At 43.1% G+C, this 57,671-nt stretch carries 44 protein-coding genes and 1 pseudogene (1 of these 45 running past the window's edge); 21 read left to right on the forward strand and 24 right to left on the reverse strand.

Annotated features, from left to right (window positions below; all coding sequences use genetic code 11):
* Positions 1-67 precede the first annotated feature (67 nt).
* Positions 68-592: pseudogene (locus JWG45_RS08345) on the forward strand (efflux RND transporter permease subunit); the annotation flags it as partial.
* 808 nt (positions 593-1,400) lie between these two features.
* On the opposite strand, the gene JWG45_RS08350 reads toward JWG45_RS08345, so the two are convergent.
* Both JWG45_RS08350 and tyrS read right to left on the reverse strand, forming a co-directional pair.
* Complete coding sequence (locus JWG45_RS08350) at positions 1,401-2,597, reverse strand: polysaccharide deacetylase family protein (RefSeq protein ID WP_205279312.1); 1,197 nt, start codon at positions 2,595-2,597, stop codon at positions 1,401-1,403.
* Between the two features lie 45 nt (positions 2,598-2,642).
* Positions 2,643-3,860, reverse strand: coding sequence for a tyrosine--tRNA ligase (tyrS, locus tag JWG45_RS08355; protein ID WP_205279313.1), 1,218 nt, complete (start codon positions 3,858-3,860; stop codon positions 2,643-2,645).
* 32 nt (positions 3,861-3,892) lie between these two features.
* Between tyrS and JWG45_RS08360 the strand changes: the two genes are divergently transcribed.
* Positions 3,893-5,545, forward strand: coding sequence for a glycerol-3-phosphate dehydrogenase/oxidase (locus JWG45_RS08360; RefSeq protein WP_205279314.1), 1,653 nt, complete (start codon positions 3,893-3,895; stop codon positions 5,543-5,545).
* A 127-nt stretch (positions 5,546-5,672) separates the two neighbouring features.
* Positions 5,673-6,011 (forward strand): hypothetical protein, encoded by a 339-nt coding sequence (locus JWG45_RS08365; RefSeq protein WP_205279315.1) that lies wholly within the window; start codon positions 5,673-5,675, stop codon positions 6,009-6,011.
* Positions 6,012-6,072: 61 nt separating this feature from the next.
* Here the strand turns inward: JWG45_RS08365 and rpoD are convergent, their stop codons facing one another.
* The 6 genes from rpoD to JWG45_RS08395 form a co-directional block, all read right to left on the reverse strand.
* Positions 6,073-7,830, reverse strand: coding sequence for an RNA polymerase sigma factor RpoD (rpoD, locus tag JWG45_RS08370; RefSeq protein WP_205276133.1), 1,758 nt, complete (start codon positions 7,828-7,830; stop codon positions 6,073-6,075).
* Positions 7,831-7,849: 19 nt separating this feature from the next.
* The gene (dnaG, locus tag JWG45_RS08375; RefSeq protein WP_205279316.1) at positions 7,850-9,649 is read right to left on the reverse strand and encodes a DNA primase; all 1,800 of its coding nucleotides are present in this window, start codon (positions 9,647-9,649) and stop codon (positions 7,850-7,852) included.
* A gap of 11 nt (positions 9,650-9,660) precedes the next feature.
* Entirely contained in the window at positions 9,661-10,107 is a 447-nt protein-coding gene (locus JWG45_RS08380) for a GatB/YqeY domain-containing protein (RefSeq protein WP_205279317.1), read from the reverse strand.
* A gap of 61 nt (positions 10,108-10,168) precedes the next feature.
* Positions 10,169-10,378: a 30S ribosomal protein S21 gene (rpsU, locus tag JWG45_RS08385; RefSeq protein WP_000232823.1), complete on the reverse strand. Its 210-nt coding sequence runs from the start codon at positions 10,376-10,378 to the stop codon at positions 10,169-10,171.
* 193 nt (positions 10,379-10,571) lie between these two features.
* Complete coding sequence (locus tag JWG45_RS08390; protein WP_205279318.1) at positions 10,572-10,784, reverse strand: hypothetical protein; 213 nt, start codon at positions 10,782-10,784, stop codon at positions 10,572-10,574.
* A 121-nt stretch (positions 10,785-10,905) separates the two neighbouring features.
* Positions 10,906-11,349, reverse strand: a complete 444-nt coding sequence (locus tag JWG45_RS08395) for a hypothetical protein (protein WP_205279319.1) — start codon at positions 11,347-11,349, stop codon at positions 10,906-10,908.
* 686 nt (positions 11,350-12,035) lie between these two features.
* Between JWG45_RS08395 and fbp the strand changes: the two genes are divergently transcribed.
* The gene (gene fbp / locus JWG45_RS08400) at positions 12,036-13,064 is read left to right on the forward strand and encodes a class 1 fructose-bisphosphatase (RefSeq protein ID WP_118968137.1); all 1,029 of its coding nucleotides are present in this window, start codon (positions 12,036-12,038) and stop codon (positions 13,062-13,064) included.
* A 139-nt stretch (positions 13,065-13,203) separates the two neighbouring features.
* Here the strand turns inward: fbp and lvrB are convergent, their stop codons facing one another.
* On the reverse strand, positions 13,204-14,355 hold the full coding sequence (gene lvrB / locus JWG45_RS08405) for a hybrid histidine kinase/response regulator LvrB (protein WP_205279320.1): 1,152 nt from the start codon (positions 14,353-14,355) through the stop codon (positions 13,204-13,206).
* A 76-nt stretch (positions 14,356-14,431) separates the two neighbouring features.
* On the reverse strand, positions 14,432-16,927 hold the full coding sequence (lvrA, locus tag JWG45_RS08410) for a hybrid histidine kinase/response regulator LvrA (RefSeq protein ID WP_205279321.1): 2,496 nt from the start codon (positions 16,925-16,927) through the stop codon (positions 14,432-14,434).
* A gap of 364 nt (positions 16,928-17,291) precedes the next feature.
* On the opposite strand from lvrA, the gene JWG45_RS08415 reads away from it, so the two are divergent.
* From JWG45_RS08415 to JWG45_RS08425, 3 genes are all read left to right on the forward strand, one after another.
* Positions 17,292-17,495, forward strand: coding sequence for a YgaP family membrane protein (locus JWG45_RS08415; RefSeq protein WP_408611616.1), 204 nt, complete (start codon positions 17,292-17,294; stop codon positions 17,493-17,495).
* Positions 17,496-17,502: 7 nt separating this feature from the next.
* Positions 17,503-18,054, forward strand: coding sequence for an HdeD family acid-resistance protein (locus JWG45_RS08420; RefSeq protein WP_205279322.1), 552 nt, complete (start codon positions 17,503-17,505; stop codon positions 18,052-18,054).
* Between the two features lie 298 nt (positions 18,055-18,352).
* Positions 18,353-18,589: a hypothetical protein gene (locus JWG45_RS08425; RefSeq protein WP_205279323.1), complete on the forward strand. Its 237-nt coding sequence runs from the start codon at positions 18,353-18,355 to the stop codon at positions 18,587-18,589.
* Positions 18,590-18,780: 191 nt separating this feature from the next.
* On the opposite strand, the gene mgtA is transcribed toward JWG45_RS08425, so the two are convergent.
* The 4 genes from mgtA to mgtE all read right to left on the reverse strand — a co-directional run bounded on the left by mgtA (position 18,781) and on the right by mgtE (position 25,967).
* Positions 18,781-21,324, reverse strand: coding sequence for a magnesium-translocating P-type ATPase (gene mgtA, locus JWG45_RS08430; protein ID WP_205279324.1), 2,544 nt, complete (start codon positions 21,322-21,324; stop codon positions 18,781-18,783).
* A gap of 106 nt (positions 21,325-21,430) precedes the next feature.
* Positions 21,431-23,473, reverse strand: coding sequence for a tRNA guanosine(34) transglycosylase Tgt (gene tgt / locus JWG45_RS08435; protein WP_205279325.1), 2,043 nt, complete (start codon positions 23,471-23,473; stop codon positions 21,431-21,433).
* 363 nt (positions 23,474-23,836) lie between these two features.
* On the reverse strand, positions 23,837-24,493 hold the full coding sequence (locus JWG45_RS08440; protein WP_205279326.1) for an LA_2219 family laminin/E-cadherin/plasminogen-binding protein: 657 nt from the start codon (positions 24,491-24,493) through the stop codon (positions 23,837-23,839).
* An 82-nt stretch (positions 24,494-24,575) separates the two neighbouring features.
* Positions 24,576-25,967, reverse strand: coding sequence for a magnesium transporter (gene mgtE / locus JWG45_RS08445; protein WP_205279327.1), 1,392 nt, complete (start codon positions 25,965-25,967; stop codon positions 24,576-24,578).
* A 147-nt stretch (positions 25,968-26,114) separates the two neighbouring features.
* Here mgtE and JWG45_RS08450 point away from each other — a divergent pair, with 147 nt between their 5' ends.
* Positions 26,115-27,137: an OmpA family protein gene (locus JWG45_RS08450; protein ID WP_205279328.1), complete on the forward strand. Its 1,023-nt coding sequence runs from the start codon at positions 26,115-26,117 to the stop codon at positions 27,135-27,137.
* A complete protein-coding gene (locus JWG45_RS08455) occupies positions 27,137-28,102 on the forward strand; it encodes a cation diffusion facilitator family transporter (protein WP_205279329.1) in 966 nt (321 codons plus the stop codon). The genes JWG45_RS08450 and JWG45_RS08455 overlap by 1 nt, the downstream gene beginning before the upstream one ends.
* A 365-nt stretch (positions 28,103-28,467) precedes the next feature.
* Here JWG45_RS08455 and JWG45_RS08460 read toward each other — a convergent pair whose 3' ends face one another.
* Positions 28,468-29,520, reverse strand: a complete 1,053-nt coding sequence (locus JWG45_RS08460) for an acyl-CoA dehydrogenase family protein (RefSeq protein WP_205279330.1) — start codon at positions 29,518-29,520, stop codon at positions 28,468-28,470.
* Positions 29,521-29,527: 7 nt separating this feature from the next.
* Positions 29,528-32,365 carry an excinuclease ABC subunit UvrA gene (uvrA, locus tag JWG45_RS08465; RefSeq protein WP_205279331.1) on the reverse strand — a complete coding sequence of 946 codons (2,838 nt, stop codon included), beginning with the start codon at positions 32,363-32,365 and terminating at the stop codon, positions 29,528-29,530.
* Between the two features lie 110 nt (positions 32,366-32,475).
* Here uvrA and JWG45_RS08470 point away from each other — a divergent pair, with 110 nt between their 5' ends.
* The gene (locus tag JWG45_RS08470; protein WP_205279332.1) at positions 32,476-34,227 is read left to right on the forward strand and encodes a S49 family peptidase; all 1,752 of its coding nucleotides are present in this window, start codon (positions 32,476-32,478) and stop codon (positions 34,225-34,227) included.
* On the opposite strand, the gene JWG45_RS08475 is transcribed toward JWG45_RS08470, so the two are convergent.
* Together JWG45_RS08475 and JWG45_RS08480 are read right to left on the reverse strand one after the other, a co-directional pair.
* The gene (locus JWG45_RS08475) at positions 34,228-35,184 is read right to left on the reverse strand and encodes an L-threonylcarbamoyladenylate synthase (protein WP_205279333.1); all 957 of its coding nucleotides are present in this window, start codon (positions 35,182-35,184) and stop codon (positions 34,228-34,230) included. It abuts the gene before it with no gap.
* The gene (locus tag JWG45_RS08480; RefSeq protein ID WP_205279334.1) at positions 35,165-36,796 is read right to left on the reverse strand and encodes a glycosyl hydrolase family 18 protein; all 1,632 of its coding nucleotides are present in this window, start codon (positions 36,794-36,796) and stop codon (positions 35,165-35,167) included. The genes JWG45_RS08475 and JWG45_RS08480 overlap by 20 nt, the downstream gene beginning before the upstream one ends.
* 164 nt (positions 36,797-36,960) lie before the next feature.
* Here JWG45_RS08480 and JWG45_RS08485 point away from each other — a divergent pair, with 164 nt between their 5' ends.
* Complete coding sequence (locus JWG45_RS08485) at positions 36,961-37,668, forward strand: queuosine precursor transporter (protein ID WP_205279358.1); 708 nt, start codon at positions 36,961-36,963, stop codon at positions 37,666-37,668.
* 108 nt (positions 37,669-37,776) lie between these two features.
* Positions 37,777-38,274 carry a hypothetical protein gene (locus tag JWG45_RS08490; protein WP_232380592.1) on the forward strand — a complete coding sequence of 166 codons (498 nt, stop codon included), beginning with the start codon at positions 37,777-37,779 and terminating at the stop codon, positions 38,272-38,274.
* Between the two features lie 11 nt (positions 38,275-38,285).
* On the opposite strand, the gene JWG45_RS08495 is transcribed toward JWG45_RS08490, so the two are convergent.
* The gene (locus JWG45_RS08495; protein WP_205279336.1) at positions 38,286-38,615 is read right to left on the reverse strand and encodes a hypothetical protein; all 330 of its coding nucleotides are present in this window, start codon (positions 38,613-38,615) and stop codon (positions 38,286-38,288) included.
* A gap of 110 nt (positions 38,616-38,725) precedes the next feature.
* Here JWG45_RS08495 and JWG45_RS08500 point away from each other — a divergent pair, with 110 nt between their 5' ends.
* On the forward strand, positions 38,726-40,240 hold the full coding sequence (locus tag JWG45_RS08500) for a 2-isopropylmalate synthase (protein WP_205279337.1): 1,515 nt from the start codon (positions 38,726-38,728) through the stop codon (positions 40,238-40,240).
* Positions 40,241-40,245: 5 nt separating this feature from the next.
* On the opposite strand, the gene JWG45_RS08505 is transcribed toward JWG45_RS08500, so the two are convergent.
* Positions 40,246-40,797 (reverse strand): DUF1564 domain-containing protein, encoded by a 552-nt coding sequence (locus tag JWG45_RS08505; protein WP_205279338.1) that lies wholly within the window; start codon positions 40,795-40,797, stop codon positions 40,246-40,248.
* A gap of 302 nt (positions 40,798-41,099) precedes the next feature.
* Between JWG45_RS08505 and JWG45_RS08510 the strand changes: the two genes are divergently transcribed.
* The 8 genes from JWG45_RS08510 to JWG45_RS08545 all read left to right on the forward strand — a co-directional run bounded on the left by JWG45_RS08510 (position 41,100) and on the right by JWG45_RS08545 (position 50,714).
* Entirely contained in the window at positions 41,100-43,109 is a 2,010-nt protein-coding gene (locus JWG45_RS08510; protein ID WP_205279339.1) for an NADPH-dependent 2,4-dienoyl-CoA reductase, read from the forward strand.
* Between the two features lie 80 nt (positions 43,110-43,189).
* Positions 43,190-45,559 carry a SpoIIE family protein phosphatase gene (locus JWG45_RS08515; protein ID WP_205279340.1) on the forward strand — a complete coding sequence of 790 codons (2,370 nt, stop codon included), beginning with the start codon at positions 43,190-43,192 and terminating at the stop codon, positions 45,557-45,559.
* Between the two features lie 250 nt (positions 45,560-45,809).
* The gene (locus JWG45_RS08520) at positions 45,810-46,157 is read left to right on the forward strand and encodes an LIC14007 family protein (RefSeq protein ID WP_205279359.1); all 348 of its coding nucleotides are present in this window, start codon (positions 45,810-45,812) and stop codon (positions 46,155-46,157) included.
* A 119-nt stretch (positions 46,158-46,276) separates the two neighbouring features.
* Positions 46,277-46,747 (forward strand): FKBP-type peptidyl-prolyl cis-trans isomerase, encoded by a 471-nt coding sequence (locus tag JWG45_RS08525; RefSeq protein ID WP_205279341.1) that lies wholly within the window; start codon positions 46,277-46,279, stop codon positions 46,745-46,747.
* A gap of 21 nt (positions 46,748-46,768) precedes the next feature.
* Entirely contained in the window at positions 46,769-48,772 is a 2,004-nt protein-coding gene (locus tag JWG45_RS08530) for an ATP-dependent helicase (protein WP_205279342.1), read from the forward strand.
* Positions 48,773-48,775: 3 nt separating this feature from the next.
* A complete protein-coding gene (locus JWG45_RS08535) occupies positions 48,776-49,516 on the forward strand; it encodes a M48 family metalloprotease (RefSeq protein WP_205279343.1) in 741 nt (246 codons plus the stop codon).
* A 78-nt stretch (positions 49,517-49,594) separates the two neighbouring features.
* A complete protein-coding gene (locus JWG45_RS08540; RefSeq protein ID WP_118968568.1) occupies positions 49,595-49,792 on the forward strand; it encodes a hypothetical protein in 198 nt (65 codons plus the stop codon).
* A 1-nt stretch (position 49,793) separates the two neighbouring features.
* Positions 49,794-50,714, forward strand: a complete 921-nt coding sequence (locus JWG45_RS08545) for a ketopantoate reductase family protein (protein ID WP_205279344.1) — start codon at positions 49,794-49,796, stop codon at positions 50,712-50,714.
* Here the strand turns inward: JWG45_RS08545 and JWG45_RS08550 are convergent.
* The 4 genes in view from JWG45_RS08550 to JWG45_RS08565 are tightly spaced (at most 60 nt apart) and all read right to left on the reverse strand, a layout consistent with a single transcriptional unit that may run on beyond the window.
* Positions 50,706-51,902, reverse strand: a complete 1,197-nt coding sequence (locus JWG45_RS08550) for a VWA containing CoxE family protein (protein ID WP_205279345.1) — start codon at positions 51,900-51,902, stop codon at positions 50,706-50,708. The two genes, JWG45_RS08545 and JWG45_RS08550, sit on opposite strands and share 9 nt — an antisense overlap.
* A gap of 2 nt (positions 51,903-51,904) precedes the next feature.
* The gene (locus tag JWG45_RS08555) at positions 51,905-52,702 is read right to left on the reverse strand and encodes an AAA family ATPase (protein WP_205279346.1); all 798 of its coding nucleotides are present in this window, start codon (positions 52,700-52,702) and stop codon (positions 51,905-51,907) included.
* A gap of 60 nt (positions 52,703-52,762) precedes the next feature.
* The gene (gene pbpC, locus JWG45_RS08560) at positions 52,763-54,844 is read right to left on the reverse strand and encodes a penicillin-binding protein 1C (RefSeq protein ID WP_205279347.1); all 2,082 of its coding nucleotides are present in this window, start codon (positions 54,842-54,844) and stop codon (positions 52,763-52,765) included.
* Between the two features lie 6 nt (positions 54,845-54,850).
* Positions 54,851-57,671, reverse strand: partial view of an alpha-2-macroglobulin family protein gene (locus JWG45_RS08565; RefSeq protein WP_232380593.1) — the 3' portion only. 2,852 nt of this gene lie beyond the right edge of the window; only the last 2,821 of its 5,673 coding nucleotides appear in the window; its start codon lies beyond the right edge, outside the window — the gene reads right to left on this strand; its stop codon occupies positions 54,851-54,853.

Below are 57,671 nucleotides of genomic sequence, written 5' to 3' on the forward strand. Positions count from 1 at the left end.
TTCCGTGTCCTTATTTTCTCCCCCGAAACGCATCCGATAACCGGGGTATTTTTCGATGATTCCTTTTGCGAGTTTAGGAAGGGCCTTTCTCGTAGCCTTTATCATCATCTTTATGATTTTGGCCTCGCTCTTTCGATCCTTGATTCAACCAGTAATCGTCGTTAGCGCCATTCCTTTTTCCTTGATTGGCGTCATTCTTGCCTTCGTTTTACACGGGGAATACTTCGGTTTCCTCGCCTTTTTGGGAATAGTTGGTCTGGCCGGCGTGGTCGTAAACGATTCGATCGTCCTCGTTGACTTCGCAAATCAATTGAGGATGGAAAAACCCGGCGAAGATATCGACTCGATTTTGGTTGAGACCGGGTTGTTGCGTCTGAGACCCGTGGTTCTCACTACCGTAACCACCGTTCTAGGTCTATTACCGACGGCCTATGGAATCGGAGGAAGGGATCCATTCTTAGTTCCGATGGCGCTTGCATTCGGTTGGGGACTTGCGTTTTCTTCCTTCCTGACGTTAGTTGCGGTTCCGGTTTTGTATAAGACCGTTTATAACGCACAAGAGAGAATGAATCGAATTTTTAGACGAGCTTAGACTCCAGTTCGGTTTTTTAAAATCGAACTGGGAACAAGAGAAAATCTAAAGTTTTGATCTATCAAGAAATATGAATATTCCAGAAATGTAATTCCCTCTTTGTCATGTTGGAAACAGGACGGGATTCTTCCGTAAAAGCGGCGTCCCCCACCCTAAGTTTCACAACCTTACCCACAAGTTGTCTCGATCTTCAAAAAATTTGTTGGAACTACGACAAATCCACTGTAAAAGTCGCAAGCCCCGCCCAAAATTCGGGTGGAGGGGTGGGGTGGCGGGAAAAATTCCGGAAACTTTCCTTTATCATAAAATCAAACTTTTTGCAAGAAATAATTCTCATGTAGGAATTCCTACAAAACCCTTGTCTCGGGACGATTCTCGTTACAGATCATCCGCTCGGACTTGCGGGTAAGGTTTTGCTGATCTTGGGTGGCGGGAAAAATCGAAAGAATATTCTCTATCAGAGAAACTGCAGATTCACTGAGCACAATTCTCAAATTCATTCTTTGTAGGAACTCCAACAAAACGTTTTAATGAGATTCTGGTTTCAATTTCTTCTTCAGCTTTGTAACGATCGGTTACTTCAACGAACACACGAGGAAAGTAACAAAGACTTTAAAAGTGTAACCCCATGTCTCTGGTCTAAAGTGTTACCTATGTCCCAGGATGTACAGCAATTTTCGAGTGAGGACTTCGGCAGATTCTCGCTGATCAAAAAAGAATCATAAGCTTAACCAAGTAAAATCCTAACATCGTGTAAGAACTCTTACAGAAATAGAAATTGAATTGTTTTGAAACCGAAAAAAAAAGTTCAATCTTGTCGATCGTTGAGAGTCTCCGGAATCGTTACAAAACTATAACCTTTCGAAAGCATTTCTTGAATAAAATCCGGAAGAATGTAGATTAATTTTTCGGTCTGTCTCGGAGAACCCAAATGCATCAGAATAATGGCTCCGTTCATTCCATTTTTATCCGCCTCTTCCCAACGATAGAGAAAGTCCAAGGCCTCTGCCCGCGTTTTATAATTCGGATTCGGCAAGATTCTTGTCTTTCCGGTTTGCGGATCCTTCTTATAGATGAATTTCTTATATACGAAATCTGGAATATCCAAGGAGCCTACGGAATTGTTACTCCAAAAAATATGATGGGTAAAGCCGAGTTTTCCGAAGGTTTTGATTACGAGAGGATCAAAACCTCCGTAGGGAAGGCGATAAAATTTCGTAAGTTCTTTTCCCGTGATGGATTCAAACTTTTCTTCGACCATCCTCATTTCCTGTTGGAGAAAATTCGTATCAGGGATCTCGTCGGAAACATAAGTCAAAAGCGCCCTCTTCCGCAAAGAAACTTCATATAAGCTTCTTGGAATATTATAATGACTCCAGGTATGATTTCCGAAAACGACTCGATTTCCGAGTTGTGAAAGTTTTTTTAGATAGTAGATGTTTGTATTGCTAAAAAGAGATCCGTTCTTTAACGCTGGGTTTTCGTTGGAAACAAACAAAGTGATCTTGATCGGAAATTTAGAAAGGTATTCGTAAAGAAGTTTGAGGTCCTCTCCGGTTCCCAAATCAAACGTGAGAGAGATTTCCTTAAAGTTTACGTTTCCTCGATTGATATTCTTTCCGTTATCTGCACCGTGAAGAGCTTCCAGACTCCTTTTGTTTTCAGCAACTTGATCGGATAAGTCCCCGTCCGGAACCGCGTTGTAGAGTTCGGATTTGAATTTGAGAAGTTCTTCTTCTTGTTGCTGTTCTTCCAAACGAAGAGAAGTCAAAGTTTCTTCCAAATTGGTGATATGGACCGTTTGTTTTTCAACGGTCGCTTCCAATCGAAAGATCTTATGAGTCAGGGTAAGAATCGATACCGAACCCAAAAAAGTAAAGAATCCGATGGAAAATAGAATACGAAGTATTCTAAACTTTCTTTCTATTTCCTCCGATTCGATTCCGCTTCTTTTGATTTCGGAAATCGTTCTGGAGAGTTCGGAAGATTCTTCTTCGCTTAACATGGGGATTTGATTGAAAAGAGAAAACGCGAATTCTTCAAATCATTTTTAGGAAAGAATTCTTAAAAATTTTCCCTTTTTCCCCTGTCTCACCAAGTATTCTTTTCCCTTCTGGATCGCCAATTTTTCATCGGTTATCTTATCTTCCTCGAGATAGAGCCCGCCCGCTTTGATCAACCTTCTTCCTTCCGAGACGGAAGGGACAAAAGCCAATTTGCTCAAAACCCAAACGAGCAAAGGTTCGGGGGTTTCCGCAAAAAATTCTTCTCCGAGTTTTACTTCCGGAATTTCATCGGGGACTGCCCGTGACTTTGGATTGTGCACTTTTTTCCACTCTTCGATCGCTTCGCTGTTTTCAGAAGGCGACGAGAATTGGTCCATGATCAATTTTGCAAGTTCGGTTTTTACTTCTTTCGGGTGGAGTTCTTTTTTTTCGATTCCATTCTTTCGATTTTGAATTTCCGAAAGCGGAAGATCGGTGAGAAGTTCAAAGTAATTCCACATCAGATCGTCACTGATGGACATGAGTTTTCCAAACATATCGATCGGAGCTTCCGTAATTCCCACGTAGTTTCCGAGGGACTTGGACATCTTCTTGGTACCGTCAAGACCGACTAACAGAGGAAGCGTGATTACACACTGTGCTTCCTTTCCGTATTCTCTCTGCAAATCCCTTCCCACAAGGAGGTTGAATTTTTGATCGGTTCCCCCCAGTTCGACGTCGCATTCCATCGCGACGGAATCATATCCCTGCACCAAGGGATATAAAAATTCTATCATCGAAATCGATTGTCCGGCTTTGTAACGTTTGTTGAAATCGTCTCTCTCCAGCATTCTCGCGACGTTGTATTTAGAACTTAGAACAAGAACGTCCTCGAATTTCATCTCGCTGCACCAAGTTGAATTGTAGACGATTTTGGTTTTTTGAGGATCGAGAACCTTAAATACCTGGCTCTGATAGGTTTTCGAGTTTTCCAAAACTTCTTCTTTGGAAAGACGTTTTCTGGTTTCGGACTTTCCGGTTGGATCCCCGATCATTGCGGTAAAGTCTCCGAGTAAAAAGGAAACTTCATGACCTAGGTCTTGGAAGTGTTTCAGTTTTTTTAACTGAACAAAATGTCCAAGATGAAGATCGGGGGCCGTAGGATCAAACCCTGCCTTAATTTTAAGCGTTCTTTTTTTGGTAAGTTTGGCTTTGAGTTCTTCTTCGCTGATTAAATCAACGCAACCCCGGCGAATAATTTCGATTTGTTTTTGAATGTCCATGCAAGAAAAAATGGTTACGATTGTGAAACTTAATGCAAATTTGCAGGGGGAAAGAAACCTGTAAAGCAGGAAGAATTGTGAAAATGGAAAAACAAGGCAGAGCCGAACAAATTTCAAAATTACAAAAAGAACCTTATGATATTCTCTTTATTGGAGGAGGATCCACCGGTGCCGGGGCGGCTTTTGACGCCGCAAAAAGAGGTTATAAAACTGCTCTAATCGAAAAGAGTGATTTTGCCTCCGGGACCTCCTCCCGTTCCACAAAGCTGATTCACGGCGGAGTCCGATACTTGGCTCAGTTTCACTTTAAACTGATTCACGAGGCTCTTACGGAAAGACAGAGACTTTTAGAAAACGCGCCCCATCTTGTCAAACCCCTCAAATTTGTTCTTCCGGCCTATCGTTTTTACGAAAGACCTTACTACGGAATTGGACTTACCCTCTACGATATTCTTGCATCTAGAGGAAAGCTTCCTTCTCACAAAACGATTTCGAAATCCGAAACCATTTCAGAATTTTCCGCGATTAAAAAAGACGGTCTTTTCGGGGCAATTACATATTATGACGCCCAATTCAATGATTCCCGTTTAAACGTCCTTCTCGCGAGAGCCGCGGAGAAAGAAGGAGCAACGGTCGCAAATAGAGTCGAACTCGTATCTTTTATCAAGGAGAATGGAAAACTCAAAGGCGCCAATCTCAAGGATCTTGAAACCGGAAAGATATTTCCAATCTATACAAAGGTAATCGCAAATACAACGGGGGTTTGGGTGGATCATGTTCGGAAACTGGACGATCCAAGGACGTTTAACGTGTTGTCCCCGAGTCAAGGAATTCATCTTGTTTTTTCCAAAGAAAAAATCCCCTGCGAATCGGCTATGATCATCCCAAAGACAAAGGACGGAAGAGTTGTCTTTATCATTCCTTGGGAAGATCATGTGATCTTAGGAACTACGGATACACCGATTGAAAATCCGGGAGACGAACCGCTTCCGATCGGAAACGAAGTTCAATTCTTATTGGATACCGGAAACGATTATTTAGAATCGAAAGTATCGCAAAAGGATATTCTTTCTGTCTTTGTGGGGATTCGCCCTCTCATCTCTCCGGAAGGAAATCAGGATACAAAAAATATTTCTAGAGAAGAAGTGATTCTCGTTTCCAACTCGGGTCTTGTGACGATGGGAGGAGGAAAATGGTCCACGTATAGAAAGATGGCGGAAGAACTTGTGGATAGACTCGTTCAAGTTGGAAATATTGAGACCAAAGAAGAATGTTCTACAAAAATATATCCTTTCCCCGGATCCAAGGGTTATTCCGAAACTCTCCATAAAGAATTGGAAAAAACCTATAAGATCGAAACCAAGTTTGCCAAACGCCTTCAGAACTACTATGGAACCGAGGTTTTCGAGGTTTTAGGAAAAAAACCCAAACTGATCGGAAAGGGAATTCCTTTTTTTGAAGAAGAAGTCGTTTTTGCGGTCAAAGAAGAATTCGCTTTAGGCGTTACCGATATTCTTGCGAGAAGATTTCGGATTCTTTTCTTAGACCTGGATTTGTCTCAAAAAATGGTAGCTCCTGTGGCGACAATTCTTGCGAAACAACTCAAATGGAAAGAAAAGATAAGGAAGACCGAAGAAATGGAAGCTTTGAATCTTATCGAGAGTTTAAAAAAATCATATCGATAAAATCCTTTGACGACTCTTCGCCGATAGGGATAAAAGAAGAAAAATAACCTAAGTTTCCTATATTCTAAAATTAGAATGTAGTTAAAAAATAAAAGAATCTCTCGTAGAAATTAACCACAATTTCATCATGAAAACCGTCGAGCCCCACCCTGACTTGTGGGTCATAATCTTACCCACAAGTTCTCTGGATCTTCAGGGAATTTGTGGGAACTCCGACAAGTCCACTGTGAAAGTCGCGAGCCCCACCCATATTTCGGGTGGTGGGGCGGGTGGCGGAAAAAGTCCGGAAACTTTCCTCTATCACAAAATCAGACTTTTTGCAAGTAAAAACTTCTTTGTCGAAGTTCCTACAAAACGCTTTCCCATAGACGATCATAGTCGCAGTTCCTCACAAACTTGTGGGTATGGTTGTGCTTCGGGTGTAGGCGTCAAGTGGTGGGAAGACTCTGGAGATTTTTCCTTATGAGAAAAATCCCTCTTGTGCAAATAAAATTCTTCCTCTTCGGTTTGTAGGAGTTCCTACAAAATCAACCGTCAATGTAATCCTTGAGTTTCTTAGAACGAGACGGGTGTCTGAGTCTTCGAAGCGCCTTCGCCTCGATCTGACGAATCCTTTCTCTCGTCACCTTGAACTGATATCCGACTTCTTCCAAAGTCTGAGGATAACCGTCGTCAAGACCAAAACGCATCCGGATCACCTTCTGTTCACGCGCAGGCAGCGTATGAAGCACTTGTCGAATCTGTTCCGCGAGAATACTGGAAGCCGCCGCGTTCACGGGAGTTTCGACTTCAGTGTCAGGAATAAAATCTCCAAGTTCCGAATCTTCTTCCGAGCCGACAGGAATTTCGAGAGAGATTGGTTCTCTCGCAACGTTCTTCACCATCTTGACTTTTTGAACCGGCCATCCGAGTCTTTCCGCGATTTCTTCGTTGCTCGGATCTCTTCCGAATTCCTGAACAAAAAGTCTAGTCTCTCTGATTACCTTATTGACCTGTTCTATCATGTGAACCGGCACACGGATCGTTCTTGCCTGATCCGAGATCGCTCTCGTGATCGCTTGACGTATCCACCAAGTGGCGTATGTGGAGAATTTATAACCTTTTTTGTATTCGAACTTATCGACCGCTTTGATGAGACCGATATTTCCTTCTTGGATTAAATCAAAAAAGTGCATCCCGCGATTCGCATAACGCTTCGCGATCGATACTACGAGTCTAAGGTTTGCTTTTACGAGTTCTTTCTTAGCTTGAGAGATTTCTCTCTCACCTTTGATGATCTTTTCGCCCCAGTCTTTGATCTCTTGAACCGTAGAACCGGCTTCCTGTTCCATACGACGGAGTTTTCTTTCGTTGTTCCGAATGTCCTTGATAACTTCGCGAACTTCGTCGATATTCACTCCCATTTTAACTTCGATGTCGTCTAACTTCTCGTTCTTTTCGATAAATCTGTTAAACGCCTTGATGTCTCTTACGTCTTGACCGTATTGAGCTTTGATTTTTAAGAAATGACGATCGATCTCCTTGATTCTGAAAACCATGGACTTGATCTTTTGGGAGATTTTCTGAATCTCTTTCTGGGAAACTCCGAGTTCCCGGATCGCATTGTGAATGACGTCCGTAGATGCGTCGATCTTCTCTTTGAATTCTTTGAACTTCTTGGAAGTCTCCGAATACTTTCTGATCTTAGAAACGGCTTCTTGTAAAACCTTCTCTTGCTCTTGGATCACGAGAATATTTTTAAAGAATAATTCTTCTAATTTATGCGCCTCTTCTGCGTTGAGTGCATACATCTTATCCACTCGAATGAGGTCGTAGACTTTGATTTTTTTGCTACGAATCTTTGGAAGAAGTTTGATATAATTCGCTCTGAGAATGGAAGAGCTTAGGATCGTCTCTTCGATGATCTTCTCACCCTTCTCGATTCTTTTTGCGAGAAAAACTTCGGTTTCACCGGAGATTAAACTTACCTTTCCGATTTCTCTCAAATAAAGTTTGATCGGGTCTTCGGATCCGCTTGCGGAGGATGAAGATTCTTTTTTCTTTCTCGCGGGTTTGGAATCGTCTTTTGGAACAAGTGTGGAAGCAGGCTCCAGAGTATTTCTGGTATATTCTTCCACGATTTCGATTCCCATCTCGTGTAAGAGGGTAAAGAAATCGTCGATCTTCTCTGAGTTCAGAATTTTGTCGGGAAGAATCTCGTTGATATCATCATACGAAACTTCTCCGTTTGCCTTTCCAAGAGATATTATCTTCTGAACCTCAGGCATGCTTTGCAGATTTTCCATCATTTCAAATTCCCTCTATTTATGTGGTAGCTGATTGACTCCGGATATGCTCCAGAATCTTTTCTTTTTCTTTACGATAAAAACTGAGTTCAGTAAAGATCTCGGGTGTAAAAAAACGTTCTCTCTTTAGATCGAGTTCTCGAATTCGTTCTTCAATTCTAAACTTCTTCTGTTGTAAAAGCAGAATTCTAAATACTTTCTGCAACTCTCCCGGTTCTATCTTTTCAAAATCCTCTTCCAAAAGATAAGGAGCCAGGGCTTGTTTTAGATCCTCGGGAATTTCCGAGGCCAAGATCTGAACCGGAGATATTTCCCCTTCTCCCGTGTAGATCGTATACAAGTAATCCCAAAGAAACGAGCTCGCGGTATCCATAAATTCCATAGAAGAAATTTCTTCCGAATAGGAAAATAAACCCGTATGTTTTACAAGCATGGAGATGATCTTTCTTTCACAATCCAGAGCCGGACCCGTGAGAGTCTGCGTTTCTTTTACGTTAGATCTATTATCGGCATTGGCAGGTCCATTCTTAGCACCGGACCCACCTTTAAAATCCCGAAGAACCGCATCCATGCTGATTCCGAGCTTATTTGCACCGAGCCCAAGAAAAAACTGTTTATCAGTTTCCCGATTTAGATTCTGAATAAAAGAATATAGATTTTGAAGGGCTTTTCTCTTTTTCTCCGGAAGCGCGCGAGAATCTGCTTTATCCAGTAATTCTTCCACGACGAACTCGGAACCCTGAACTCGTTGGGAAAGGAGTTCGCTCAATTCTTGTCGATTGAGAGATTTGGCTAAATCGAAAGGGTCTTTTCCTTCGGGAAGCATCACGATGGAACATTCCATTCCTTCTTTTAGACAAATTTCGGCAGCGTGAAGAGCTCCCTTTCTTCCGGCTACATCGCCGTCCAAAACCAAAACGACTCTTTCCGCAAACTTCTTCAAAGTGCGGATATGATTTTCCGTAATTGCGGTTCCCATGGAGGCGATGACGTTTTCAAAATCTCTTCTCGTCAGCCCGATCACGTCCAGATATCCTTCCACGAGCATTGCTTCCCCGGTTTTACGAACCCCTTCTCTGGCTCGAAAGAAATTGTAGAAGGTCCTACTTTTATCAAAAACAACCGAAGCCTGGCTGTTGATATATTTGGCTTCCTTTCCGGGACCTAAGATTCTTCCGGAAAACGCGATCACCCTTCCGGAAAGATCCAACACGGGAAACATGATTCGATCCCGAAAAAAGTCATAGGGACGTCCGTTCCCGGCTTCCTTTTCTCGAAGGAGCCCGAGCTGGATCGCGCCTGCAATTTCATCCTTGGTTTTAAGAACTTCTTTTGCCAAGGTATCAAATCCTTCCGGCGCGTAACCTAAACCAAAAAGGCGGATTTCTGAATCTTCGATTTCTCTCGATTTCAAATAGTCTAAGGCGTTCTTTCCAACGGGTGTATGTAAAAGATGTTGATAATATTCGGAGACCTTTTGGTTGATTTTATAAAGAAAATCGGAAACTTCAGCGAGCTTGGAATTCTTCTCTTCTAAGGGAATTCCGGAATATTCCGAAAGGATTTCGAGACCCCTTGTAAAATCCACTCTCTCGTAATCCATTACGAAGCGAATGAGATCTCCGGAGGCCTTACAGCCGAAACAGTAGTAGAATTGTTTTTCCGGAGAAACGTTAAACGAAGGAGACTTTTCTTGGTGAAACGGACAGAGTCCTATGAAATTCTTCCCTCTTTTTTTAAGAGGTACAAAACGAGATATATAAGATTCGATGGGGACTTCCCGGTGAATTCGATCGATGAAATCCTTTTTGTTAGACAAAGGGAGCCCACTCAGGAAAGCCTGGATTTAACAATTGCCGAAACTTTGGTACCGTCTATGCTCTTTCCTTTGAATGCGGCCATCACACGACCCATTACCTTTCCCATATCCTTTGCGGTTGGTTGTAATTCCGCAAAAATTTGGTCGATTGTTGCAATCATTTCAGACTCAGGAAGTTCCGGAGGAAGGTATTCCTTCAATACGGAAGCTTCTCCTTCTTCTTGAGCCAAAAGATCCTTTCTCCCCGCTTTTTCATACATTCCGATCGCATCCAGACGTTTTGCGTACGCCTTCTTGATGACGGTAATCACTTGCTCATCCGAAAGCTCTTTAGCGCCGGTTTTTGTAAGCTCGTATTGTATGTCGGATTTCAAAAGACGAAGCGTAGAAAGATGAGGTTCCTTCTTCGCTTTCATCGCCTCTTTCAGATCGTCATTGATTTTTATCTGCAGGGACATAGGTTTTATGATTCTTTAAAGAGAGGAATCTTGTGGATTCCGGTTTTAACAAAGCCTAAACTTAGGCTTTGTCTTTTTTAGAGAAAAGGCGTTTTTTCTTCTCAGCTTTTCTTTTCGCGGATTCGATCGCTTTTTTCTTTTTGATACTTGGTTTTTCGAAGTATTCTCTGCGTTTGATTTCGCTCATGATCCCAGCGTTTGCGCAGTCGCGTTTGAAACGTTTCAGAGCCGATTCAATCGATTCTCCGTCTTTAACAATGATTCCTACCATTCGATTTTTTGATTCCTTCGTTTTAATAGATGTCACGAAAACGAAACGTTCGGTGACAAAATTGCATGCAAATAGAACTACCGATTTCCAAAAGAAATGGATAGACCAGATTTACATTACCGGAAAAAGGGGGTATTATGTCAAGGGTTTTCCGACAAAATCTCAGATTCCTGTCGAGATTCTCCAGAAACTTTTAGGCTGCAAAGAATTCGGCTCTCTGAATTTCGGAGATTTCGATCTGAGCCACAATTCCGGTTTTCCCGTTTTTAATCACTACATCGCCGTTCAATCTTCTATTTTTATCGAGTTCGATCACGGTTCCGTTTTTTAAATGGAGGATGATATCGATTCCTCTGTAGTCGATGTATCGCGCCAAGGTATTCTTGAACTTTTCTGCTTGATTCATACTTTCCTCCGAAGCTTTGAAGCCTCGTGAAAAGTTACGGTACAATCCCGGAATCCCTGAAGAACTTTTTAAAAAAGGCAAACTTTGTACATCGGAGAGAAAAGAATTCGCTTAACAAGCGTCATGTACTTTTTGAAGAAACGAGAAGTTCTTTCCAAATCGGCTCCAAACTTTCCAACGGAGAATTGAGTTCCATAAACTGAATTTCGTAATCCACGATGAGGTGGTTGACTTGAAAGACTACTTCGTCAAAACGAGCTTGAACGATCTCGATTTTACAATCGGGAGAAAGTGTAAGAATGGATCGTGAATTGAGGACATACAATTTGTCGTAGGGTCTGAGATGAGCTTGGATGATCGCTTTGAGTTCTTTCATAATCTCTCCGGATCTCTGTTCTCCTAAGAGTTTAAAATAAGAATAAAGATCCTGGAAGCGAAAATGGGTGATCACCATTTCCGTACTCAAGGAGTTTCGAATGTCTCTCAAAAGTTGATCCGAAAATTCTTCGAAGAGATCTTCCGAAATTTTATACTTATGAGTGATCGGTTTGATTGTTGATTCCACGAGCCTTTTCCTCTTTTTTTGAATATCGGATTGGATTCTTACGAAAACGCAAGATTCTTCCCTTCGTTTTCTAATTTTTCAAACAGGAATTCCGAGCCCATTTCAAAACTGGAAAGAAAATTGTAGGAGCTCCTACTAAACGCTCTCTTCCAGCTTGTGGGCGCTAAACCTTAGCGCAAGTCCTCCGAATCTTTGCGGAGAATCTGTAGGAACTACGACACTCTTCCGTGAAAGTCGCGGGCCCCGCCCTGATCTTGGGTGGAGGGGTGGGTGGCGGGAAAAACTCCGAGGACTTTCCTCTATCAGAAAATTCTAATTTTGCAAGCGCAAATCCCAGTGTAGGAACTCTTACAAAATTCCCCATATAGAGGGCAATTCTCGTTGTTTCTCCTGCAACTTTTGGGTAAGGTTATGCAAATCTCGGGTGGGTGCTGGAAAAATTCCGGAAACTTTTTTCTATCACAAAATTCTAATCTTGCAAATCAAAAGTCTCTTTGAAGGAACTCCAACAAAGCCCTTTCTAAAGGTTGCGTTTGTGGGATTTGGGGTAGTCGAGTCCTAAAAACGGGGAGTTCCCACAAATTCAGGTTTTGAACGAAATTCTCAAATCATTTCGAGGAGAGCTTTTCGCTTGAATTCGCAGGCACTCGTAAAACTCTGTTGGAATCATTTTTCTCGAGGAATTTATGTCTGTTCATCCTACACAAACATTGAGTCTTTCCCAGTATTTAATCGAGGAACAGCTCAAGTTACCCCAGGCAACCGGGGATTTTACGGCGCTGATGAGTCATTTGGTTTATGCGGCTAAAATCGTATCCAGAGAGGTTCGCAAAGCCGGACTTTTAGAAAACATTCTCGGTTCCACGGACGTCGTCAACGTACAAGGTGAAACCCAGATGAAACTGGATGAGTATGCGGATAAGGTATTCAATCACACTCTCACCCGTTGCGGTCACCTCTGTATTCTCGGAAGTGAAGAACACGAAGAAACCGTGCCCGTTCCAAACGGATATAAGATCGGAAAATATACGATCGCGATCGATCCTCTCGACGGTTCCTCCAACATCGACGCCAACGTTTCCATTGGCACGATTTTTTCGGTTCATCTGAGAAAAAGCCCCGGTGGAACTCCAGGAACGTTAGGTGATCTTCTCCAGCAAGGGTCCAAACAGAGAGCGGCCGGCTACGTTTTATACGGCTCCTCAACGATGCTCGTTCTCTGCACCGGCAAGGGAGTTTCCGGTTTTACTTTGGATCCTTCTTGCGGAGAATTCATTCTTTCTCATCCGGATATGCAAATGCCCGAGACCGGGGGGATCTATTCCATCAATGAAGGGAACTATAACTACTGGTCCGACGAAGTTAAAAACTATATCCGCGATATCAAATCGATCGAAGGCGGAAAAAAACCTCAATCGGGAAGATATATCGGCTCCTTGGTAGCGGACTTTCACAGAAACCTCTTGAAAGGTGGGATCTTCCTCTATCCGAACGATACAAAATCCACAAAGTATCCAAACGGGAAATTAAGACTTCTATACGAAGCCGCACCGATGGCATTTATCGCAGAACAAGCGGGTGGTGTTGCAGTTACGGTTTACGGTGAAAGAATTTTGGATCTAACCCCGGAAGAATTACACCAACGTACCACGTTGGTCGTGGGGAGCAAAAAAGAAGTGGAACACTTTTTGAAATTCGCTCCCAAAAAGCCTTAAATAAAAATCAAAAAAAGGTTTCGGTTTTCTCAGAATTCCACAGGCAAGTTTTATCGATTCCGACCTGAACTACGGAGGCGATTTTCATTTTGTATCGTCTCCGTGTTTCTTCTCAAAGAACACCGATCTTTTCGATCTTTTATTTCGACGGAAGCGGAGTTTTACAAAGTGGAATATTCAAATAAAAGCATGTATTTTCACCGGGAACACTTTTGAACGACAAAGATCCCCCGTGTTCCTCTGCGATCCCAAGGCTAACTGACAAACCGAGCCCGGTTCCTTTGTCGGCTGCCTTCGTGGTAAAAAAGGTTTTAAATATCGAATTCTGAATTTCCTCGGGAATCCCCATTCCTAAGTCGTCCACTTCAAACTGAGCGAACATATTTCCTTGGATCTCTTGTAAGAATACGGAAATTCGAATTCTTTTTCTTTCGTCATAATCCGGAAATCTTTGATTGAGACTATCCACCGAGTTGTTGATAAGATTGAGAAGAATCTGCAACACCTGACCCAATCTGCATAGAATAACATTTCCGCGGTCGATGTTCTCCCAACGAACGTCGATCTTGTTCATCTTGAATATCTGCTGGGATATGGACTGAATCTTTATTAGAACTTCGGAAACATCCACAGGATAAAAGTTCCCCTTTTCCTCTCGTGAAAACCGAAGGAGATCCTTCATAATCGTTGAAATTCTTGCGCTTTCGTCTCTAATTTTGGTAGCCAGTGATTTAATTTTTTCCCGGTCGAGATCTTCTTTTGCAATGAGTGCGGCGTATTCGGTGATTGCAAACAATGGATTGTTGATTTCGTGTGCGAGAGTTCCCGCCATCAGTCCCATCGCTTCCAACTTCTGACTTTGTCTTAGCTGTTCTTCCAATTCGTATTTTTCTTTCTCGGCCTTTCTTCGAAGCTCATGGTCTTCGAGTTCGTGAAGCGCCCTTTGGACCGCCGGTAACAACTTTTCAATCTTATCTTTGAGCACGTAGTCGGTTGCTCCCATCGTCAGGGTTTGAATCGCCGCCTCTTCTCCATAGGTTCCGGATACAAAAATAAACGGGGTTTCGGGACACATTTTTTTGGCCGCCATGAGCGCCGAAAAACCGTCGTATTTCGGGAGACTAAAATCGGAAAGAATCAGGTGCGGTTTATCTTTTTGAATCGCGTGGGCAAATCCTTCCGAATCGCTGACATGAATCGATTCGTAATCGATTTTTGCCTTCCTCAATTGTCTCTGAATCAACTCCAAATCCAAGAGAGAATCCTCTAAAAAAAGAAATCTCCATCTCATTTTGAAAATACCCCAATATCTGAAATTTTAAATCTGCGCCAGAATCTAGTAGATTAGAATATCTAATTATTCTAATCTATCCTTGCATAATTTTCGGAAGGGAAAATGAGAATATGGATCCCTTACCTACCTCTCCATCGGCATGAACCGTTCCTCCGTGACGTTGAACGATTCGCGCCACGATGGCAAGTCCAACTCCCGTACCTTCGAATTCATCCTGCAAATGTAAACGTTGAAACACTTTAAAGAGCCGATTTGCGTATCGTTTGTCAAAACCGACTCCGTTGTCTTTGACAAAATAAGTATTCCATTCTTCTCCTTCCTTACATCCGATTTGAACCTCGGGACTTGCTCCTTTGGACGAATACTTGATTGCGTTGGAAATCAAGTTCACCCAGACCTGTTTTAAGGCGGCGCCGTCCCCGATTGCGCCGGGAAGACGTTCGATCTGGATAGAACAATGATTTTGAGTCGGACTTTCCTGCTTTAATATCGAGACGATATCCCTAACGAGCGCTTCCATGTCTACGGTTCTGGATGCGAACTCAACCTTACTCACCTTGTGAAAATCGAGAAGATTTTGGATTAGGCTGTTCATAAGCGTTACACTTTTTTCGATTATGTTTACGATACGAAGCGCTTCCGGATCCAACGTGTCGCCAAAGTCTTCCATAAGAATTCTTACAAATCCTTCTATACTTCGAACGGGAGCGCGTAGATCGTGAGAGACCGAATAACTAAAAGCTTCCATGTCCGCGTTTGTGGTTTCGAGTGTTTCAATTGTTTTTTTCAATCGGATAAAGTTCCGAACTCGCACCAGAAGTTCTTCCGGCGCGAAAGGTTTGATCAGATAATCCTGAGCGCCTTCCCCCAAAAGTTGAATACGAGCGTCCATATCCGCTTTGGCGCTTAAAAAAATGATGGAGGTAGAATCCAATTCGGAATGTTCACGAATTTCGCGCACCATACGATCCCCGCTCAAAACGGGCATCATAATGTCTGTCACGATCACGTCCGGTTTTTCCAGTTTGGCCTTTTCCAATCCTTCCTTTCCGTTCGTCGCGATTAAAATTTGAAACTCGGACGAAAGGGTTTCGGAGATATAACGTCTCATTTCGGAGTTGTCTTCCACGATCAGAACCCTCGGTTTTGAGACTGAAAAAATGGGTTCCGGCGAGAAATCGTCTTCGATTTTTTTTAGATCGGAGACCGCGCTCATGACGGCCAGTATCAAATCATCCCCCTCTCCTGATGAATGTTTGTTGTTTTCGATTCCTTCTTTCGCAAGAATCGGAAGTCGGACTTCGAACATAGCTCCTCCGAGAGAAGACTTCGTGACCGCAACTTTTCCCAAATGCAGATTTACGAATTCTTTTACGATCGCAAGCCCGAGGCCGGTTCCACCGAAAGAACGGGAATCACCCTCTTCTCCTTGCCTGAATTTATCGAAGATCACTTCTCGTAAATTCTCGGAAACTCCCGGTCCATCGTCCTCGACTCGGATGATAACCTCTGAATCTTCTCTTTGCAGCTGACAGCTAATTCTACCGGAAGGTGGAGCGAATTTAAAAGCATTGGCGATTAGATTCAAAAGAATTCTTTCCACTTTGGCCTCGTCAACAGGAACGACGCAGGTTTCCGGAAGAGCCGTCGAGAAGACGATGTTTCTCTCCTTGGCGATGGAATCGAAATGGGCCGTAATGTTTGAAATCGTTCGGGAAAGATCCACATTCGAATATTTGAATGTCATTTTTCCCGCTTCCAGTTTGGATATGTCCAAAAGATCGTTGACGTGTTTTAACAAAGTATAAGAATTTCGTTCAATCGTTTCCAGAAGACTTTTTTGAAAGGCAGAAATGGATTCTTGTTTTAGCAAGGAACGAGTCGGACCGAGAATCAAAGTGAGAGGAGTTCGGAGTTCGTGACTTACGTTCGCGAAAAACTGGGTTTTGAGTTGATCGAGCTCGATTAACTTTTCGTAAACCTGTTTTAACTCTTCTTCTCTTTTGGTAAGATCGTTGTTTAGGGAAGTGAGTTTTTTGTTCGACTTCTGAATCTCCTGCGCTCTCTGATAAATTTCATTTTCCATCGAGGCGGTCAGGCTTCTCAATTCTTCGGTGATTTTACTTTGTTCTTTTCCTAAATTCTTCAATCGAACGAATTCAGTAACGTCCTCTACCCGGTGAATGATATAGACAACCTCACCTTTAGAGTTTAAAACCGGAGAATTGACTGGACTCCAAAATTTTTCTTCAAAACCTCCTCCCTCCGAATCGGGACGTTTTACGTCGTATTTCTGGACAGCCATTGCGTTAGTCGCTTTGTCTTGGATCACGGAAAGAATCGAATCTCTGAGATTGCTGACTCCTGTAGCATTCGGGTCGGAGGGATTGTCCGGGAAAACTTCGAAAAGACCTCGTCCAAGGATTTCCTCCCGTTTTGTATTGGTAGCTTTTAAATAAGATTCGCTGACCGCCGTGATTTTTAAATCAGGAAGTAGAATGAGATAAAGGCCGGGTAAGGACTCAAAAATCAGCCGGAAATCATTGGTTTCTAAATCATTTGCAGTCATTGTAACATTCCATCAATCAGGCGGAAAGAGGATGGAGAAATGGATTGTTTTCGCTGTTTCCTCGATTGGAGAGGCAGAAAGAGAACCTATCAAATTATAAGTCGGTTTTCAATTCATTTTCTAACAATCTTTTCAATTGGATGGATTTTTTTGGTTTTTACCACACTTTTGCAAAAAGATGCGACGGGAAAGCAGAAGCTTCGAAGTTCGATCCATCCGACAAATCTCCCGTTGTGAAGAAGGATTCTTATCCAAGGTGTCCTTGACAAATATCATAAAGCTTTTGGCATTTTGAGGTTAAATTACGATTCCATTCTCAGAAATCAGGTTTAGGATGAGTGGATCAATTTTTAACGGAGATAGAATGATGAAAACAAATGAAGGAAATATCGACAGAATTGCAAGAATCGTAGTCGGTCTCGGTTTGGTGGTTCTCGGATTTATGACGCAAGGTTTGCTTGGAACCGGAATTTCCGTATTTGGACTGATTCCGATCGCAACGGGAGTTGTTGGTTGGTGCCCGCTTTATTCCCTTTTGGGAATCAGCACCTGCCCTGTAAAAAAATAACGTTACGATGAGCATTTTCAAAGACACGAAACACTGGTGGCTTCATATCCTGGTCGGACTGATTTGGATTGGGGCCGGCGCTTTTACTATTTTTTTTCCAAGACAAAGTTATCTGGGGCTTGCACTTCTATTCTCCGTAATTCTCGCGGTGACGGGAGTGGCCCAGATTCTTTTTGCTTTTTACAACCGTAAAAGTCCGGGAATCTTAGGTTGGAATCTTGTATTAGGAATCTTTGATTTAATTGTGGGAGCGATTCTCGTCCTGCATCCCGAGATCACCGTGGTCACCCTTCCGTTTATCTTTGGATTTTTATTGATCTTTCGAGCGTCTTCCCTGATATCCTTTTCCATGGACATTCGTGTATTCAAGTCTTATCCTTGGGGATGGACGATGGCCTTAGGAATTGCGACCTTCCTTTTCGCGATCGCCATTTTATTCTTTCCGATTTTAGGAATTTTTACAATTCTGATCTGGACCGGGACCGGCTTTTTAATATCGGGAATCGGAAATGTATATTTGGGTTGGAAAGAATGGGAAGAAGAAAGATCTTCTTCTTAAAAAATAGCTCCTTCGTGTTTGCCCGGAACCCGTTTCGAGATGAGGCGCTCCTTGCCTATGAGTTTAGAGGAATTGTAACGAGGATCGGATAATCATTTTGAAATCGAAGCTCCGTAGGAGGTCTTACGGAGGGAGGACTTTTGACATGCAAAATTAGAATTTTCTGATATAGAAAAGTCCGCCGTTGTTTTTTTGCCCCCACCCAAGTATCGCATAACCTTAGCCACGAGTTGAGAGGAAATACAGCGAGAATCGTCTCGAGACAAGGTTTTTTGTAGGAGCTCCTACGCTGGAATTTGTGCTCGCAAAATTAGAATTTTATGATACAGGAAAGTCCACCGTGGTTTTTTCCGCCACCCACCCCTCCACCCGAAAATCGGGCGGGGCGCGCGACTTTTACGGAAGAGTTGTCGGAGTTCCGACGGATTTTCTTAAGACCTCCACCTTGAAAGCGGCGCGCCTCACCCAAATCTTGCATAACCTTCCTAGGAACTGTCTGGATCTACGCTACGGAATTACGACTGACTTCTCTTGAGAATCAAAATACTTTCGAATAAGGTCCTTGCATTTGGAGAACGGCGCGAGTATCTTTTTCGGAAAAATATTCGGGCTCGGATAAAAAATGAATCTTTAAATCCGAGTGATCGTTAGTTCGTTTTCTCCTCGTTTCAAAAACGATTTTTCTCTCTGGAATTTTTTCCATTTCGATCCGATTTATCTTTGAATTTAAATTTGCACCCTTTTATAAAATCTACGTTTTGCGATTTCAGCGACACTGATGTAAAGCAAAATGATACCAAACAAAAGGCTTAAAAACTCTAAGGGCAACGGAACGAGTCCGAAAATCGATGCCATTGGAGCATAAGGAATCGCTAAAGTAATTCCGATTACTGCAAAGGTCGCCGCCAAAAGGGTTTTACTCGGACGACTTTTATAAAACGGATTTCGTGTTCGAATCACAAGGACGATCAGGGAAGCGGAAACGACGGATTCTATAAACCAACCGGTTCTAAACTGCTCATGGCTTACTTTCAAAACCCAGTATAAGATTCCAAAGGTAAGGTAATCAAAAAAGGAACTCACAAGACCAAAGACAATCATGAATTTTCGAATCGCGGCTATGTCCCACCTTTTCGGAGCGGCGACCATCTCCGAATCCACACGATCGGTCGCGATAGTCATCTCTGGAAAATCGGTCAAAAAATTAGTGAGTAAGATCTGCTTTGGCAATAGTGGTAGAAACGGCAGAAAAAGTGAAACTCCCGCCATACTAAACATATTTCCGAAGTTTGCGCTCGTTGCCATAAAAACGTATTTTAGAGTATTGGCGAAGGTAACCCTTCCTTCCTCGACCCCATCCACCAAAACTTCCAAATCTTTCTCAAGAAGAACGATATCGGCTGCGTTTTTTGCCACGTCCACCGCTGTCTCAACTGAAATCCCGACGTCGGCGGAATGAAGAGCGGATACGTCGTTGATTCCGTCTCCTATATAACCGACTACGTTACCCGCCTTTTTAAGCGCGATGATGATTCTTTCCTTACTATTGGGTTCTATCTCCGCAAAAACATCTATGTTTCCTACCAAATGAATCAAAGCCTCATCGCTGATCGAATTCAATTCGGGACCGCAGAGAGTTCTGTGTCTGTCCATTCCGATTCGAGAACAAAGACTTTCAGCGACAAATCGATTGTCACCGGTGATCACTTTAAGGGATACACCGAGACGGTTTAACTCTGCTATGGTTTTCGCGACGTCCTTCTTCGGAGGATCGTAAAATGATAAAAGTCCTAGAAAAGTCATATTCTGTTCTTCTAATTTATTAATTTTGGAAACGGCGCCGAGTTCTTTTATCGCGATTCCCAAAGTTCTATAACCTTGGGCGCTGAGTTCCTCATAGAGTTTTAGAATTGAATCTTTTACGGAATCGATTTCGACAGGTTTCTCCGCGCTCGTTTTCACAAAACTACAAATGGAAAGGACATTTGTCAGGGCTCCTTTGGTGATCATCGTATGTCCCTCTCCGTTTGAGACGACGATGCTCAGGCACTTTCTAAGAAAGTCATAGGGGATTTCGTCCTCTTTTTTGTATTCGGATATATCAAACCGAAGATCCTTCCGAATCGATTCGTCCACAGCGTTGATAAAACCGGTTTCAAAAGAAGCGTTTAGAAAGGCGTAAAGAGCGACTTCTTCGTTTTGTTTTCCTAAAATATCCATCGCGGATTGTAACTTTACGGTTCCTTCCGTCAGAGTTCCGGTCTTATCCGAACAGATGATGTTCATGTTCCCGAAGTTTTCGATTGCAGTCAGTCGTTTGACGATTACTTTTTTCTCAGCCATTCTTTTGGCCCCGTGAGAAAGATTGATACTGATGATAGCCGGGAGAAGCTGTGGAGTCAGTCCAACCGCCAATGCCAATGAAAATAAAAAAGAATCCAAGACGGAACGCGCGAGCAACACGTTGATCACAAAAATCGTAATCACTAAAAGTAAAGTGATATGAAGAAGAAAAAAACCGAATTTACGGACTCCGGCTTCGAACTCGTTTTCCAAGGGCCTTAGTTTTAGCCTCTCTGAAATTTTTCCAAACTCCGTATCTTTTCCGGTTTTGACCACGATCGCTTTCGCTTCTCCGCTGATCACGTGGGTTCCCATCCAAAGGGAATTCGTCCTTTTGGAAAATGCCAAATCTGTCGCGGCTATTTTTGCGTTCTTTTCGGCAGGAAAGGTTTCTCCAGTGAGCGTCGCTTCGTCCACGAACAAGTCTTTGGATTCCAAAATAAGGCAGTCTGCGGGAATCACGTTGCCCGCGTTTAGATTAAGAATATCCCCTGGAACAACGTTCTCGGTGGATATTTCCTTTAGGACGTTATCCCGGAAAACACAGACGTTTACTTGTACCATCGCGAGAAGTTTTGAAATCGCATTCTTAGCACCAAGTTCCTGCCAAAAACCGAGCACCCCGCTGATCAAAACGATTCCGAGGATGATGATTGCTTCCGTGGAATCGCGGACAATGATCGAAAGACCGGCCGCAAAAAATAAAAGAAGAATGATCGGGCTTTTGAATTGGGAGAAGAACAAGGAGACGTTTCCCGTATCCTTGTTCTTATTCAAACGATTGGAACCGAATTGTAAAATTCTACGCTTCGCCTCCGATTCGGATAAGCCGGAAGGAGTTGTCCTCAGACGGCCCAAACAGTCCTCAGGGGATAAATTCCAAAAATTGAATAAAGGATTTTGAGTCTCTTCTTTGTTTTTAGCCATTTTTGTCTTTCTCGATTTCGATTCTCAACATTTGATCCAAAGGATCTATATTAGAATTTTAGAAACGATCGAACTTGGAAAGCTAAAAATGGAAACCAAAGTTGTGTTAAACCGAAGTAAAAAATTGAGGATGAGAGAGAATCGTTTTTTCCCAAGTTTGATTTTCTTCCTCGTTCCATCCTTCTCTAAAACGCGCGTGACTTCTTTCTCTTCTTCGCAACCATTCGTCTCCGAGAAGTTGTGAAATCTCCTCTTCGCTTTCGGGTCGTTTTGTGTAAGCGACCGTCGTTTCCGATTTGGGTCCGGTTCCCCTTCCCTTCCCTACCCAAAAACCAGCGTAGAGAAATGAAGAACGCACCGCCGTAGAAGCCGAATACGTGACGAGCATCGTATTTTTAGAATCGCCCCGTAAGAATCGAAAAAGTTCTTTTAGAAAATCTGCCTCCCAAAGTTTCGAATCCGTTTTGAAAGAGAACGGATCATAAAAGATCAAATCTGGAACTTTTTGAGTTTGATAGGTTTGTGCAAAGTCGCCAAAGACCAGATTCCAACTTAGATTTTTTTCAGGAGAGATCCAACTTTCTTTATCCAGAATCGCTCTTGGAGCCTTATGAAATAGATGAGGAAAACATCCGATATTTCTCATGGCGAGACGAAATGGATCCAAATCACATTCAAAACTGATCATATTCATAGCGGCGGGGGAATCTAATTCTTCCCAGCAACGGATCGCCGCCATTGAATTTGTTGCCGCGCCCAAACCAACATCCCAAATCACGAAGGTTTGAACGGACTCGGATGAATAAGGGGATTCGTTCCGCTTGGAAAGTTTTTCCGAAAGTTTTGACTGTTCGACATAAAGCAACTTAGCTTCTTGGGAAGGATTGTTCACCGAATGCATAGTTTCGCCGGAACTTCTCTGACGAACGCTCCAGTACCTTCCTTCTTTGTTTTCTCGAATCTCATAGTCTCCGAGGATTCTTTTTCTCTGAGCTTTTGGAGTTCTTTTTTTGTGTAAGGATGGATCTACGTTGTCGCTTCGAATCAGTTCTTCCTTTTTGTGTGAATAGTAAGAAGAAAAATTCCCTTCAAAGATATGAGCGCGCATTTCCGCCATGAGGCGATGGTAAAAATTCAGATTATGCATCGCAATCAGATGCCATCCTAAAATTTCACTCGTTTTGATCAGGTGATGAAGATAAGAACGGGAATAATTTCGACAACAAGGACAATCGCAGTTTTCATCAAGTTTAGAATCCTCGAACTTATAAATGGTTCTGTGGAGTTGTAATTTTCCAACGCTTGTATAAGCGACTCCGTGTTGAGCGAGTTCAGTCGGAATCGTACAATCAAACATATCCACACCTCTGTGAACCGCCTCTAAAAGATCGATAGGAGTTCCAACACCCATCAAATAACGAGGAAGATTTTTCGGAAGTAAAGATGCCGAGAGTTCGCAGAAATCGTTTCTTTCCTCTTTTGTTTCTCCGACTGCCAGACCTCCGATCGCAAAACCGTCAAAAGGTATCTGTGTCAGAATATTTGCGCTTTGTTTTCTAAGATCGGGAAAACAAGCGCCTTGAACAATTCCGAACAAAGACTGGGGAGAATCCCCTCTTGCGTCCAGACTACGTTTCGCCCAACGATGTGTGATCTCCATCGCGTCTTTTGCCTTCGTATAATCGGAAGTAGACGGAATACACTGATCTAAGACCATCATGATATCCGATCCGATCGCTTTCTGCATATCGATGCTGAGTTCGGGGGAAAGAAGAATCATCTTTCCGTCCACGTAACTTCGAAAAAGAGCTCCTTCTTCGGTCATCTTCCTGGAATTCGGAAGACTAAAAATCTGAAATCCTCCCGAATCGGTAAGCACCGGAGAATCCCAATTCATAAATTTATGGATTCCGCCGATTTTACGAAACACATCCGCACCCGGTCTTAGAAGAAGATGATATGTGTTCGCCAAAAGAACTCTCGAACCCATCGCCTTTAGAGAATCTACCGTCTGCGCTCTTACTGTGGCTTGGGTTCCAACGGGCATAAAGATAGGAGTTTGCACTTTCCCGTGTAAGGTAGTGAACGTCGCTGCGCGAGCATTGGAATGAGGAGCCTCGGCTTCGAGGAGGAAGTTTAATCGAGACATGTTAGGAGGAATTTTTTACCTTTTAGCACGAGACTAAATATATTTTTAGATCATCGTTTATGGGCGCTCCGCAGAGGAAAGGAGTTTACGGTCTCAGAAAACAAAGGATTAAAATTTTCTTTAGCGATTTTAGGCGATAAACCTTCTTTGTCCTTGTTCGATCGCTTTCCAAAGTGCGTTTGCAGAAAAGGGTTTTGTTCGTATCGAATCGGATCTTTCTAAGTCATACAAACTTTGCTTTATTCGAAACCTATATCACTGTTCGCATCGGTAATTTTCTTTTCGAATCTTAAAGCAAAGAATCTTAGATAAACTCCGTTTCCATCGACGATCGAAATATCCGAATCGATAGAACCAAAAGTATCACTTTCTACGAATGACTTCTTTTTTTAATTCTTCTTTCACCGCGTCGCGATTGCTACCGACTTTGTTTTTAAGCTCCAGTGTATAATGAATTTGGAATTTTGTCACCACGGGCTTTTCTTCCGAGTGTTCCATCGACCAACGTGTAACGTCGTTTTGTACGATTTTTGCGAGATCGTTGATTCTGGGAACTCTCGTATTAAAACGGATCGTCTCGAAGGCTCCGGTATTTCCGTTTAATACGACGATGATGATTCCGTCGTCGATAAAGTTGATCTTATTATAACGAACCAATTCTTCGCTGATGAGCGCGTCTCCTCCCTTGTCCACTTTTCGTTTGATGTGTTTGGAACCCCTAAGCTGACGAAGTTGATATCCGTCGCTAGAAATATGTACTCGAAAGTATTCCAGCGGATCCTTGGAAGGTTTGAGAAACGCGGGGTGATCTCCCGTATTCAAGGAAATTTCCTTTCCTTCCTCGTCCAAAACGACTTCGTTTTCTCCTGCCGGATTGGGAACCGGCTCGGTTTTAACCGATTCTCCATCGGGTGTTTTCGTATTTCCCGCCGAACAGGAAAGGATTCCGAGTCCGCTCCAAGTGATCCCTACGATCAGAATAATTTTTGTAAATGTGAACTTTGTTTTTATACCCGACATCGATTTTATTCTCCGAAACTAAATTCTATTCTAAAATAACTCATTCTCACTTTTGCATCCTCCGTTTATCCGGAATACCACATTACAATAAATGAATAAAGATGGTTGCCAGTCCTAAAAAACAAAAGAAACCGAATACGTCCGTAAACGTAGTCACAAAGATCGAAGAAGCGATGGCCGGATCGATTCCAAGCACCCGAAGGAGCAACGGAATGGAAGTGCCGATTACCGCGGCGATCAAAAGATTTGCCTGCAAGGCCATAAACATCACAGCGGACAACGCGAAATTTCCGGTGAAAAGATAGACGATCACACCGGCCATAATTCCCACCATAAACCCGTTAAAAAGTCCGACTAAACCTTCTTTTCGGATCGCCGACTTCCAGTTTTCGGTGGTCAGATCTCCCGTCGCTAAATTTCGAACGATCAGAGTGATCGACTGGGTTCCAGCGTTTCCACCCATTCCCGCGACGATCGGCATGAGGGAAGCGAGCAAGACGTATTTTTCGATCGTGTCGCCGAAAAAGGAAACCACGGAAGCCGCCAAAGAAGCGGTTCCAAGATTGATCGTAAGCCAGACGATCCTTCGCCTAACGGATGTTAAAACGGAAGAAGTCAACTTCTCCTCTTCGGAAACTCCCCCCAAACGGAGGATATCCTCCGAAGCCTCTTCGTGAACGATGTCCAAAATGTCGTCCACGGTGATTCTTCCCAAAATTCTTCCCAAATCATCCACGACCGCTGCGGAAACCAAATCATATTTTCGAAAAATTTTCGCGACTTCTTCCTGATCCGTATCGTAGTGAAGAGAGGTGAAACCGGTTTTCATCAAACGGCTTACCTTTGTATTGAGAGGAGCTAAGAATAAATTCTTCAGTTTAACATAACCTTTGAGAACGTTATTCTCATCGGTGAGATAGAGATGATAGATATCGTCTGTGTCTCTTGCGATCTTTCTGAGTTTGATGATCGCCTTTCTCACCGTATCGGTTTCTACGGCGGATGCGAATACAGTGTTCATCAGACGTCCGGCCGTATATTCTCGAAAGGTAAGTTGTTTTCGAACCTGAGAAGAATCTTCCTGATCGATGGAGTTTAGAATTTCCTCCGCCTTATCCTTCGGAAATTCGGAGATCAAATTGGAAAGTTCGTCAGTTTCTAAATTTTCAAGAATCGGAGAGATCTCCTTCATCTGAAACCGAGAGATCAGGTCTGCTTGAAATTCTTCGTCAAACTCCACCAAAATCGAACCCTGGAGTTCGGAGTCGCAACGTTTGAAAACGGAAAAAGCTTCGTCTTCTTCCAACTTCTCCAAAACTTCCGCAATGTCAGCCGGGTGATTGAGAGTGAGAAAACGATCTAAAAATGAAACATCGGCGGCTTTGATTTTTTCTTGGAAGAATTCAATCCATTCCATAGAAGACGGATTTGCTTTTTCCGAGAATAGACTCTGACCGGCTCCTTTTTCTTCCATAAATTCTCCCCGAGAAATGGTTTCAAAGAACAGGATTGAAAACTTTCCAGACCGATCAATGAATTTCCATCCGAACTTCAAAAAAGGAGTTTTTCATTTGACCCGATCGTAAACTGTTCCATCGTAGAAACACAGGGTGTCTTTACAATGAAATCGTTTTTGACCGAATCTTTCTTCTTATTCTTGGTTCTTCTTCTCTCCATCCGCCCTCTTTCCGCGGACACATTCTATTATCCCTGGGAATACAACAAGGTCTACAACGAGAAGATCGCCCTGGAAATCGAATTGGATTCCCTAAGAACCAGATACAGAAATGAAACCGAAAATTTTAAAAAAGAAAAACTGGATATAGAATCCAAAATTCGCTCGTTAGAAGAATTATTGGCGAGGGAGAAAGAATTCAGATCGAAGGACAACGACCTGAGCGAAGAGAAAATAAAGGCTCTTGAAAATCAGATCGCCGTTTTAAAAGCCAAGAGTACCAACAAAGAAAAGGAACTGATCGAAGAAAACGAAAGACAAGCCAAAAAGTTTCGGGAACTCCTGGAGAATCTAAAGGAAGAACTCGAAAAAGAAAGAGCCGCTTGTCAAAAAAAGACCGAAAGTCTACAGAAAGAATACGAAAAAAAGATCGGCGATCTCGAAGCAAGAATCCTTTCCTTAAACGATGAAATCTCCAAACTCAAAAATCTTTCGGAAAATCAAAAGAAAGAATTGGATCGACTTTCCGAACAAGCCAACGAATTGGAAAACAAACTGACTGATGAAATCAAAAAGGGTCAAATCCGTCTCAAACGATTCCACAATCGTCTCGTGATCAATATCGACGATAAAATCTCCTTTGATTCCGGATCGGCCGATCTCAAAAAAGCGATTCTTCCCGCTCTGGATAAGATCAAAGATATTCTTGTGAATTATCCGGGAAACCTGATCATCATCGAAGGACATACGGACAACGTTCCGATCCGAACCAAGAAGTTCGCGGACAACTGGCAGTTGTCCGGAGAAAGAGCCCTTTCGGTGCTGCATTACTTTTTAGAAAATAAAAACCTAGACGCGAGAAATCTATCTCTTGCGGGTTATGGAGAATTCCAACCGATCGTGTCTAACGATACTCCGGAAAACCGCGCTCTCAACCGAAGAGTCGATATCGTAGTTGTTCCTCGTTGATGGATGATTTTTTTCAACTCCACCACGTAGAAAGAAGCCAGGAAAAGGGTCTGAAACGATCCATTCTTTTGGCGATTTTTGTTTCTCTTACAATCTTTGTCGTTGAAGTCGTAGGAGGAATTCAGAGCGGAAGTATCGCGCTTCTTGCGGATGCAGGCCATATCATCACGGATGCGATCGCACTTTCTCTTTCGTTGATCGCGGTTTTACTCGCGTCGCAAAAGCCGAATTCTAAGTTTTCGTTCGGCTATTATCGAATCGAAATTTTAACTTCTCTCGTGAATTCGATTTTGATTTTTGGAATTTCTATTTATATCTTTTATGAGGCGATCGAACGATTTCAGAATCAAAAAGAAATCCTGAGTCTTCGAATGTTGATCTTTAGTTCGAGCGGAATCGTTTTGAATCTGATCAGCGCCTGGATTTTATTTCGTTTTAGCAAAGAGAACATCAATATCAAGTCCGCTTATATTCACGTTCTAAGCGACCTTCTCGCAACGGCCGGAGTTTTGTTCGGCGCGATTCTGATCTATTTTACGCAGTGGAATTGGATCGATCCTTTGATTTCCATTTTGATTTCCGTTCTGATCTTCCGTTCCGCTTGGGGAATATTCGGCGAAAGCCTTTCTGTTCTTTTGGAATCGTCTCCTCCTACATTCGATATTCCTCATATACTGGAACACCTTAGAAAGATTTCCGGAATCCAAAAAATTCTGGATTATCATTTCTGGGCGATTACAAGAGGAGTTCACGCTTGTACTCTGCGCCTTTCCGTAACGGATCTAAAAACTTCGGGGGAAATCGTTTTTCAAACGCAGCAAATCCTCAAATCCGAATTTGGAATTGATTTTGTGACGGTTCAGTGTGAAGAATCGGAACTTACAAAAAGAATCGGTGCATTAGAGGTTCGTGATTCTCACGGACCTCAGAAGGGACATCACGGACATCATCACCATCATCATTGAGTTTTTAAATTTTAGAAGGAATCTCGAAATTATTTCTAAATCCGAGCCGCAAGTGTGAAACTTCGCAGATTGTCCATAGAACTCAAAAAAAAGAAAACCGGTCCTCTGGAAAACCACAATCCATTGTGTGAGTTCCTACATACAAGATCCACTGACCTGGTTTTATGAATTTCAAATCACAGTCAATCTTTTCGATTTCGTTGGAGTTCCATCATTTATATTTTTGAAAAAGATCTCGATTCGTTTGAGAATCAATGTGCGGGGAGCGGCTTTGTGAAATTTTCTACTTCTAAAAATGGAATTCGAAATCTTTCCTGCCGAATACAAACGGCAAAAGAAGGTTTCAGAGAAAATCAAGTCGAACTTTAACGAAGAGCTCTGATCTTTTTCAAAATATTTTTTTGGTAAATCGGGGTTTTGCCCGGGTGAATGGAATAAAAAAGACCGATATCCGGAAACATCTTCGTCAATTCCACACTACTCACGCAGTCCGTAAACCAAGAATAAATGAGATCGAGGGACGTTTCGTAACCGTAAGGATGAACTTCCTCCATCCTAAAACTCGGGTCGTTGTCCTTTTTACGCGAGATCTCCAAAATTTTAGAATATAATAATTCTTGAATATCCAGAATTTTACCGGCGATCCTGGGATCGACGTTGTCTCGTTTTTCTCTGAGAAGAGTTTTTAAAATCAGATCGACATACCCGCAGAACAACGCAGAGGCGGAAAGCATTTCCGATAGATGAATTTCGGGCGCATATCCCTGATAGTTTAGAAAAATCAAATTCTCCGGAGGGAAGGATAAATTTTCACCCTTCAATCTGCAATGGGTCGCCTCTTTTGCGTATTCCAAATCGAAAAGTTCCACTTCCAAACCCGGTGTTTCTAAGGGAACGTAGATCACGTCGTAGGTGTCCTGAGGAGATTTAGCTACTACAAAAAATCCGCTGCAGTTCGCACCATTGGTCAAAAATGATTTTGTGAGGTTTAGAAGAATTCGATTTCCTTCGATCGTGTAAGAACTCGTGATGTTCGAAATTCTTCCCTTCCACCCGGATTCGCTCACACCCATAGAAATAATATTTTTCCCCGTTCCAACATCCTGAAGAAGAATTTTTACGATCTCGATTGTCCTTGCGCGATCGGGAAGCTTTTGTGTTTCGGTTTCGTTCGTGATTCCTTCGGAAACTAATTTTAGAATTTTTCCGGCTACGTTGGTCTGCGCCATGAGCGCGATTCCGATCCCGATTCCCCTGGGATAAGAACCGAGGGTGAAAATCTTTTTATGAAAGGTTTCAAAAGAACCGCCGAGGATCGCGTCGAAATATCCTTCTTCCACCAAATACGGAAGTGCGTTTCTAAAAACGCTACGATACTCTTCGGATGGAACGGAAGAGAGAAATTCTTTCAGATTCATAAAGACCTCAGCCGGTTTTCTTTTTATCGGATGCAAAGATTTTCTTAAGATACTGTCCGGTATAGGAATTTTTTACCTTCGCGACTTCCTTTGGAGTTCCTTCCGCGATGACAAGCCCCCCTCCGTCTCCGCCTTCGGGTCCCATATCGACCAACCAATCGGCTTGTTTGATTACGTCCAGATTGTGTTCGATCACGATCATGGAATTTCCTCGATCGACGAGCGTATGAAGTACTACGGAAAGATGTCTAACGTCTTCGAAATGAAGCCCCGTCGTAGGCTCGTCCAAAATATACAAAGTTTTCCCGGTGGGTCTTTTGGAAAGTTCAGTAGCGAGTTTGATCCTTTGCGCTTCTCCTCCGGAGAATGTGGTCGCAGGTTGTCCTAGGCGGATATAACCGAGCCCGACTTCCATAAGAGTTTCCAGTTTTCTTTTTACGATCGGAATGTTCTCGAAGAATTGATTTGCGTCTTCGATGGTCATCTCCAGAACGTCGAAAATATTCTTCCCTTTATAACGAACTTCTAATGTTTCTTGGTTGTATCGTTTCCCTTTACAGACTTCGCAGGTCACGTAAACATCGGGAAGGAAGTGCATCTCGATTTTAAGAATTCCGTCGCCTTCGCAGGTTTCACATCTTCCGCCGCTTACGTTGAAGCTGAATCTTCCCGGGCCGTAACCTCTTAGTTTTGCGTCCTCGAGGTTGGAAAACATTTCTCGGATCGGTGTAAAAAGACCCGTATAAGTCGCCGGATTGGAACGAGGTGTCCTTCCGATCGGAGATTGGTCGATGTTGATGATCTTATCGATCTGTTCAAAACCTTTGATCGTCTTATGTTTTCCCGCCAAGGTTTTCATCTTCATCACCTTATGGGCGGCCGCGTTATAGAGAATGTCGTTTATCAAAGTGGATTTTCCGGATCCAGAAACGCCGGTAACGACGACTAACTTTCCGAGAGGAATCGTTACGTCGATATTCTTGAGATTGTTTTCTTTGGCTCCTATGATCTGAAGTTGAAAGCCGTTTCCGTCTCTGAGTTTTTCAGGAATTGGAATCGTCATTCTTCCCGAAAGGTATTTTCCGGTGAGAGAATTTTTATCCTTAGCGACATGTTCCGGAGTTCCCGCACAAACGATCATTCCACCGTGGACTCCAGCGCCGGGCCCCATATCGATGAGCCAATCGGATTCTTCCATCGTTTCGTGGTCGTGTTCCACGACGAGAACCGTGTTTCCCAAATCTCTGAGATTTTTGAGAGTGGCGATGAGTTTTGTATTGTCCCTTTGGTGTAAACCGATCGAAGGTTCGTCGAGGATATAGAGAACTCCCATGAGCCTCGATCCAATCTGAGTCGCGAGACGAATCCTCTGCGCTTCCCCGCCGGACAAAGAACCGGCGCTTCTTTCGAGTGTAAGATATCCTACACCGACGTCGTTCAAAAAAGTCAGCCTCTGATGAATTTCCTTTAAGATCGGTTTGGCGATGATTTCTTCGGAACCGACAACCTTTAGATTCTCCACAAAATGAAGGGCCCTTTCGATGGAAAAGGAAGTAAACTCGTCCACGGGAACGTTATGCACCTTTACCGAAAGACTTTCTCTTTTGAGACGTTTTCCCTTGCAGGTGGGACAAGGATGATTGGTCATATAGGATTCGAACCACTGACGCATCGAATCCGACTTTGTTTCCTTGTATCTCCTCTGAAGATTCGGAATCACACCCTCGTATTCTTTCGTAAATTCGTAGTGCGAGTTCGCGCCTCGAAAATCATATTCAATTTTTATTCTTTTATCTCCCTGAAGAATGGTCTGTCTCGTTTTTTCGGGAAGATCCTTCCATGGAGTGTTCATTTTAAATTTTAAAGAATCGGATAAGGACTTGAGAGTCGCCATAAACCAAAAGCCGTTGCTTTTAGAGCCGGCCCAGGCTTCGATACAACCGTCGACGAGGGAAAGTTCCGGATCGTTTACGAGAAGATCTTCATCAAATTCCAATAAACTTCCCAGACCGTCGCAGGTCTCGCAGGCGCCATAAGGAGAATTGAAGGAAAACATTCTAGGAGTGAGTTCGGTAAAACCGATATCGTGTCCGTTCGGACAGGCCATCTTCTGAGAAAGAACGTGGTCCTTGGTTCCGTCGTCTAAGATCACGATTCCTTCTGATTGTTTGAGAGCGGTTTCTACGGAATCGGCAAGTCTGCTTCGGATTCCGTCTTTCATCACGATCCGATCCACGACGATTTCGACGGAAGTTTTAAAATTCTTCTTTAGGACGATCTCTTCGTCCAAGGTTCGGATTTCTCCGTTGATTCTCACCCGATTGAATCCGTCCTTACGAATCTTTTCTAAAACGTCCTTGTGTTCTCCTTTTTTTCCGGAGACAAGAGGCGCCAAGATCTGAAGTTTACTTCCTTGGGGAAACGCAAGAACCCTAGCCGTGATCTGATCGATCGACATGGATTGGATCGGAGTTCCGCATTCGGGACAATGAGGTTTTCCGACTCGAGCGTAGAGCAAACGGAGATAATCATAAATTTCTGTTACAGTTCCTACAGTGGACCTTGGATTTCTGTGAGTTGTCTTTTGTTCGATCGAGATCGCGGGAGAAAGACCTTCGATGAGGTCCAGATCCGGCTTTTCCATCTGACCCAAGAACTGTCTTGCATACGCGGATAAACTTTCCACGTATCTTCTCTGGCCTTCCGCGTAGATCGTATCAAATGCAAGAGAGGATTTTCCCGAACCGGATAAACCCGTGATGACTACGAGTTTGTCTCTGGGAATGTCCACGTTGATATTTTTAAGGTTATGCTCTCTCGCTCCCCGAATCCGAATTTCCTGCAATGAATTACCCTCTCACTTTTTAGAATTTATAGCTTGCGAAAATCTGAAAACTCCTTTCCTAAAACAAATTCTTCTTTTTCAAGAGGAAACCGGTTCCGATACTGGCTTTCATGTTTCGAAATTTTCTCAAATTCGTCTTTTTACCTGTTCGTCTGATTTTCCAACTCGTTCGTTGGATTCGATTTCGATTCTTTCGAGGCAATCACTACTTTCTAGAGATTCCTTCCGAATTCTCAAACTACCGAAAGTCTTTCTTTATGAGACTACTTTCCTCCAAAGACGAGGATCTTTTTTTCACCGAATTCTTATTGGAATTAAAACTGCTCTCACAAATCCCCGGTTTGAAAAAAATTTCCATTCTGATACAACAACCCGAATACGGATTTGGAGAAACGCTGAGCATCGGAGAAAGACTTCAAATTTTGAAAGAATCCGGTATCGAACTCGAAGGTTTCGCTTTAACCGGAGGACTCAAATCTCTCTTTCTTTTAGGAATTTGTAATACTCGATTCTGTTCGGAGGCATCCGAATTTTTTCCGGTTCTTCCATCGGCCGAATCCTTCTTTTTCGGGAACGCCGGAAAAAAATGGGGAGTCAAAGTTGAGACCTTTCAAAGCGGTCCTTATAAATCCTTCGGAGAATCCTTTCAGAGGGATAAGTTTTCTCCCAAGGCAAAGGAGAATCTGGTATTTCTTCTCAAACAGATGACAACGGATCTGGAGAATCTCTTTCAACGTTATACGAAATTCTCGTTAAAAACATTCTCTGAACCTTTTTTATCAGCAAAGGTTTTGAAGGAAAGAAAGTTCATTACCGGATTCTTAAATGAAGAGGACTTTCGGGAGAATTTTCTCTACGAGGCTTATACAAACGAAGGAGAAAAACAAAAACCCATCACAAAGGAACTGACTCTTTCTTCCTTATATCGATTTACAAAATTAAGAAATTTTAAAGTATTTTCTCGCCGAGAACCGATCGTGGCGGTTCTTCCGTTAAAAGGAAATATCCACCATGATACTTTGGGAAAAGGGGAAGGAAAGACGGAAGGAATTTCGTATCACTCCGTAAAAAACGCCCTCAAAGAACTCAGAGAGGAAAACGCCGTGAAGGCGGTGATTCTGGAAGTAGATTCTCCCGGAGGGTCCGCCTTTGTTTCGGAGTTGCTCTATCAGGAAATCCTAAAGTTATCCAAGAAAAAAATAGTTTACGCGTACGTTCAGAACGTATCCGCGAGCGGAGGTTATTATCTTTCCTGCGCGGCTTCAAAGATCTATTCTTCTCCTTACAGTATTGTCGGGAGTATCGGAAGTATTTCCCTTCGAATGGATCTCAAAAACCTGTATTCTAAGTTAGGCGTAACAAAGGATCGAGTCGGATTCTATAAATACAGAGATTTACTTTCAGAATACGGACCGATCCACTCGGATTCGAAAAAACTCATGGAACAGGAAATCCGTGAATCTGAGGGTCTATTTTACAAACGTGTGGCGGAAGCTCGAAAAATTCAAGTTTCCACATTGGATCAAAGATTCGGTCAGGGAAGAGTTTTTACCGCGAGTCAATTTCTTAAAGACAAGATGATTGATTCCATCACTGATTTTTTAGGACTTGTGGAGGATATCAAACAAGAACTCAAAACGGAACGAGTTCAACTACAATACCTTCCGACCCTTTTTACGTTCCAGAGTTTTATAAAATCTTTGAGACCGAGTTTTTTAAGCGTGATGGGGTTTGGTAAGAATGGAATTCTTCCGTCTTGGATGGATGAAAATCTTACGAACGTGGAAGATACTTTAAAAAAGAAATTTCTTTTTTCGGAAGGTGAAATTCTATTTCGATCCAAGTTTTGGACTCAAGGATAATCATTTCGAGGCGGCCTTTGTGATTCGATTCAAAAGGGCTTCCTTTCCTCTTCCTTCTTTCGGAATTTCACAATAGGCTTCGGCGATTTTTTTCCGATCACATTCCACAAAAAAAGAATAGAGAAATTGCATATAGTCTTCGTTCGTAAAAACTTGAATTTGATAAGCGACATCCTTATAAAATCGAAATCCGATCTGAGCCGCGTCCTGAGGCACGTTCTCCAGACTTTCCGTTAGAATTACCTTACAAATCGGCGCGTAGTGCCTGTATTTGAGTCCGGGACTGATCGGGGCTTCCGTTGAAACATTCTGCGTTTTGTCCTTCGATATCAACACTTGAAGTTCCGGAAGAATTTCTTTCAGATCTTGAAAGTCGACAAATCCGGGACGAAGCAGGATCGGCGGATCGGACGTAAAGTCGATCACAGTGGATTCGATTCCTATCTTCGGTTCTTCCCCTTTCAGAATACAATCCACCTTCCCGGAAAATTCCTCTAAGATATATTCCATTTTTGTTAAGGACGGTTTTCCGGAAAGATTGGCCGAAGGGGCCGCGACGGGAACATTACAAAATTCTAAAAAAGAACGCGCCGTTGGATTGGATGGAATTCGTACCGCGACCGTCTTCAGATCTGCGGTAAAAAGGTTCGGATCTTTTTTTGGAAAGATTCCCGTAATCGCACCCGGTGAAAATTTTTGAAAGACGAGTTCGCCGGCCAGGTTTACGGAAGCACAAGCTTTCAGGGCGGCGCTATTCTCAACGTGAAGAATGAGAGGATTATCGGAGGGTCTTTTTTTTACTTCGTAAATTCTTCTACAAGCTTTGTGATCGAAGGCGGAAGCGCCGATTCCATAAACGGTTTCGGTGGGAAAGACGACGAGCCCTCCCCGAAGCAAAACTTTTGCCGCTTCCAAGGGAGAGTCTGTGATGAGAGTGTTAACCTTGTTTTCTGGCAACTTTCTCCGCGTGCTCGCGGTTTGCGTTTGCTTCTTCCGGTGTTTGTTGAGCGTCCTTTGCGGGAGCGTTCGGATCTTTTACCGGCTCTTTGATTTTTTCAACAGGAGGAAGTTTATTAGAAACCAATAATTCGAGGTAGTCGTTGATTCCAGGATCGTTGTCGCTGATCAACTGCCAGAAGGAAAATCCGCCCAAATCGTATTGTCTCAAAAGACTCATCTTGTCTTCAAAGGCTTTTCGGTTCATGTAGAACGCAACTCGATCACAACCTTCGGATTTATACCAAATGCTCGGATCTTCGTAGGTTTTTCCAGTATGAACCCAGGAAAACTTGGAAAGATTGGTCCAAGTGCTTGAGTTCTTTGTATTGGCCATAATCTGATCGATGTTAGTCGGCTGTCTGTGAACTCCCAAATCCTTTTTACGAACCGCGTCCATATAATAAACCGATTTGATCTTTGAGTTACAGTTGAGAGCCCAGTCGTAACCGTACGTCGGGATCGCCATATACAACTGACGAGAAGGAACTCTTGCTTTTGCGTATTCTATAATACTTTTGATCCAAGTGTTCGGCGCCTGAGGTCCCGGTCCCGGATTTCTATATTTGCGAGGATGAAGTTCGTATGCCATAATCTTAATACGATCCGCATACTTTGCGAGAAAGGCGTAGTCGTGTGTCATTGGCCCTCTCCAGTTTTCTGCATAATCCATCTTGATTTTTTCTTTTAGGCCTTTGCAAGCTTTGAAGGTTTCCTTTTTAGCGGGAGTTTTCGGATGAACCGCAACTGACAAAATTTTTCCGCGTTTGTGAACTTCTTTGGAAAGGATGATTATGAATTCTTCGAACTTTTCTTTTTTCTCGCAGCTCATCCCTTCGTAGTCGATATCGATTCCGTCGTAGCCGTATGTATCGAGTTCATGAAGAATGTTTCCGAGGTGTTTGTCTCTGATATCGTTACGTCCGTTCATTCCGATGTTCTCGGAAATCTTTTCGTATTTGTTTTCCCAACGAAAAATGGTGGGAATGATCTTTACGTTTGGGTTAAGTTTTTTGAGCTCCGCCACACGCTCGTGCTTTTGAGTACTTCCCCAACTGGAATAAAGATCACCGTTGTTGGTTTCGCGGCCCTTCATTCCATAGATAAAAGGATGGATTTCATTGTAGAGATGAACGGTCTTTTTCATCGCTTCATAATCCGAAAACCAAGTGGATGCGCGAAAGGTTGTATTCTCATCCGCCATAGGAAGCAAGGTCGCCTCCGGCATATCTCCGTCGTCTTTTCCAAAGGAGAAAAAACCGGATTTAGAAGAATCTGAGTCCGGGTTTGAGTTTGTGTCTTCAGTCTGATTGACAGGTTTGTTGATAAAGAAAAGATCTCGGATTCCGTCCATGATTCCGACGGAACTGGCTCGTACCGTTTCTGTTTTTGCAATCGTGGAGCTGTCTTTTTTGAGAAGATTGATCCCTAAAGAGAAAGAGAGAACGGATAATAAAAACCAAGACAGAGAATAAAATAAGATCTTCTTTTTAGGTTCTGAATTTCTCGGGAATGGAACCGGTTGACTGAGTCCGTCCGGAATTTTGTGTTTGTCTTCTTGTTCGTTTGCCATTGTGTTAACTGTTTTATTATCGAATCATAGACGTGGAAAATAAAGAAGTTTCCTTTCAGTCTTGGATTCAAGGATCCTCTTCCAGAGATTTCGAGGTGAGAGGAGTGTCAAATGGTTCTTTTTACAAGTTGACGAAATCCAAGGAGCAAGGGAAAAAACAGCTTATGCCTCTTTCGAAACCTTTGAAATTATTTATCGCCTTAAATGGATTCTTTCTCACGTTTCTGGTTCTCGCTGAAGTAACGGGTTCTAAACTTTTTGTCTCTTTCGGATTTACGCTTACGATCGGGGTGATTCCGTTTCCGATAACGTTTATCGTAACCGATCTATTGAACGAATACTATGGTCGCAAGGGGGTCCGTTTTACCACGCTCGTGGGGATGGTGATGATCTTTCTCGCTTATTTCCTCTTAATGTTGGTTATGTGGATCCCCGCGGCTCCCAATTCTCCTGTGGATGACCGTTCCTTTCACATCGTCTTTGGTAATTCAGGAAAGATCATCGTAGGTTCCATCGTGGCCTACATCATAGGTCAACTCTTAGACATTCAGATCTTTCACTTTATACGGGTCAAAACGAAGAATAAGTTTATCTGGTTGCGAGCCACCGGTTCGACAATCGTTTCCCAGCTCGTGGATTCCTTCGTCGTGATTTATATCGCCTTGAGCGGTGGAAAGCTGAGCTTTGAAGAATTGAACCAGATCTCTACGAACAACTTTATTTACAAATGCGGGGTCGCGGTCGCGATCACACCGATCCTCTACGGAGCTCATAAACTCATAGATTGGTATTTGGGTGCGGACGCAGAAAAGATGATTTTGGCGGCCATGCACGACGGTCGATCCGACGTGGAACCGATTTCTCCGGGTTGAAACGGGCAAACCTTGGATCCGGATCGATTCGAATTCTTTTTGACTTTGAAGACAGGGATTCTGCTTCTATCGGCTTTCATTCTTTTTTCTTGCGCTACGAAACCGGAAATGACATTTGAATCGGTGAAAAAAGGAGAGAATCTGGATCGGGTTCCTTCTATTTCTTTAGAAGAATTTTTTCAAATCTGGATTCGAAATCGAAAACATGTAAAAATTATGGTGAACGCTTACAAACTGTTCCAAGATTCAAAATTTGTCTATTTCGGCAAAAAAGAGTTCGGATTCTTTTCTTCCAACACTCATTTTTTTAAGATCGATCGGGAAATGTTGGAGAGAGAATTTCCGGCTTATGAAGAATTTGATTGTTCCGATCTAAAAGATCTTTTTTGGAAGCAGATTCTTCCCTTCGAGGATAAAGATTTTTGGAAGTCCTATCGGACGGTAGACAAAAACCGGTGCGGAATGAAATATCAGTTTTTCTTAATGAACCAAAAAATCGTTTTGGATGCGTATTGGGACCTGGAAAACTGTAGGGATTTGACCTCTCTTTCCGAAAAAAAGTATCGAGCAGTTTACGATTTGAAAAAGAAAAAGTTTCAAGAATGAGACGTTCTTTCTCACTCGAAATAGAACCAGATTCGATTCTTCCAAGGATCCAAAACAGAAGAATATTTCAAATCCTGAGTTTCCTTTGCAAAGCCGCGACTCAAAAGAAGAATTTCTAAATTCTCCCATTCTTCTTTTTGAATCTGAAAGGTTAAGGTTCCAGGACTGACCGGGCAATTTTTGGATTCCTTACTAAAAATTAGCACGGCCCCATTCTCCCAAAAAAGTTCGGAATGAGCCTGGGAGTTTTTTCGGATCTTGAAACCGAAAAGTTCCGAGTAAAGATTGGCCGAGACGGAGCAATCGGAAGATTGGAAATTGGAAGCGTAAAATTGGAGCATGGTTTTCAAATCCGGATTCTAAAAAGAAGAATGCGGATTCTTCCTGTTTAATTGGTTGTCTAAAGAGTAAAACCGAAAAAACTGGAAGAAGAATTTTTTGCGAGTAAAAGATGGCAACAGAAGATCAAAAGGATTACGTTCGAATTTTTGATACGACCCTTCGGGACGGAGAACAATGCCCCGGAGCCGCAATGACGGAGAATGAAAAACTCGAGATCGCAGCCCAACTCGCAACGATGAAAGTCGATATCATTGAAGCGGGGTTTCCCATTTCTTCCCCCGTTCAATTCCAAGCGGTAGAAAGAATCGCAAGGGAAACACCTGGTCCGATCATTGCTGCACTCGCAAGGGCGATGAGGGCCGACATCGAATCGGCGTCCAAGGCTTTGTTGCCCGCAAAAAAAAGAAGAATTCATACATTCATTGCGTCCTCCCCCATTCACATGAAATTCAAACTGGGAAAAGAACCCAAAGAAGTTTTGAAGATGGCGATCGAGGCGGTTAAACTCTGTAGAGAATTTGTGGACGACGTAGAATTTTCTCCAGAAGACGCGACTAGGAGCGAACCGGAATTCTTAAGAGAACTTTGTGAGGCCGTGATCGATGCAGGAGCAACGACTATCAACATTCCGGATACGGTCGGTTATACAACCCCGGCGGAATACGGGAATCTGTTCAAATTTTTAATTACGAATGTGAGAGGCGCTGAAAAGGCGATTTTCTCAGCCCACTGCCACAACGACCTTGGACTTGCAACCGCGAATTCTTTAGCAGCCGTTCAGAATGGGGCTCGCCAGATCGAATGTACGATCAATGGAATCGGAGAAAGAGCCGGAAATACCGCGATGGAAGAAGTAGTAATGGCGATGAAAACTCGAAAGGATACGTTAGGAATTCAGACTCGAATCAAAACCGAGGAAATTGCGCGCGCTTCTTATATTGTAAAAACGATCACAGGAATGCTCGTTCAACCGAACAAAGCTATCGTCGGTGCCAACGCTTTCGCCCACGAATCCGGAATTCACCAAGATGGGGTGATCAAACATAGGGAAACTTACGAGATCATGAAACCTGAAACAGTCGGGCTTTCTTCCAATCGAATGGTTCTTGGAAGACACAGCGGAAGAGCTGGTTTCAAAGACCGGATCGTAAAGCTCGGCTTTTCCCCCCAGACGGAGGAGTTGGAGGCAGCTTACCAGAGATTCCTAGAAATCGCTGATAGAAAAAAAGAAATCTATGACGAAGACATAAGAGCTCTTTTTTCGGACGAGACAAGAAAGTCCACGGGGGATCGTTATCAACTGGAAGGTTTTACGGTTTCGACTGGGACAAAGAGTACTCCAACGGCAGGAGTTAGAATTTCGATCGACGGTCATATCCGAGAAGAATCCGCAACCGGAGATGGTCCCGTAGATGCAATCTACAGGGCGATCCAAAAAACAACAGGGATGGACCCGGATGTTTCTCGGCTTGTAATCTCGCCCGTTACCGAAGGACAAGACGCAATGGCGGAGGCCTCCGTAACTTTGGAATACAAAGGAGAGAGAGTCGTCGGAAAAGGGAGCTCGACGGATATCATTGAAGCTTGTTCCAGAGCTTATATTTCGGCCCTGAATCGACTTTAGTATTTTTAGGAGTTTTTACTAGGATAGCTTGGAGGAAATGCAAATGGGTAAAAAAAACCTACCAATGGGTTTGGATCGAAATCGAGTTCTCTGGAAATTCGATTTTCGTCCAAATTTAAGGTCCAGATCATTCGGTATGTCCCGTGAAACCTAGGAACTCCTAGGTTTAAAGTTTCAACGATAGAATCTCCGACTCCAATCTCGTCCAACCATAGCATATAATTAAACAAAAAACACCTCGAGACTCCATGAGCTGCCGCTAAAGCACCTAACATCGCCCACGCGCCCGTATTCACCCGAATACTCATCTTTTTCATTTTTCCCGCACCCCAATTATACTGAATCTTCCCTGCCCTCCAGTGAAGCCTCTTCATCGAAGCAACATACTTTGTATATCTCCTCAAAAGATAGGGAAGCTTTCTCGAGAGAATTCTCCTCTCATCCACATCCAGGGTATTCCAATGAGAAAGAGGAATCAGAATCGAGTCCGTTCCCATTTCTCCTTCGATCAAAGCGGATTCAATTTTTCCCTGAGAGTAAGACGAGAGAAGTTCCATATCTCAAGACGGTTCTCCTAAGATCAGGCGCGGAAGAATCCTATCAAAAAAAAAGTAAAAATTCTAAAAAAAAGAACAACAAGGCTTCCGAAAGGAAACGAAAACAATCTTCTCTTCCTTTCTTCACAAAACCGGAATCCAAACAAACTGGAAATTTTCCTAATCTTTTCAACCCAGCGGAAGCCACATTTAGTTTGAACCCAAACCAACTAATCTCAAAACCAAAGAATTCTCTTGCCCGTTTTTGGGTCCGTTTTCAAGGTAGAAACCAAAGATTCTTTTTTTATACAAACAGGTTAGTTATGAAATATTCTGAAATTTTTCAACCGATCCAAATCGGTTCGATTACCCTTCCCCATCGAGTGATTATGGGTTCCATGCACTTAGGGTTAGAAGGAATGCCAATGACCGCGGAAAGAATGATCGCATTCTACGGGAGAAGGTTCGACGGAGGAGCTTGTTTTATTACGACCGGAGGAATCTCCGTCAATCAAGAAGGGAAAGGATCCAATATCTTTTTTAATTTCCAAAAAGAGGAAGATTGCAAAGAACTCTCAATCGTAGCCAACGCGCTCAAACCGAAGGGAGTTTTTTGCGCCCAACTCTTTCATGCGGGAAGATACGCCTATCACAGAGAACTCGTCGCGCCTTCGGCGCTCCGAGCCCCCATCAACCGATTTATCCCAAAGGCATTGACCGAAGAAGAAGCTTGGAGAACGATCGAGGATTTCGGAGATTCCGCCCTCAAAGCCAGAGAAGTAGGATTCGGCGCAATTGAAATTATGGGAAGCGAAGGTTACTTGGTGAATCAATTTTTCTCCTCCGTCACCAATCAGAGAGAAGATTTTTTCGGCGGAACTCCCGAAAAAAGAATGAACTTCGCCATAGAAGTGATGAAAAACGTTCGTAAAAAGGTCGGCAAAGATTATCCGGTTGTCTACCGTATGTCCGGCATCGACCTTATCCCCGGCAATCCCACCTTTGAGGAAGTGGTCCTACTCGCAGAAAAACTCAAAGAACACGGAGCCGACGCACTCAACATCGGAATCGGTTGGCACGAATCCAGGATCCCCACGATCTCCATGCTCGTTCCCAGAGGGGCCTGGGCCAAAATTTCGGGAAAGATCAAAGAAAGAGTCAAGGACATACCGATCATCGCTTCCAACCGGGTAAACATGCCCGAAACCATGAGTCGAATTCTTAAGGATCAAGAAGCGGATATCCTGAGTATGGCACGACCCTTTTTGGCGGATCCGGAAATTCTCAATAAGATCAAAGCGGATCAGGAAGAAAGAGTCAACACTTGTATCGCCTGCAACCAGGCTTGCTTGGATCACACATTCAAAGAACAGATGGTATCTTGTCTCGTAAATCCCTCAGCCAACCGCGAATTAGAAATCAGCAAATTAAAGAACGCTGAGAAAAAGCACGTTGTCATCATAGGCTCCGGCCCTGGAGGACTTGAATCTGCTAGAATCAGCGCGATCCGTGGACACAGAGTTACGGTCTTAGAAGCATCGGATAAGATCGGAGGACAACTCAATCTCGCGGCCCAAATCCCCGGAAAATCTGAATTCTTCGAAACGATTCGTTATTTCAAAAACGAACTCAAAAACCTTGGAGTTGAAATCCGATTCGGCCATCAAGCTACGTTAGACAGCATTCTCGCCCTAAAACCGGACGCAGTGATCTTCGCGACCGGTGTAAAACCGAGAGAATTCTCCCTTCCCGGAATCGAAAAAAAGAAAACCGCGTCCTATGCGGACTATCTTTCCGGAAAATTCATTCCCGGTAAAAAAGTAGCGGTGATCGGAGGTGGAGGAATCGGATGCGACGTCGCACATAAACTCACGGAAGAAGAAGCTCCGACGATCGATTCTTACTTTCATAAATACAATGTAATGTCTTATACAAAAGCGCAGATCCAACCCGAAAAATCCGATCGCAAAGTTTCCATCTTCCGAAGATCGGGAAAAATTGGATCCGGACTTGGGGCCACGACTGCTTGGGCCCTTCTTCAAGAATTGGAATCCAAAGAAGTCGGCTTCTATACCTCCTTGAGTTATAAGGAAGTTACCGACCAAGGTTTGGTCGTAGAAACCAAAAAAGACGGTCCCGTCACGATTGAATGTGATTCCATCATTCTCTGCGCGGGACAGTTGAGTGAAGTTTCACTTTATGAAGAATTCAAACAAAAGGTCTCGAATATTCCCAGCTTTCTCATCGGAGGAGCCAAGGACGCTTCGGGAATCGATGCGAAACGAGCGATGCTGGAAGGTTTTGAAGCGGCGCTTACAATCGGAGTAAACTAAACCGAAAAAAATATTTTTTTTAGCTCGCCTCTTCTCCTCCGAACACATTCAGGAACCGTTTGTGTTAGGAGGAGAATCTATTGTTCTCAAAATTCATCCCAATTCTCATCATTCTTTCCGCCCTTTCCTGTGAACCGGAATTCCAACCGGAAACGACCCGGGATCGGATTCTCGATCTTTCCGGAAACTGGGAGATCGAAACCAAACCGGAAGAATTTTCACCACCTTCCCCGAAAAAAAAAGAACCGATCCAAACCGTTCCGATTCCATCCAATCTAATAGAATGGAAGAAAACGCCAAACGAAAGCATTTTACTTCGGAAGAGAATTTTTAAAACGGAAGAGCAGGTTTTTCAAAGCCTTTGTTTAGGAAAGATTTCGGATCAAACCCGAGTCTTTTTCAATGGAACCGAACTCCAAGAAGAATTGTTTTCTTTCTACCAAAGCTCGGTCCCCCAGGGTTACGACCGAACTCGAATCTACACGATCCCTCAGTCCGTTATCCGGGAAGAAAACGAGATCGAAATAAACATAAAACCCTATTTCGAATACGAGTTTGGAATTCTTTCCGGCCCCATCGGCATCGGGCCTTCCTTCGAAATTTGGAAAGAATTTTGTTTTTCCGAGATCGGAGGACTTTTTTTGTTCTCTTCCTTTCTTTTGATAGGAGGATTTTTTATATTTCTCTCGGCGCGCGAAAAACGAAAGAATGAAAATTTTTACTTCGGTTTTTTCCTCGTTTTCTTTTCGTTTTACCAAATCTCGCTCAGCGAGTTCAAATATCTAACCGGTTGGCAGATTTTGTACTTAAAGAAATTGGAATATTCTTTTTTAGTGTTCTTATTTCCCCTGTTTTGCAGATTTCTCGGTTCCCTGCTGAAAAAACCGGAAAGAAGGTTCCAAAAAATTCTGGAAATCGGATCCGTTCTTCTATCGGGTTTGTTCTGGTTTTCTCCGAACGTATTGGAATTGGATCGATACAATCGTTACTTGCATCAGACGTTATGGGTCGGCTACGTCATTCTTTCACTTCAACTGATCCTTCCGAATCTCGGAAGAAAAAAAGAATCCGGGAAAATTCTTTTTGGAATTCTTTTTCTGGTTCTCTGTGTAGGAATCGACGCCCTATCGGAAAGAGGCAAATTTTCGATGATTCGCCTCTCCGGATTTGGAGTCAGCGGTTTTCTATTCTTTCTTACTTTGATCCTCTCGGATAAGTTTGTGGGGATGAAAGAAAAACTGAGAACATGGAATCAGGTTTTGGAAATGGGAATCCGTAAACGGACGAAAGAACTCACCCAGAGCCTTCAAGAAGTAAGAGCCCTAAAAGAACAACAAGACGGGGACTACTTTCTCATCACACTTCTCTTCCAGCCCTTTCTTTCCAAAGATAAACGAAACGATTTTGCAAAGATTGAAGTTTACAGAAGGCAATACAAACGTTTTCAATTTAAGAATCGCAACTACGAAATCGGAGGCGACGTGGTTCTAAACGAATCCGTTTTTATATCCGGAATCGAATATCAGGTACTGATCAATGCGGACGCGATGGGCAAATCCCTCCAAGGAGCGAGTGGAGCATTGATCTTTTGTTCTATCGTAAAAAGTTTTTTACAGACTCCCGATTACGAATTTCGAAGTCCTGAAAATTGGCTTTTTCACCTCTATAAAAATCTTCAGGCCGTATTCGAATCCTTCGACGGAAGTATGCTCGTTTCTTCCATTCTTTCGCTTTATAGAATCGAAACAGGAGATCTCTTTTTTCTAAACTGCGAACATCCCCCGATCGTACTTTTACGAAATCGAGAAGCGACCTATCTTTTGGAGGAAGTAACGCTCCGAAAGATAGGATTTCCATCTTCCGAACTTCCGATTCGAATCGAATCCTTTCAGGTTTTACCGGAGGACACGATTCTTTTCGGTTCTGACGGGCGAGAAGATTTGTTTTTATCCTTGGATGAAGATCCAACTCAAAAACAGAAAACCTCTTCTCCTGAGATCTTTTTCCAGACCGTGCAGGATTCGATTCCGAACCTGGAACATCTGGAGGGAAGAATCCGGACTTACGGAGAACTTTCCGACGACCTGAGTTTTCTTAAAATCCAAAGAGCCAAAGTGGAAAAGAAAAATCTTTCCTCCAACGAGTGGGGATTTTTACTGAAAAAAGGAAAGGAAGCGATTCAAAAAGAAGAATGGCAAAAGGCGACAGCCTACTTTGCGAAAGCTTCAATTCTTAAACCCTCTGATTTCCATCTTGCAAAGATTTGCCTTCTTTTGGCAAAAAAAACACAAAATTTCAAATTGATCCGACTCTTTTCCGAAAAGGTGGCACTTCGATCGAAAGGGTTGGCTCTAACAGGTTCGGAGCAAACGGAACTTTCCTCCATAATAGAGATTTCCGGAGGAAAAACCCCAAGCCTTCAAGGCAAAGTGATAAAAAAAGCCTCATAATCCGTCTCTATACAAATTTATTGTTGAAAATGTTTCAATTTAACATTATAAGTCATAATTAATTCATTCTTTGGAAAGAATCGAGCTTTTTTTAAGGAATGAAGCACAGTGGATCCGTTTCAAAATCTCCTATTCACTGGTTGCCGTCTAAAGCCAGCTCGCTTGCCGGGGTTGAATCCGATTCCTATTTTGTAAAACGGGAATTGGATTCCTCCCCGGAGTTTTATCTCTTGGGGGTGTATTTATGAATATGAAAATCTATTCCGGTGCGTTCACTTCCCCCAAGGTAGAACAACCTCCTTTGTTCGTTACTAAAAACGGGCTCAAGAAAAAAATCTCCGTTCAAGAGCCACAAAAGCTTTTGGAAAAATCCATCGCCTACAGCGTAGAAAAAAACGTACTTTTAATTTCCTATACGCTTCTCCTAGATCATACCGGAGATACTCGTCTCGCAGAAAATAGCTATCTACAATTTTCGGAGAGGTTTAGAGAAACATTCACACAAGACTCCTGGTTTTTTCTCTCGAACCGAATCGAAACCTTTCTCAAAGAATTCGAACAATCCAAATTGGATTTTCAGTATGAATCGGAATTCTGAATAAAATTCTGATTGAGTTAAACCGAGCTCAAATTACCCTGAAAAGTACTTAGATTCCGGTATTTTTCTGAACCCCGATTCCTGCCAGAATTTTGAATTTATCCTATTTGGAGCTATCCATGAAAACTAGAGTGATTACTTTCCATTACACCCTTCATGATACAGAAGGCAATCTGATCGATTCTTCCGAGGGCAAGGCCCCTCTTTCTTATTTGGAGGGAGTCGGTCATATCATTTCTGGTCTTGAGGAAGAAATGAAAAAGATGTCAACGGGGGAGAAAAAAAGAATCAACGTAGAAGCAGAAAGCGCTTACGGTTTGAAGGATCCGGATTTGATCTTTGACGTTCCAAGATCTCAGTTTCCTCCAAACGAAGATCTGCAAGTCGGAATGATGTTTCAAACGGACGAACCGGACAAAGTTTTTACGATCACTGAACTCCAAGACGAATCAGTAATTGTTGACGGAAACCACCCTCTTGCGGGAATCAATCTTGTATTCGACGTCGAACTCACCGAAATCAGAGAAGCGACGGACGAAGAAGTTTCTCATGGACACGTTCACGGAGAAGGTGGACATCACCACCACTAAGAGATCATTCTCCGCCATTTCATGTCCTGGAAGGAAGACTTAAATTCAGCTCAATTGGAAGCTGTCCTCACCCAGGACGGACCGGTGCTCGTTCTCGCGGGGGCCGGAACCGGCAAAACAAAAACGATCATAAGCCGACTTGCACAGTTGGTTTCTTCGGGAACTCCCGCTTCTTCCATCCTACTTCTTACGTTTACGCGCAAAGCATCGAGAGAAATGATTCTCAGAGCTTCTTCCTTAGGAGACGCACGTTGCAGTGAAGTCCAAGGAGGAACGTTTCATTCTTTTTGCAGTTCGGTATTGAGAAGATTTGCTCCCGTTCTCGGCATTTCCGCCGATTTTACGATCTTGGATGAATCGGATTCCTTGGATGTGTTCCAATTTCTGAGAAACGAAAGAGACTTTGGAAAAACAAAAACCCGCTTTCCCTCCAACGAAACCCTTTTTGGAATCCACAGTGAAATTCAAAATACGGGAAGAATTCTCGCTGATATATTAGAAAAGGATTACCCTTCCTTCTTACAAAGATCCAAGGACATCATACAAATCTTCGAAGATTATAAAGTTTATAAAAGGGAAAGAGCACTTTTGGATTACGACGATCTGCTGTTTTTTACTCGCGATCTGCTCGCCAATCATTCGGGGGTGCGTTCGGCTCTTTCGCAAAAGTATCGTTATGTTATGATCGACGAATTCCAGGATACGAATAAGATTCAAGCTCATATTGCCTGTCTTCTCGCTGCGGAACACGGAAATCTTATGGTAGTCGGGGACGACGCTCAGTGTATTTATACGTTCCGAGGAGCGACCGTTCGTGGAATCCTAGACTTCCCCAAAATTTTTGAAAATACAAAGACCGTCTTTTTAGAAAAAAATTACAGAAGTACTCCGGCAATTCTCAATCTTGCGAACTCCGTGCTTCAAAACTTCACCGAAAAATACGATAAATTCTTATTTACCGACAACGAAAACGGACCACAACCTTCCGTACTTCAATTTACGGACGAACTCGAAGAAGCGGAAGGAATCTCTGAAATTCTTCTGCAAAAAAAAGAGGAAGGAATTCCATTCCATAAGATGGGCGTTCTTTTTCGAGCTGGATGGAATTCGAATCAACTCGAACTCGTATTAGCAAAACGAAATATACCGTTTACGAAATTCGGCGGAAGAAAATTTATCGAAACCGCTCATATCAAAGATCTACTTTCCTTTTTAAAACTTCTGATCAATCCTCTCGACTCGGTCTCTTGGCTTCGGGTTTTGAAATTGATTCCGGGAATTGGAAATGCAAAGTCGAACGAGATTTTGGAGAAAATTCGCAAGGCTTCCGGAAAAATGGAAACGTTGAATGAGGAAACAAATCCGAATTTTCAAAAATTTCTTTCCCCGCTTTTCCACCTTTATCAAAAGCACACGGAATCAAAATCGGAAGTCAAAACGATCACTTCGGATTTTATCGATTACTACAGAGTTCTTTTGGAAAAAAATTATGACGATTCGAAACGAAGATCGGAGGATCTGGATTCCGTGCTCGGCTTTTCTTTAAAATATTCCTCTTTATCTGATTTCCTTTCGGATCTGACTATGGATCACGCGGCATTGAGTTTGGAAAAGATCAATCCCGATAACGCGGAAACAGATCTTTTAAATCTTTCCACCGTTCATTCGGCAAAGGGATTGGAATTTGATCTCGTATTTGTTCTAAACGCAACCGAAGGTTCTTTCCCTTCCAGTCGAAATACGGATGTCGAAGAAGAAAGAAGACTTTTTTATGTAGCGATCACACGCGCGAGAAAGGAACTTTATCTCACAAGACCTTCCCTAGCCCAGTCCAGATCCGGACCTTACTATACAAAGTTGTCTCGTTTTTTAACCGAAATTCCTTCTCCGGAAAAAGTCTTCGAGCTCAGACTTGTCTCCGCAAAACCGGTTCCCAAAACGGAACCTGGTGCGAGCGCCGGCTCCGCCGGCGGAACGAATTCTTCCGAGTCTTTCTCCAGGATTCAGAACTATTTCGGAAGTTAGTCGATGATTTTAGCCTACGAAAAACAGAAATCAAAAACAACTTCGGACAAAATTCAATCTTTTCTGGAAGACAAAGTATTCGAGTTTCTGAATGTACGAGGTGGTAGAATTCTTCTAGGGAAAACGGTTCGTTATAAATTTTATCCCTATACAAACTTGGGAAGTGCGATCCGGATTTCCTCCGGCGTTTTGGAATTTAAAATTCATTCTTCTTATCGGGAATCGGATTCTCTGGAAGCGGTCGTAGAGCTGCTTCTTTGCAAACTCCTCAAACTTCCGATTCCGAAAGCTATTTCGGAGCGCGTCCAAAAATTTTACGAACTTCATTCCAAACTAAAATCGGTAACAAACAAACGAAAAAAAAGAATCGAATCCTCCGAGTCTAAAAATGCGGTTCTTAAGGAGATTCTTTCGAGAATCAACGAAAAATTTCTCGGAATCGATCTTTCGGATATAGAAATTTATTGGGGAAAAGGAAGTTCAAAAACGAGGCTGGGTCATTTTGACCCCGCGCACAGAATGATCGTCATCAATCCGATCCTCGGAAGACAGGTCGTTCCTATCTTCGTATTGGAATACATCGTCTTTCACGAACTTCTTCATGTTCACATCCCGGCAACGAGGAAGAACGGTAAAAACGTGATCCATGGAAGGGAATTTCGCGCATTAGAAAGGAAATATCCGGACTACCTTAGGGCCAACCGTTGGTTAAAATCCAAATACCATCAGTCCATAAATCTCTAATTTTTGAAAATTGAATGTTTACAAGCTTAGAATCCGGTGTAAAATTTGGCTCTTAACTTAGGTTGATGGGAGAAAGAAATGCATCCAAAAGTATTTGAAACGCTTTATGTTCGTAAGAATTATATCGATGAAGAGTTGCGAAGCCATTTGAAAGAGATGCAAGGCCTAAACTACCGCTCCTTAAATGAATACGATCGCGGTGTTTACGACGGTTATGTGCAGGCGATCACGGAAATTCTTAAAAAGATAGAAAAGAAATTTTTGCAGGCAGGTTGATTTGTTTCGAATTTTAGTTTTAGGGTCGGGAGCCATCGCAGGGCTGTACGCCGGCAAACTCAAACAAGCGGGTTGTTGTGTCGATTTTTGGGTTCGAAAAAACGCGTTCGAACTCGAAGAAAGAGGTTTTCAGATTCAGAGTCATTGGGGTGACTTCGAATACCAGCCGAACCTGGTCTTTGAGGAAGTTCCCAAAAATTTAGAAGATTACGATCTCATTCTCAACTGCCTCAAATGTTTACCTGAAATTCGTTTGGAGACAATTTTAGGAATCCGGATTCCAGAAAACATTCCGATCTTACTTTTACAGAATGGAATCGGAATCGAAGAACCGATCACCCAGCTCTATCCGAAGAATGAAATTTTGAGCGGGCTTGCATTTGTATGCGCAAACCGCTTAGACGGCGGTAAAATTCACCATTTGGACTATGGAGATCTCACAATTGGCTCTTGGAATCGCAATCCTTCTTCTTCACTCATGAATCAGCTCGTAAAACTTTTTGAAACAGGAGGAGTTCCCACACAAGGGACGGACACGATCCGTCAAGCACGGTGGAAAAAACTTCTTTGGAACGCACCCTTCAATCCGATCAGCGTCCTCTCGGGAGGAAAGAACACTTCACAGATTCTTTCCGAACCGACCGGTCGTTCTCTCGTAATCGAGGTCATGCGCGAAGTTCAAAAACTCTCCGAGTTGGATGGAGCCTCGGTTCCCTTGGAACAAATCGAAACTTTTATCGAAATGACGGAATCGATGAAACCATACAAAACGAGTATGTTATTGGATTTTGAAGCGGGAAGACCGATGGAGATCGACGCTATCCTTGGAAACGCTCTGAAAATCGGAGAAAAGTTTCGGTTCAAAACTCCGCATATTTCAACCCTCTACGCGCTTCTAAAACTCAAAAGTCATTCAAAGTGAATTCAAAAGTTTTTTGATTCCCATTTCCAATCCGTCCAACGAAAGAAAATACATCGGAATTTGTTTTCCGATCTCTTGGATCGTGGGTGCATCCCAATATTTTTTCGGCTCCGGGTTCAACCAGATTGAATCCTTAAAATGCCTTCGAATTCTTTTTAAGGAATCAAGTCCGGATTCCGGGTTTTCCGGAAGTCTAAAATCCATTCGAAACCGGCTGTGATAGAATCCGTATGTAGAATCCAAGAGTTCATACGGAGCCATATACGCGTCTCCGATGATGATCAACTTCGTATCGTCACTGTGTTTTTTAAAAACCCTTTGAAGCGAAAGCGGGGTTCGCATGTTTGCTTTCGGATAAACCGCATCGTAGATGATATTGTGAAAGTAGTAGTAGTGAAATTCCTTGAAATGATTGATCTGATGACTCGCTGAAAAAAGTTTATTCACCCGTTCCGCGTGCGATGTCATACTTCCACCCGTGTCCATCAAAAGCAAAACCTTGAGACCGTTCTTGCGAGAACGTTCAAACTCGAGATGAATATCTCCGGCATTCCTGCACGTAGAATCGATCGTTTTGGGAAGATGAAACTCCGAAACCCCTTCCTTTCGAAAATTCCTAAGTTTTTTGAGCGCTGTTTTGATCTGGCGAACGTCGAGCTGTTCGTCCGTTCTGTATTCTTTATAACGTCTTTCTAATGCTTGGAAAACTGCGGATCGGTTTCCTCCTTCTCCCCCAACCCTCACCCCTTCCGGATTAGAGCCGCTGTGACCGAAAGGCGAAGAACCTCCGGTTCCCACCCATTTGGATCCGCCGTGATGTTCCTCCTTTTGTTCTTCGAGTCGTTTTTTCAATTCTTCCAAAAGACGTTCGGGAGGAATGAGGGAAGCCGGGGGTGGACCGTTAGGATTTTCAAAGATTCGATTCAGCCAATCCAAAAGTTCTTGTTTGAACTCCGGACGCAAAGCTCCTTTCTCCCCAAAAATTTCGGAGAAAACCAGATCAAAGGCGTCGAAGTGTTTGATGTCCTTTACCATGCAGGTTCTGGAAAAACGGTAGAGCTCGTCCACGGTAATCCAGGCTTTTTGATTCGTGGTATAGTGATCGACCACCTTCAAAAAATCCAGGAACTCTCCCGTCGTTACCGGAATTCCTTGGCTTTTTAGTCTGTAAAAGAAAGGAATGAACATTCTTAATTCCTAAATAACTTCAAATCCTCTTCATTTTTAATCAGGGCGCCTAAGAATGGAATTCGAACCTCGTCTTTTAAAGCGGCTCCTTGGTGAACCAAAATCTGAATCCAATCCAGAAGTTCGCTCGTCCCCGGTTTTTTCTTTAAGTCGTCCATTCTCCGGATCAGATAGAACATCTCAAGGGCTTTGATCAAAAGAGTATGTGCCACTCCCGGATAATGAGAAAGAATGATCTTCTTCATAAATTCCGGATCCGGAAATTCTATATAATGAAAAATACATCTTCTTAAGAAAGCGGCCGGAAGTTCTTTTTCGTTATTGGAGGTTATGATCGTTAGAGGACGTTGTTTTGCCTGAACCCTTTTTTGGATTTCCGGAATGAAGAATTCCATTCGATCCAATTCCAAAAGAAGATCGTTTGGAAATTCGATGTCAGCCTTATCGATTTCATCGATCAGAACGATGGATTTTTGATCCGAGTCAAAGGCTTCGCCTAACGATCCCAAACGAATATAGTTTTCGATGTTCTTCACTTTTTCGGAATCTTCAGCGAAACGGGAGTCGTTCAGACGGGAGACCGCGTCGTAAAAATACAAACCCTCCTTAGCCTGTGTAATCGATTTGATATGCCAGGTGTGGATCGGTAGTTTTCTATGTTTGGCTAAGTATTCAGCGAGGAGCGATTTTCCGGTTCCAGGTTCTCCCTTTAAGAGCAAAGGTCGAGATGTGATCTCCGCCATAAGAATTGCTTCTTCGAGAGAAGGAGAAAGTAAGTATGTGTCTATCAATGGATTCATAAGAAGTCTTGGATTGATTCTAACGCCGAGGTCCGGTTCGGCAAGAGAAAAACCGCTCCTCTATCTGACTTCAAAAATCACGCTGTCGATGATCTTGCCGGTTCGATCCCGAAGCGAAAGAATGTGAAATCCTTTTTCCGGTTTCCAAAAAGTCTCCTTCTCGTGGGATTCTTTGAGATTTTTCCCATCCAAGATCCACTCAAATCCGTTTTCAAAAACCGAAGCGCTAAACCGAAGTTTCTGTCTTCCATCGGGAATATCCGGATCGACCGCAAAGATTGTTTCATTTCCGGGAACTAAAATTTTGGGAATCGGTTGAGAATCCGCTGCGATTCTTATCGGAATTTCGTTTTGAACCTTCAAAGGATGATTCCAATGCTCTTCCTCTCTTTCCTGTAAAAGATGAATGACCGCATTCCAAATTGGAGCCGCCCCTGTCACACCGCTCACGTCCCACATCGGACTTCCGTCCATATTCCCGACCCAGACCCCCACGGTAAATTTTTTAGAATATCCGATACACCAGTTGTCTCGCATATCCTGGGAGGTTCCCGTTTTTACGGCGGTGAAAAAACGAGTACTGAGATGATTGTTTAAACCGAAAGAAAGAGATCGATACTCTCGATTGGATAAAATTTCGTCTAACGTATTGGAAACTTCTTTGGAATAAATTTTAGTCCATAAATTCCCTTCTTCAAAATTTTCATGAACGGTTTGTTTCGCGACGGAAGGAACCAGAGTCGTCTGGGAAAACATTCCTCCATTTGCGAGGGTCCGATAAGCGTTTGTTAATTCCAAAAGAGTCACGTCAGCGGTTCCGAGCGCGAGAGAACTTCCGTAAAAATCGGATCGTTCCATGTTTTGAATTCCGAGTTCCTGCAACCTTTGAACAAACGTAGAAACTCCTACAAGATCCAAAACGTGAATCGCCGGAATGTTTAAAGAAGAGGCCAACGCAAACTTCGCCTCCACTTTACCGTGATAAGCATCGCTGTAATTGGAAGGTCTATAAATTCCGGAAACAGCGTTCCATTCCGAAGGACTGTCTTCCAAAATAGAGTTCGGTTTTAACAAATTTTTCTCGAACGCAAGCGCATATAAAAACGGTTTGAGTGTGGAACCCGCTTGTCTTCTGGATTGAATCGCGTCCACGTAAAAGGTTCGGCTCTCCGGAAGATTTCCGACATAAGCCAGGATCGCCCCGGAGGCGTTATCCAAAACCACGATTCCGGTTTCAGCAACATTCTGTTTTTTAAGTCCGTCTAAAATATTTTTCGCAAGTTCTGTGACCTTCCATTGAAGATCAAAGTCGATCGTAGTTTTTTGCCTTCCGTTTTTTTCCAAAAAACTTAGGTTTTCACGAAAGAATTTTTGCGCCGCGTGATACGCGATTCCTCCCGTGGAGGAAAGTCCCGTCGGTTTGGAAACGGCAACCTTGGCGTTTTTTTCAAAAGAAAAACAGAGATCTTCTCTTTGGATTTTTTTTGCAAGAATACAACTGCGTCTACTCAAAACGTCAGCGCCGGCTCCGGGAAACGGAAGCATGGACACAAGAAGAATCGATTCTGTGTCGCTTAACGCAGAAGGTTCTTTGTGAAAGAGTCCACGACTCGCGGAACGAAGACCCCTCAGTTCTCCCCGAAATTGTGCGAGGTTTAAATACGCGGTAAGAATTTCATTCTTCTTCCATGTTTCTTCCATCTTTTTCGCAAATTGAATCTGGTTCCATTTGTCGAAAAGGCTCCTTCTTCCCGGCTTGGTTTTGAGAAAAATTCCGGCGAGCTGCATGGAAAGTGTACTAGCCCCTCGTTTGGAATCTCCAGACATACGATCCCGAACCGCTCCCAGAATTGCGATCGAGTCCACCCCCGAATGTTCAAAGAATCGTTTGTCTTCCTGAAGCAACAGAGCCAGAAACAAGGTTTCTGGGATCTCCCCCTCTTCCACCCAGGCAAGTTTTCTTTCTTTTACATCGAACCGAATCGTCTGTAAAAATCTTCCGTGAACGTCCAAAAGGGTTCCGTCGGACGTTTTATAGGAATTTCGAACCTCGCCATAAGTAGGGATTTCCTCCGAAAAAAGAACATTCGAATACAAGAATATACTGATGCAGTAAAATATCAGAAAATTCTTGCGAAACATTCTTACCTAGTCCTTGTTGACGGTTTGATCCGCGTTCGGAACTTCTGCGAACTGATCCGGAAGATACATGGCCTCGACACGCGTCGAAGGAAGTATAAATTTCCCGGTTTGGTTGATGCGATAGACGTATTCCAAAGTCACACTTCCTGCCGGTAAATATTCAAAGTAAGCGGTATAACCTTCCCACTTTCTTTCCACAAACGTAGGGGACGACCACCAATCTCCGTCGGTTGCGATTTCACTTCCCGATTTGGAATCATTTCCCAAACCGGAACCTAAGATACTCGCACCCGCAGGAATCGGATCCTTAATCGCGACCCAAGAAAGGGTCGATTCCGTATGAATTTTCAGACGAACTCTGACGAGGTCCCCTTCTTTGAAGTTGGATTTTTTACTTCCGGATTCATCCAAAATTTCCTTATCCAGTCGCATTCCACTTTCCAGTTTTTCTTTGAGAGGAAGAGCCGCCTTTGTATGAATTACAACATACGGTTTTCCGTTTCCGTTTTGTACAAACTCAAGATTCTGAGTCGTCTTTGGCATCGGAAGCGATAGAGTCGCGGGTTCTTTTTTATTCTTCCATTCCAATGTGTTCGATTGATTTTCCAAGGAGACGGTTGTCGTTCCGTCCACCGAATCTCTTTCGAACTGTTTAGAAAAAGTCTGAAACGCAAGAACGCCTAACGCGTTCGCCGTGGTGATATCCCAACTTCCTTTTTTTTGTCTCGTGATCGCACCTCGAATCATTCGAGGAAGATCTTCTTTCCATGAAGGATCTTTGACGACGGAAAGAATCGTTCTCATCACTGTGGAATCGTTCGAAGACAAAAGCCACCAAAGACCGGACTCATCCACGAAGTTATAAGAGGTTCCTTGGATCCGAAATCTGGACTTCAAAAGAACGTCGATCGCAGGAATTTGATTCTTAAACGAATTGGAACGGGAATAGATATTTCTCAGGCTGATCAAAATATCGGAAGGAAGAATTTTCGGATCAGTTTGTATGGCACGAATACTTTCATCGCTCGGACCTACGAAACGCGAAATTGCATCGAGGACGATGATTTTTTTAAGTCTTGTATCCGTGTTGGAAACATAGCTGCTTCTAAAAATCAAATCCTTGCTGTAACGATTCAGAGCCTCGATCAAAGTTTCCCTCGTCGCGTCCGGAATTTTATATCCGGATTCCGAAGAAAGAATCAAAAGATAAGCCGTCAAAATTTCGCTTCCATATAAGGACGAAGGAAAAAACTTGAGGAGCCCATCTCCGTCCATATAGGAACTGAGTTGATCCATGATCTGATCCCAATCTTTCTGAGATCCGGCTGCGATGGACTTGGAAAGTTTTTGTTCGAGACAAGAATACGGATAACGACTCATCGCTTCCCTCGCGGAAAAAATCGCTCCTCCCGTAAGCGAAGCCTTTAGGCTAATCTCCAACTCTCCACTTCCCGCTATGGCTTCCTGATTTTCTTGAATCGGAACGCTTAACTTTCCTGTTTCCACTTGGACAAATGTGGATTGTAAAACTCGAACCGGTACAGACTCGCCGACCCTCTGACGAAAACGAACCGTATCGGTAAAACTTCCTCCGTTTTCTTTTGTGAGAAACTCGTAGACGATTTCATTCTTCTTTGTAGGAATTCCAAGCTCCCATTGAACCACGGTGGATTCTCCCGCAGGCAGTTTGAGATTTTTTGTTTCCAATCCGAGATCCGGAGAAGTTTTCGGTGTGATCGATAAATCCATCGTACGATCCGTTGTGTTCTTGATCGTAAGCCCGCTCTGAACACGATCCTTCTCTCTGGCAAACGGCGCGATAGACGGATATACAAGAAGATCTCTCGTCGTCTGGATCTGAGTCGAAGCAGAACCGAACTTATCTTTTCCGGAATGAACAATGGCTACGATCTTAAACGAAGTCAAAGAGTCGTTTAGCGGAACTTCGACTTCCAATTTTCCATTCTCGTCGGGTTTGAGATCGGCCTTCCAATAAAGAAGCGTATCAAAAAGTTCTCTTGTAGTAGCTCCACCGCCTCCACCTCCCGGAGGAAGACTTTTTAAACCGAAATGCCTTCTTCCGATTACCTGTAGCTGTGCCGTGGAAGTTTCCACCGAGTTTCCTCTTTCCTTCATCATCGCTCGTAGCAAATCCCAAGTATCGTTCGACTTCAGTTCCAACAAACCTTGGTCAACGGCGGCTAACATGATTCTTGAATCTTTTTTGACTTGGGCAGAAGGATGTTCGATCTGAATTTTGACCTTAGCCTTTTGTCTGGTTCCGTAAACCGTTTTGTCGGTTTCCACTCGAACCGGAACCTCGAAGGGTTTCCATCCGACTCGGATCTGGGCGAGCCCGAGACGAAAGGACGGTCTTGCTAAATCGACAAGGGCGGTCTCCTTTGGATTGTCCACTCTTCCGCGAATCGCAAGCACCGATACAAACACGTTAGGCGCGTAAGAATTCTCCACCGGAATTTCGAGAACGGGCTCTTTACCGCTTAAAACTTTCGTAAAAGAAGTCAGAATCCCTTCTCTTTCCACCGTAACCAAAGCCGTCGCCTCCCGGAAAGGCATACGGACTTGGAACCTTGCCTTTTCTCCGGCTTGGTATTCTTTCTTTTCCGGAAGAAGATCCATTCGATCGTGATCGCTCGCGGCAAACCAAAGGTCTTCCTTTCCCGTTATCCAAACCGAAGAATTTGCTTTTACATCTTCTCCAGACAAAGAAGCTTCAAAGTAAATTTCTCCCGTTTCTTTGACCGAGCCGTTACAAAACAAAAATCCTTTTGTATTGGTTTTCCCGGAACAAAACTCTCCGATTTCT

It is taken from the genome of Leptospira ainlahdjerensis, from assembly GCF_016919175.1.
GTDB lineage: Bacteria > Spirochaetota > Leptospiria > Leptospirales > Leptospiraceae > Leptospira > Leptospira ainlahdjerensis.

Coding starts and splice junctions, on each gene's coding strand:
- JWG45_RS08390 (WP_205279318.1), bottom strand. CDS start 10,784: ATGAATCAAGCAGAAAAGTTCAAGAATACCTTGGCGCGATACATCGAC.
- mgtE (WP_205279327.1), bottom strand. CDS start 25,967: ATGGAAGAAAAAGGAGCCGGTCAGAGTCTATTCTCGGAAAAAGCAAAT.
- JWG45_RS08505 (WP_205279338.1), bottom strand. CDS start 40,797: ATGGAACTTCTCTCGTCTTACTCTCAGGGAAAAATTGAATCCGCTTTG.
- JWG45_RS08490 (WP_232380592.1), top strand. CDS start 37,777: ATGACATTTGAATCGGTGAAAAAAGGAGAGAATCTGGATCGGGTTCCT.
- mgtA (WP_205279324.1), bottom strand. CDS start 21,324: ATGGCTAAAAACAAAGAAGAGACTCAAAATCCTTTATTCAATTTTTGG.
- JWG45_RS08350 (WP_205279312.1), bottom strand. CDS start 2,597: ATGTTAAGCGAAGAAGAATCTTCCGAACTCTCCAGAACGATTTCCGAA.
- JWG45_RS08500 (WP_205279337.1), top strand. CDS start 38,726: ATGGCAACAGAAGATCAAAAGGATTACGTTCGAATTTTTGATACGACC.
- rpsU (WP_000232823.1), bottom strand. CDS start 10,378: ATGGTAGGAATCATTGTTAAAGACGGAGAATCGATTGAATCGGCTCTG.
- JWG45_RS08520 (WP_205279359.1), top strand. CDS start 45,810: ATGAAAATCTATTCCGGTGCGTTCACTTCCCCCAAGGTAGAACAACCT.
- JWG45_RS08530 (WP_205279342.1), top strand. CDS start 46,769: ATGTCCTGGAAGGAAGACTTAAATTCAGCTCAATTGGAAGCTGTCCTC.
- JWG45_RS08455 (WP_205279329.1), top strand. CDS start 27,137: ATGGATGATTTTTTTCAACTCCACCACGTAGAAAGAAGCCAGGAAAAG.
- JWG45_RS08535 (WP_205279343.1), top strand. CDS start 48,776: ATGATTTTAGCCTACGAAAAACAGAAATCAAAAACAACTTCGGACAAA.
- JWG45_RS08470 (WP_205279332.1), top strand. CDS start 32,476: ATGTTTCGAAATTTTCTCAAATTCGTCTTTTTACCTGTTCGTCTGATT.
- JWG45_RS08540 (WP_118968568.1), top strand. CDS start 49,595: ATGCATCCAAAAGTATTTGAAACGCTTTATGTTCGTAAGAATTATATC.
- JWG45_RS08440 (WP_205279326.1), bottom strand. CDS start 24,493: ATGTCGGGTATAAAAACAAAGTTCACATTTACAAAAATTATTCTGATC.
- JWG45_RS08450 (WP_205279328.1), top strand. CDS start 26,115: ATGAAATCGTTTTTGACCGAATCTTTCTTCTTATTCTTGGTTCTTCTT.
- JWG45_RS08525 (WP_205279341.1), top strand. CDS start 46,277: ATGAAAACTAGAGTGATTACTTTCCATTACACCCTTCATGATACAGAA.
- pbpC (WP_205279347.1), bottom strand. CDS start 54,844: ATGTTTCGCAAGAATTTTCTGATATTTTACTGCATCAGTATATTCTTG.
- JWG45_RS08555 (WP_205279346.1), bottom strand. CDS start 52,702: ATGAATCCATTGATAGACACATACTTACTTTCTCCTTCTCTCGAAGAA.
- JWG45_RS08480 (WP_205279334.1), bottom strand. CDS start 36,796: ATGGCAAACGAACAAGAAGACAAACACAAAATTCCGGACGGACTCAGT.
- lvrA (WP_205279321.1), bottom strand. CDS start 16,927: ATGACTGCAAATGATTTAGAAACCAATGATTTCCGGCTGATTTTTGAG.
- JWG45_RS08360 (WP_205279314.1), top strand. CDS start 3,893: ATGCAAATTTGCAGGGGGAAAGAAACCTGTAAAGCAGGAAGAATTGTG.
- tgt (WP_205279325.1), bottom strand. CDS start 23,473: ATGTCTCGATTAAACTTCCTCCTCGAAGCCGAGGCTCCTCATTCCAAT.
- JWG45_RS08485 (WP_205279358.1), top strand. CDS start 36,961: ATGCCTCTTTCGAAACCTTTGAAATTATTTATCGCCTTAAATGGATTC.
- fbp (WP_118968137.1), top strand. CDS start 12,036: ATGTCTGTTCATCCTACACAAACATTGAGTCTTTCCCAGTATTTAATC.
- JWG45_RS08415 (WP_408611616.1), top strand. CDS start 17,292: ATGATGAAAACAAATGAAGGAAATATCGACAGAATTGCAAGAATCGTA.
- JWG45_RS08380 (WP_205279317.1), bottom strand. CDS start 10,107: ATGTCCCTGCAGATAAAAATCAATGACGATCTGAAAGAGGCGATGAAA.
- JWG45_RS08550 (WP_205279345.1), bottom strand. CDS start 51,902: ATGTTCATTCCTTTCTTTTACAGACTAAAAAGCCAAGGAATTCCGGTA.
- JWG45_RS08365 (WP_205279315.1), top strand. CDS start 5,673: ATGAAAACCGTCGAGCCCCACCCTGACTTGTGGGTCATAATCTTACCC.
- rpoD (WP_205276133.1), bottom strand. CDS start 7,830: ATGGAAAATCTGCAAAGCATGCCTGAGGTTCAGAAGATAATATCTCTT.
- JWG45_RS08510 (WP_205279339.1), top strand. CDS start 41,100: ATGAAATATTCTGAAATTTTTCAACCGATCCAAATCGGTTCGATTACC.
- JWG45_RS08495 (WP_205279336.1), bottom strand. CDS start 38,615: ATGCTCCAATTTTACGCTTCCAATTTCCAATCTTCCGATTGCTCCGTC.
- JWG45_RS08460 (WP_205279330.1), bottom strand. CDS start 29,520: ATGAATCTGAAAGAATTTCTCTCTTCCGTTCCATCCGAAGAGTATCGT.
- JWG45_RS08420 (WP_205279322.1), top strand. CDS start 17,503: ATGAGCATTTTCAAAGACACGAAACACTGGTGGCTTCATATCCTGGTC.
- tyrS (WP_205279313.1), bottom strand. CDS start 3,860: ATGGACATTCAAAAACAAATCGAAATTATTCGCCGGGGTTGCGTTGAT.
- lvrB (WP_205279320.1), bottom strand. CDS start 14,355: ATGAGATGGAGATTTCTTTTTTTAGAGGATTCTCTCTTGGATTTGGAG.